The sequence below is a fragment of the Streptomyces sp. NPDC055815 genome, assembly GCF_053616475.1.
Window position 1 is genome coordinate 1 of sequence record NZ_JBSHDU010000064.1, and the last position, 48,064, is coordinate 48,064.

The following is a 48,064-nucleotide window of genomic DNA, read 5'->3' on the forward strand; positions in this document are numbered from 1 at the left end:
TGCCGGCCCGCACGCAGGGCGAGGACCACGCCTGACGCGCCATCCACGACGAGCCCAGGGCCGGTCGCGCTGATCGGACGGCGGGCGGTCACCCCAGATTCCAGGGGGTGGCCGCCCGTTCTCGTATCCCTCGGCTCAGAAGCGTGCCGGCAGCACCTCCGAGACGCGTGTGTAGACGCCCGGGTTCTCGGCCTGCCCGCAGCCGCTGCCCCAGGACACCAGGCCGACCAGGAGCCCCTTGGCCACCAGCGGGCCGCCGCTGTCGCCCTGGCAGGCGTCCTTCCCGCCCTGCGGGTCGCCCGCGCACAGCATCGTCCCGCGCTGGTAGCGGACGCCGAAACCGCCCGGGTACGCCCGCTCGCACGCCGTGTCCGGCAGCACCTGGACGCGTGCCGTCCGGAGCGTCGAGGCGTAGGCCCCGTTGCCCGTCGTGTCGCCCCAGCCGTAGACGTCCGCCTCCGTCCCCGGCGCGTACGCCGCGTCTCCGGAGCGGGCGACACCGATCACGTACGACTGCGGCAGCGGGCTGACGAGCGTCAGTACGGCCAGGTCGCCCGAGTTCGTCGTCGGGTCGTAGTCGGGGTTGATCCAGGTGTCCGAGATCCGGACCTCCTGTCCCTCCTGTCCGCGGAGCGCCGCACGGCCCGCGATGACCACGAAGTCGCGCACCTCCCACGGCTCGCCGCCGAGCACCTCACGGCCGAGGCAGTGGGCCGCCGTGAGCACCTTGGTGGGGGCGACGGCCACACCTCCGCAGAACTGCCCCGCGCGCGTACCCCCGAACCGGTCACGGCTGGACAGCGCCACGACCCACGGCGCGTCCGTGATCTGGGCCGGCCGGCCACCCACCACGACGCTGTCGGCGGCCACGGGACCGGCGGTGGCGAGCTGTCCGGCCGCCGCGGTCATCAGGCCCAGAGCACCCGTCAATGCTCGGATGAGGGAACCACGCATGGAGCCTCCTGACTCTCGGGTGATGTCGGTTCACCCAGCGTCCAGCACCTGTCCCCGCCGTGCACCCGCGCAAAGCCGGAGGACCCGGCTCCCCCTCTCGGGGAACCGGGCCCTTCCGTGTGCTGCTGCGTCCCTCGTACGGATCAGTCGAGGTAGTCGCGCAGGACCTGCGAGCGCGACGGGTGACGGAGCTTCGACATCGTCTTCGACTCGATCTGACGGATCCGCTCTCGCGTCACGCCGTAGACCTTGCCGATCTCGTCGAGCGTCTTCGGCTGGCCGTCGGTGAGGCCGAAGCGCATGGAGACGACGCCCGCCTCACGCTCGGAGAGCGTGTCGAGAACGGAGTGCAGCTGCTCCTGGAGCAGGGTGAAGCTGACCGCGTCGGCCGGCACGACCGCCTCGGAGTCCTCGATGAGGTCGCCGAACTCGCTGTCGCCGTCCTCACCCAGCGGGGTGTGGAGGGAGATCGGCTCACGGCCGTACTTCTGGACCTCGATGACCTTCTCGGGGGTCATGTCGAGCTCCTTGGCCAGCTCCTCCGGGGTGGGCTCACGGCCCAGGTCCTGGAGCATCTGGCGCTGGACGCGCGCGAGCTTGTTGATGACCTCGACCATGTGCACCGGGATACGGATGGTGCGGGCCTGGTCGGCCATGGCGCGGGTGATCGCCTGACGGATCCACCAGGTGGCGTACGTGGAGAACTTGTAGCCCTTGGTGTAGTCGAACTTCTCGACGGCGCGGATCAGACCCAGGTTGCCCTCCTGGATCAGGTCCAGGAAGAGCATGCCGCGGCCGGTGTAGCGCTTGGCCAGCGAGACCACCAGACGGAGGTTGGCCTCCAGGAGGTGGTTCTTGGCCCGGCGGCCGTCCTCGGCGATGATCTCCAGCTCGCGCTTGAGCTTCGGGGCGAGCTTGTCGGAGTTCGCGAGCTTGTCCTCGGCGAACAGACCGGCCTCGATGCGCTTGGCGAGCTCGACCTCCTGCTCGGCGTTGAGCAGCGGGACCTTACCGATCTGCTTCAGGTAGTCCTTGACCGGGTCGGCGGTGGCACCGGCGACGGCGACCTGCTGCGCCGGAGCGTCGTCCTCGTCCTCGTCGGACAGGACGAAGCCCTTGCTCTCGCCCTCGGTCTCCTCGTCCTCACCCTTGCCGGGCGCGACGTCCTCGAGGAGCTCCTCGCCCTCGATGAGCTCGTCGGCGTCCTTCTTGGACGTGGTCTTCTTGGCCGCCGTCTTCTTGGCGACGGTCTTCTTGGCGACCGCCTTCTTGGCGACGGTCTTCTTCGCGGCCGCCTTCTTGGCGGGCGATCCGGCCTCGTCGGCCGGGTCGGTGCCCTCGGCCGCAGGGGCCGCGGAGGCCGAGACGGTGGTCTTCGTCACGGTCGTCCTGGCGGTGACGGTCTTGGTGGCGGTGCGCTTGGCCGGGCTCTTCGCTGCGACGCTCTTGCGGGCGCGCTTCGGCGACTCCGCTGCACTGACCATCAGCGTCACACCCTCTTCCTCGAGGATCTGATTGAGGCTGCGCAGAACATTCTTCCACTGGGTTGGCGGAATCTGGTCAGCTTCGAAGGCCCGACGCACGTCATCGCCGGCGATCTGCCCATCAGCCTTTCCCCGCTCGATGAGCGCCATCACAGACTCGGACTCGGCGATCTCCGGCGGGAGCGTACGGGATGTGCTGGCCGACACGAACAACCTCTCGGAACGATGGAAACGGCTTCCGGCCCCGCCCTGGATCGGGCTGGAGCCGACGACCGTCGACGGGGAATGTGCCGACGGCGCGGGCTGGACCGGGGAACTGCACAGCGCCTCCACGGGCTGCTGTATTCCTTCCTCGGCTGTCACCTCTTAGGTCATCGCACGGCTCGGAGGAGTGTTACGCCCAATCTTCGTGGCCCGAGTCACACCCCATGTGCGACGAAACGCCCAGAGCGGTCGATTACGGCACATTCGTGCCGCCGGAACCCGGGCGCCGCCCGGGGAGACCCTGTCGGGTCCCCGGGTGGTGCTCGGACCCGGCGGCACGCGGTGCGTGCGCCTCCGCGCTCCCGGCCACGGCCCGCGGGTCAGTGTTCGCGGGGGGCGGGAACGACGCGCTCCACCTCGGGGTGGACCGTGAGCAGCTGCCGCATCGCGTTCTCGGCGCCGTGGGCGTCCCCGGTGGCCAGTGCGTCCACGATCCGGGCGTGGTGCGCGAGGCAGGCCTCGCTCGGCCGGTCGCAGCCGGTGACGGGGCCGCCGGAGACCTGGAGCGCGGCGGCGACGATGCCGGAGAGGTGCTCCAGCATGCGGTTCCCGGCCAGCTGGATGAGGAGGGTGTGGAACTCCGTGTCGGCCCGCGAGAAGGTGATGCCGTCGCCCTGGGCGAAGGCGTGCCCCATGATCTCGACCATGTCGGCGAGGCGCTGCTGCACGTCCTCACGGCCGTGTCCCGCGGCGAGGCGGGCGGCCAGGGGCTCGATCGTCCACCGCAGCTCGTTCAGCTCGCGGCGCTGGTCGTCGCGCTGCGGGCCGAAGGCGCGCCACTCGATGATGTCGGGGTCGAGGAGGTTCCAGTCGCTGACCGGCCTGACCCGCGTACCGACGTTCGGGCGGGCGCTGACGAGCCCCTTCGCCTCCAGCACGCGCAGCGACTCGCGCACGACGGTGCGCGAGACCTCGAACCGCTGGCCGATCTCCTCGGGGACCAGCGGGCGGTCGGCCCCGAGGTCGCCGGAGACGATCATCTGGCCGAGCTGCTGGACGAGCTGGCCGTGCAGCCCGCGCCCCCGGTTCCCGGCGGACCGGCGGCCTACGCGACCCAGGTCGGTGTCCACCCCCTCCCAGGAGGGCGGGCCCACGCGGCCGGCGGCGGGCGCCTCCGTGTAGGGGTAGCGGTCGAGATCGCCCGGGGCGCCGAGGCCGGAGTCGACGGGGCGGGCGGCGGTCATCATGGTGTGCGCAAGGGTACTCACGCATCCTTTGTCGGCGTTGCTTCCGTGACCCTTGAGGTCTTTGGTGAAAAGCACACGAAAGGGTGATCGGCACCCCCTACACAATTGACGATTAATCGGACATATGCGGCAGATTTCAAGGCAGTTGACGGGGAAACGGAACCTTTCGGTCCACAAATGATCACCAACGGGCCTTACGGCGAAGGCCGGTGAACAGATAGGCGCAGAGCAGTCCCGTCAACGTCAGCGAGAGCGCCACTCCCGCGGGCTGACCGACCACCCTCAGCACCCCCGCCAGCCACCGGTCCAGGGCCGGGGACCACTGCGGACCGGCGAACTCGCGCAGCCGTGCGGGAAGTCCGGCCGCGGAGCGCACCGACGGCCCCGTCAGCACCTTCTGCAACAGCGGAACGAAGGCGACCGGTACCGCGAGCACCGCCGCCACTCCCGCCGCCGCGGCCCGGAACACTCCCGCGCCGAGCAGCCCGGCCCACGCGCAGCCGACCACCAGACCCAGCCAACTCGCCGCTAGAGTCGGCCAGTTCTTCGGCACGGGAACCAACTCGCCGCCGTAGACGAACCGCAGCACCTCCAGGTCGACCGCCACGACGAGCACCCCGAGCGCGAGGGCGACGACCGCCGCGACGGCGAGCTTCGCGAGCAGCAGACCCGGTCTGCGGGGCACGGCTCCGCGTCCGGAGGTGAGCGCGGGATAGCGGTACTCCTCGCCGAAGGAGAACGCGCCGATCAGCCCGGCGCCGACGGCCGCGGGCGGCAGCGGGGAGATCGCGGGCCAGCCGGCGAGGACGGCGGGCAGCTCGGCGCGGCCGCCACGCCCGAGGAGCAGGGCGAGCGTCACGGAGACCAGCAGGACGCCGGTCACGACGAGCGGGGTGGACGGCACGCCCAGGAGCCGGTGGAGCTCGTACCGCAGCGGTCGGAGCGGCGAGCGAACGGGCCTCCGCGCGGCACCTCGCCTGCCGCCCGGGGCCTCGCGCTCCGCTCCCCCGGACGCCGACCCGACGGCGCGGCTCCGGGGCGTCGCCGGCTCCTCGCCTTCATGGGTCCGCGCGGCACCGTGGTCACGACCGGCGCCGCCGTCGCCTCCTCTCTCCTCGGCCAGACGGTGGACCGGTACGCCGTGCCGGAAGGCGGTGTCGCCGACGGCCGCGCAGTCGCTGCCGTAGACGGACAGGCGGTTGCCGTCCTCGGCGACCACCTCGACGGCCCGGCGGGCGGCTCTGGCCTCCTGGGTCACGGCCGCGGCCAGGCGCGCGGCGTGCGGCGTGCGGACGACGACCCGGGGGCGCAGGCGGGTGCGGGCGAACTCGACGGCGTCCTGGTCCGCGACGAGCCGGCCGCCTTCGAGGGTGACGACCCGGTCGGCGTTGCGGGCGGCATCCTTGGGGTCCTCCGTGGTGTACAGCACGGTTCCGCCCTCGGCGGCGTGCGCCCGCAGCAGCTCGTACAGCCATCCGCTCTCGGGTACGGAGAGACCCGCGGCCGGTTCGTCGAGGAGCAGGGTGTGGGGGGCGCCCAACAGGGCCGAGGCGAGCCCGAGTCGGCGGTCGGCGCCGATCGGCAGGGTGCCGATCCGCCGGCGCTCCAGGCCGGTGAGGCCCACGGTCCGCACCAGCTCCTCGGCCCGGGCCGCGGGAACTCCCGTGGCGGCGCAGAGCATCCGGAGCTGGCCCCGGAGGGTGCGGGAGGGGTGTCCGGGGACGTCGCCGAGGAGTACGCCGACCTCGCGAGGGGGGTGGGCGACACGGTGCAGCGGCCGGCCGCGGAAGTAGGTGATCCCGCGGCCCGGCTCGAGTTCGAGCATGAGCCGGAGGGCGGTGGTCTTGCCGGATCCCCGGGGGCCGAGGAGAGCGGTCACGGCGCCCGGCCGTGCCTCGAAGGACAGATCGTCCACGGCGGGCGGGCGGTCGCGGCGGGGAGTACTGGTCAGTCCGATTGCCTGGAGCATCGCTTCTCTCGCGGTAGGTGACACCGCTCCGCGGCAGGGCGGCGCTACCGCAGCAAGATAACGCTACATTTCGGACTTTCGGCGCATGGTTGGCGTCCAGGGGTGCCGGATGCGCACGCTTCTCAGACCTCGGGGCGCAGCATCGGCGGGTTGAGAAGAGTGGCCCCACCTGCCCGGAAGAGCTGTGCGGGGCGCCCTCCCTGACGGGTCGTGGTGCCCCCGGCCGGGACGAGGAATCCGGGCGTGCCGGTCACCTTGCGGTGGAAGTTGCGCGGATCGAGGGAGACGCCCCAGACCGCCTCGTACACGCGTCGCAGCTCGCCGACCGTGAACTCCGGCGGGCAGAAGGCCGTGGCCAGGGAGGAGTACTCGATCTTGGAGCGGGCGCGCTCCACCCCGTCCGCGAGGATCCGGGCGTGGTCGAAGGCGAGCGCCCCCGGCCCTCCGTCCTCGGCCACGGCGGCCACGTCCTCACCGAGGAGCTCCTCGACCGGGGCCCAGCGGGCGCTGTTCGCGTCGCCGCCGGCGCGCGGCGCGGGAAGGTCCGGCGCCAGCGCGAGGTGCGCGACGCTCACCACCCGCATGCGCGGGTCCCGGTCCGGCGCCCCGTACGTCGCCAGCTGCTCCAGGTGCGCGCCGTTGCTCGGCACGGGCGGCGGGGCGGCCGGATCGTGGGCGCAGAGGCCGGTCTCCTCGACCAGCTCGCGCGCCGCCGCGGCGCCCAGGTCCTCCTCCGCCTGTACGAAGCCGCCGGGCAGCGCCCAACGCCCCTGGTACGGCGACTCTCCTCGCCGTACGACGAGGGTGCACAGTGCGTGGCGCCGCACGGTGAGCACGACCAGGTCGACGGTCACGGCGAAGGGAGGAAAGGCCGACGGGTCGTAGGGAGGCATGCCGCGATCATAGTCGTCTTCCTGACGATAAACACGCCCCGCGGAAGCATCGGCCACCACTTCCTCGCCGCGTCGTGAGGCTTCCCTCGTCTCCGTGCCCGGCATCCCGTCACACCCCCAGTTGAAGGCCCTCTGCGGCCTCCTCGACCATACCGAGACCCAGCCTTCCGACCCGCACGGCGAAGGGTTCGCCGGCGACCAGGAGCCCCGACAGGCGGATCGCGCCGAGCGGGGCCGAGGCCAGCGGGTGCACCGAGACGGAGCCTCCCGGCACGTCGGGCCGGACGCCCGCGAGCGCGAGCAGCGCGTGGACGGCTCCGGCGGCCGCGACGGCCGCCGGCCGGCATGCCGCCGGGTGCGGCACCGGGCGGCCGCCGGTCGTCCGCTGTTCTCCGGCGTACATCTCGGGGAGCCGGTGGGTGAAGGCCTCCGCCGCGTCCAGCAGCCCCCGCAGCAGGGAGGCCGCCTCCTTCTCGTGACCGGCGGCGGCGAGACCCGCCACCGCGACCGCCGTCTCATGCACCCGAACCGCTCCGGCGCGGTGCCCGAAGGGGTTGTGACCCGGCTCCTTCGTCCCGAGACTGCGCAGCCCCCAGCCGGAGTCGAGCGCCGGGGTGCCGAGCAGTCTGGCCAGCTGTTCGGTCTGCCTCCCGTCCAGGAGGCCGGGCGCGTGCCGGCCGCCGCCCAGCAGCCCGGTGTCGAGCAGGTGCGCGGCCCAGCCGCCCAGCTGGGACCAGGTCCGGCCCTCCGGTGCGCGGGCGACGGCCGGGCGGCCGCCCGCCGGGTCGTCGAGCCAGAATTCCCGCCGGAACCGCTCGCGCAGGGTCCTGGCAACTTCGCGCAGGGCATCTCCCCCGGGCCGCCCGCAGTCGTCGAGGAGGTCGGCACCGAGCAGGGCGGCGCGGTGGGCGTGCGCCTGGGTCTCGGCCCGCCAGGGCCCGGCGGGCCCCGGGTCCGGCACGAAGCCGTTCCGGCCGGTCGTATGACCGAGCCAGTCGAGGCAGCGCTCCGCCACGGGAAGCAGCTCGTCCAGGTCCGCGGACGGGAGCCCCCAGCGGCGGGCCTCGGCGAGCACGGCGGGGAAGGCGAGGGTCGCCTCGATACCCGTGCAGCGGGGCGGAAGGTGCGGGCCCCCGTCCCTGAGGGGTCCTTGGAGGCGGCCGGACTCCGCTCCGCCGCCGGGCAGTTGGGTGCGTCCGAGGGCGCGCAGGGTGGTGGCGGCGAGCCGGGTCCCGAGGGGCAGGGCCATACGGGCCGCCCAGAGCGCCTCGGAGGTGACGGGACCGCACCGCCAGGGGACGCCGGCCGCGACGTACACGTCCGCGGCGTTGGCCGGGGCGCGCTGGAGCAGGGCCCGCAGGTCCTCGACGGAGGTACGGAGCAGTTCTCCCGGCCGCGGGTCGTCGCCCTCGGCGCGGGCCTCGGCGAGGAGATGACCGCCCGGCCGTCCCGAGCCGGCGCCCGTGGAGGCGGTGGGCCGGGCGGGCGAAGACCCTCGCACGCGCAGCCGGAGGGTGAAGGCCGCTCCCGGTGCCAGCTCGGCTTCCCAGCGCAGTACTCCCGCCGCCGCCAGGGAGTCCATGGGCGGCGGGTCCGCCGTGACGGCGACGGATCGGCCGTCGGTGCCGGTCCATCGCAGTCCGGTGCCGTGGACGGTCGCGGCGATGTCGGGGCCGCTCCGGCCGGACGCCACCGCGCCCAGGTCCGCGAGATCCGTCCCCAGAGCGACTTCCACGGGAAGCCGCAGGGGCCGTGCCGCGGCGCTGCGCAGGGTGATGCGTTCGGTGCCGTCGGCGCTGCGGCTGCGTTCGACGGTGAGGGTGGGGTCGGGGCCCGCGTCCCCGGGGACGCGGAGGAACCCGAGGAACACCGCCCGGTCGGCGGCCGCCATGCGGCCCTGGAGCGCGACGGGTTCGCGTCCCGCAACCCGCAGGACGCAGCGGGACAGGAGCCGCCGCCCCGCCTCGTACACCCCCTCGGGTCCTTCCCCGGTGAGCTGGCCGTGCTCGGCGCAGACGGCGAGGGCGGGCAGGGCCACGCAGACGAGCGCGCCGTGCACCGAGGGGAGTTCCGCGGGCCGCGTCGCGCGCGGGAAGGCGATGCCGGCACCGGACGTGTGTCCGGCGGCGGGTCCGGGCGGCGGGGTGGTGGGGCGGCCGGGGGCCGGGACGGGGGGAGCCATGGCGGGTACGGGGTGCTCTCTGTGCGAACCGGGCGGCCGGCGGGGTGTCGGCGGGACGGTTCGTGCGACTCCGCCAGAGAGCTGAACGCGCTCGCGGGCGGCCGGGTCACGGTCGTCATCGGCCACTCCTGGAGCCGCGCTGCCCGCCGGGCCGCGGAGTCCCGCTCGCGGGCCTCCCGGTGGCGGGTCCGCCGGGGCGGACACCGGCCCTCGTCCGGCGCTCGCTCCCACCGGTCTGACGCCCCGGCTTCCTGAGGCTCAGCGGGGTGCCCGGCCGGCGGCCGGCCCGCATCCGGACCCGCCGGGAGGGCGACGCGGCCTCCTGTTCCGAGGCGGCCCGGGTATCCCGCTCGCTCCTCAGACAAGACCGGAGCGACTCGGGGTCGAGGCCTTCGTTGCACGCCTGGTGCAGCAGCCGGGCGAAGACGTACTCCGGGTCGGCATCGAGGGCGAGTCCGAGGGCGACCCGGGCGCTCGGCTCGTCGCCCGTGGACCAGGCCGTCCAGCCCGCGAGGGTGAGGGGCGCGGCGGCATGCTCCTGGTAGGGCGTGACGCAGCGCCGGGCGAGGAGGCGCCAGAGCCTCAGGGCGGCGGTCCCCTCCCAGCCCTCCATCCACTCGGCGGCGCGGTCCCGGGTGACCCGGTCCTGCAGGCCGAGGACGAGGGCGGCCGCCTCGTCGGCGGTGATCAGCGCGTCGTCCGCCGCGTCGTCCGCGGCCGTGCCACCGGGGGACCGTCCGGGAGCGACCTGCCGCACCGGGGTCGCCGTGCCCAGCGCCCCCACGGCGCCGACCTGGCCCCTCGCCCCCTCCGGGCCCCCGGGGTTCTCCGGCTTCTTCGGGTTCACGAACCGGCGGAGGACCTCGCGGGCGAGACGCAGCGTCGCTTCGCGCACCTCCTCCCGTCCCCGCGCCTCGGCTCCTTCGAGGATCCGGGGAACGATCGAGGCCGCGGCCCGGTCGAGAGCGGCCCGCTGCTCCTCGTCCGCGGGACCGCCGCGCGGCTTCAGCCGGGCCTCCATGTCCCGCAGGGAGCCCCTCACCTGCACTCCGGCGTAGGCGGCGGCCGCCGCCATCACCGAGGTGCCGCTGAGCGCGAGCGGGGTGCCGTCGGGCGGGCAGCAGCGCTGGTCGGGACAGCAGTACGAGAAGTAGAGCCCGTCGGAGATGCACAGGGCCTCGTAGACGGGGATGTCGAGGGCCCCGCAGGCGGTCCGCAGCCGCTGCGCGAAGGGCCGCAGCCGCTCCATGACCCTGCGGCCCGTCTCGCCGGCTGCGGGGTCCTGGCACAGGAAGACGACGATGCCGTCCGGCCGGGCGCCGGACCGGGCGCCTCCCTCGACGAGGCACTCGGCGAGGTGGTCCGCGGTGGACGCCCACTCCCGGGGCGAGCGCGGGATTCCGAGCCTGACCCGGCCCCCGAAGCGGCCGTGCTCGCCGTGCAGGGCGACCAGGACGACGGAGTCGGTGGGATGGAAGCCCAGCACGAACGGCAGGGCGTCGGCCAGCTCCGCCGGGCCGCGCAGGGTGATTCGCTGGGTACGGGAGAGTCCACTGGATTCGTGGTGGTTCGCGTTCATGGTCAGGACGGTCTCGCGATCTTCCGAAATCCGAAACCCCTGTGGATAACTCCTGGAACGAGGCATCCGTCCATCGCCGAGTTGTCCACAGGTTCGCTCTCTCATTCGCGCGATGTCCGAGGCATCGGGTTGCATGGAGGGCATGACCCAAGCAGCTCCGCTGGAAGACCGCGCCGCCCTCCGAGCCGCCGCCGATGCCGTGCTCGCCCGTCTCGTCTCCGACCCGACCGGCAGGGCCAGACTGCGCGAGGACCAGTGGCGGGCCATCGAGGCCCTGGTCGCCGACCGGCGCCGGGCCCTGGTGGTGCAGCGGACCGGCTGGGGCAAGTCGGCCGTCTACTTCGTGGCGACCTCGCTGCTCCGTGAGCGCGGCAGCGGCCCGACCGTGATCGTCTCCCCGCTACTGGCGCTCATGCGCAACCAGGTGGAGGCCGCGGCCCGGGCGGGCATCCGCGCCCGGACGATCAACTCGTCGAACACCGAGGAGTGGGAGACGGTCCAGGAGGAAGTCGCCTCCGGCGAGGTGGACGTGCTCCTGGTGAGCCCGGAGCGGCTCAACAATCCCGACTTCCGCGATCAGGTGCTCCCCCGGCTCGCCGCCGCCACCGGGCTGCTGGTGGTCGACGAGGCGCACTGCATCTCGGACTGGGGCCACGACTTCCGGCCCGACTACCGCCGGCTGCGGACGATGCTGGCCGACCTGCCCTCCGGCGTCCCGGTGCTGGCCACCACGGCGACGGCGAACGCCCGGGTGACGGCGGACGTGGCCGAGCAGCTCGGCACGGGCGCGGGCACGGACGCCCTCGTCCTGCGCGGGCCGCTCGACCGGGAGAGCCTGAGTCTGGGCGTGGTCAGACTGCCGGACGCGGCACACCGGCTGGCCTGGCTCGCCGACCATCTCGGCGAGCTGCCCGGCTCCGGCATCATCTACACGCTGACGGTCGCCGCGGCCGACGAGGTCACCGCCTACCTGCGCCAGTGCGGGCACACCGTGTCCTCCTACACCGGCCGGACGGAGAACGCCGACCGGCAGCAGGCCGAGGACGATCTGCAGGCCAACCGGGTCAAGGCGCTCGTGGCGACCTCGGCCCTCGGCATGGGCTTCGACAAGCCGGACCTGGGTTTCGTGGTGCATCTCGGGTCGCCGTCCTCCCCCATCGCCTACTACCAGCAGGTGGGCCGGGCCGGGCGAGGCGTGGAGCACGCGGAGGTGCTGCTGCTGCCCGGTCAGGAGGACGAGGCGATCTGGCGCTACTTCGCCTCGGTGGCCTTTCCGCCCGAGGAGCAGGTGCGCCGCACGCTCGACGTGCTGGCCCAGGCCGGCCGGCCCCTGTCCCTGCCCGCCCTCGAGCCGCTGGTCGAGCTCCGCAGGACCCGGCTGGAGACCATGCTCAAGGTCCTGGACGTGGACGGCGCGGTGCACCGGGTGAAGGGCGGCTGGGAGAGCACCGGCCGGCCCTGGGTGTACGACACCGAGCGGTACGCCTGGGTGGCGCGGCAGCGGGCCGCCGAGCAGCAGGCGATGCGCGACTACGCGGCGGCCACCGGATGCCGGATGGAGTTCCTGCGGCGTCAGTTGGACGACGAGGAGGCCGCCCCGTGCGGCCGCTGCGACAACTGCGCGGGGAGCAGGTTCGACCCGAAGGTGTCCGAGACGGCGCTGGACGCGGCCAAGGGCGAGCTGGGGCGGCCCGGCGTGGAGGTCGAGCCCAGGAAGATGTGGCCCACCGGGCTCGCCGCGGTCGGGGTCGACCTGAAGGGCCGTATTCCGCCCGGGGAGCAGTCGTTCGGCGGCCGGGCCCTGGGGCGGCTCTCGGACATCGGCTGGGGCAACCGGCTGCGTCCGCTGCTGGCCGACGGCACGCCGGACGGGCCGGTTCCGGACGATGTCGTGCAGGCGGTGGTGCACGTGCTGGCGGACTGGGCGAAGGGGCAGGGCGGTTGGGCTTCCGGGGCGCCGGACGCGCCGGCCCGGCCCGCCGGTGTGGTCACGGTCGCCTCCCACCGCAAGCCGCGTCTGGTGGGCTCGCTCGGGCAGCGGATCGCCGAGATCGGCAGGATGCCCTTCCTCGGCGTGGTGGAGTACGCGCCGGAGGCGGAGGAGCTCCGGCTCTCGCGGACCAACAGTGCCCAGCGGGTCGTCGGCCTGCAGCGGACCCTGACGGTCCCTCCGGAACTGGCGGAGCGGCTGGCGGGCGCGGGAGGGCCGGTTCTCCTGGTGGACGACTTCTCCGACACCGGCTGGACGTTGGCGGTGGCGGCGCGGCTGCTGCGACGGGCCGGAGCGGAAGGGGTGTTTCCGCTGGTGCTCGCCGTCCAGGGGTGAAACAGGAGGGGAAACGGGGAGTGAACAATGGGCGACTGGGCAGGGATATGAGTGGCATACCGACTCAATCCCGTCAGCGGCCTCAATTGCTCGTTGCCGCTCGCGCACGGGCCCGCAAGAATTGGGAAACCGCCTCGCACGGCCCGTCAGCGGTCCGGAAGGACTGTGCCGTGGTGCGCCCTCACCCGACCTTGCCCGCCCAGCGGGCGCGTATCCGAAGGGAGGACCGTGACCCTCGGATTCGCTCCGCCCACAGCCGCCTCGCTCAGATCGTCGTCCCAGTCCGCCAGCCGCCTCGCTCGGATGCTCGAGCCCTCCGAGTGGGCCGCGGCGGGGATTCCCCTGCTGCGCAACCCTCGTGAGGTCGTCAGCGGCCTTCACTCCCGGCACGCGCCCACGCCCTCGACGGCCGTCATCGCCGTCCTGGACCACGAGGAACGGCTCGCCGCCAGCGCCTCGTTCGTCCGCCGCCCCGTCGCGGCGGACGGCTGGGAGTTCCGCAACGCGCTCCTCGCGCATCTGCGGCGGGTCATTCCCCATGACCTCCGCAGACGCGCGCCCGTGCGGACCGCGGTCCTGCTGTACTGCCGCGACGGCGACGAGCGCTGGACGGAGGAGGACGGAGCCTGGATGTGGGGGCTCCGGGACGCCTGCACCCTGCACGGGCTCCGCTGCGGCGCGTACATCACGCTGACCGGAGGAGGCTGGCAGGTGCTCGGCGAGGGCCGGGGAGGCCGGCGGCCGAGCTCCGACTCGCTGCCCCTGCCGTTGGGTGACGGACCGGCCGAACTCGGCCTGCTCACACCGAGAACCGCGAGCGGCGCGACCGAACCCCTGCGCCGCGCGGCCGCCCGCTGATCACGCGGACCGCGACGGGCCGCCGTACGCAGATCGCACCGGGCCCCCGCCGGGCCCGGTGGGGTCCGGCGGAGGGGTGGTCGGTCAGACGCCGGCGCCGGCTCCGAGGAGCGCCGTGATGCGCTGCGGGTCACCGCAGACGACGAGCAGCGCGCCCGCGCGGGTCATCGCCGTCGGAAGGGCCCGGGCGGCCGTCTCCTCGTCTCCGCCGTTGACGGCGACGATCACCACGGGGCGGGCGGCGGCCCGCTCCACGGCGGCGGCGTCAGCGAAGAACACGTCGTCTGCGCTGTCCTGTTGGGCCCAGTAGGCGGCCTCGCCGAAGGACAGCTCGTGGGCTGCCCAGGGGTGCGGGTCGCCGGTGGTGAGCACCAGGATCTCGCCGGGCGCCCGCCCGCTCTCCAGGAGCAGGTCGACGGCTTCTTCGGCGGCGTCGAGCGCACCGTCGACCGGAGCCGGGATCAGCTGGAGCTGCGGGCCGGTCGGCCGGTCGGAACGATTCTCCTGGCGCTGGGCCGGAGACTGCCCGGCACCGGGGTTGGGGTGCGGCGCCGGTGCCGCGGGCCTGGCCGGGCCGGGACCGGGGCGTCCGGGACACGGAGAGGCCGCGGAACGCGGGCCGGGTACGGGACGGGGGGTCGACGCGGGGCGGCCGGCGGCCGCGGTGGCGCGGGGACCCTGGGCGCTCTCGTGAATCTGAGGCTCCTCGGGGATGAGAGGCATGAATGGATGTCTATCAAACGCCGCTGCGTGGAGCACCGGCGGGTGGGCACACATGTGCACCCCGGCCGCGTGAACGGCCCTCGGACAGGGCCCCCGTGACCGGAAGTTCAGAAGTCGAAGCCGAGTTGGCCCCCGCTTTCCAGCGCGGCCGCCTCGGCGGAGAGGCGGACCTTTTTGAGGTGGCGCCACTGGGGCAGCGCGTCCAGGTACGACCAGGAGAGTCGGTGGTACGGGGTGGGCCCCAGCTCTGCGAGCGCCGCCTTGTGGACCGGCGAAGGGTAGCCCGCGTTGGCGGCGAAGGCGTATGCCGCGTACGGACCGCCCTCGGCCTCCAGCTCCGCCATGAGGGCGTCGCGCCGAACCTTCGCGATGACGGAGGCCGCCGCGACGGCGATGCAGGACTGGTCGCCCTTGATCACCGTACGGACCCGCCAGGGGCTGCCGAGGTAGTCGTGCTTGCCGTCCAGGATCACCGCGTCGGGCCGCACGGGAAGGCCTTCGAGGGCCCGGACGGCCGCGAGCCGCAGGGCCGCGGTCATCCCGAGTTCGTCGATCTCCAGCGGAGAGGCGTCGCCGAGCGCGTAGGCGGTGACCCAGCCCTCGAGCTCCGCGGCCAGCGCGTTCCGGCGCTTGGGGGTGAGCAGCTTCGAGTCGGTGAGCCCCTCGGGGGGACGGCGAAGGCCGGTGACGGCCGCGCACACCGTGACGGGGCCGGCCCACGCCCCGCGTCCGACCTCGTCGACCCCGGCGACGATCTTGGCGCCGGTGGTGGCTCGGAGCGACCGCTCGACGGTGTGGGTGGGAGGTTCGTACGGCATGGCGCCAGACAGGTTACGCCGCCTGATGCCACCCGCGATACCCGGATTCGCCACAGACGCCCGGAGGCTCGTCCCAGCCGGCCCGGATCCCGGCCCGACAGCCGGCCGCCCGCCCGACCCGAAAGGCCCACGAGCCACCCCCGAACAGCCCCTGATCCGCCCCGGACCGACCCCCCGATCCGCGCCCGACCCGCTCAGGCACGCAGCAGCGGCACCATGATCCGGTCGATGACATCGGCGATCTCACTGTCCGGCCATTCGCTTCCGCACACCTTGGACCGGTACATCATCATGGCGGGGATGACATCGAGGACGAGATCGTCGATCGCGTCGGCGCGCACCTCTCCGCGTGCGATTCCGCGCTGCAGCACGTCCCGGAAGAGACGCTTGGACGGTTCGATCACACCCGACTCGATCAGCCCGTGGAAGCGCTCGGCGGACTCGGCATCGCATTCGTGAAGCACGGAACGCAGGGCGAAGCCGGGTTTGGAGTACATGACGTCGCGGACCTGGCGGCACAGCTCGTACAGATCCTCACGCACGAGGCCGGTGTCCGGAGCCTCGTCGAGCTTCGGCAGTCCGGCCTGGAGGGCGTCCGCGACGAGGTCTTCCTTCGACGGCCACCGGCGGTACACCGCGGCTTTGCCCGTCTGCGCGCCGACCGCGACACCCTCCATCGTGAGGCCGCTCCAGCCGACACTGCCCAGCTGGTCGAGCGTGGCCTCCAGGATCGCCCGCTCGAGCACGGGGCCGCGGCGTCGCAGCGCCACCCCTTCCGGCCGGGCGGCGGCCGTGGAGCGCGAAGTAACCATCAGGATCTCTCCGTTGACGCGATTCGATTCGTCGGCAGTGCTCAGTGAACGGTTGCGTTCACTGAGGGGGACTCACTACCGTGGTGAACAGTGAACGGGTGCGTTCACTAATTTTCCGTGGGGGGATCCATAGTGACAACTTCTCCGGTGGACACACAGACCAAGGACGAGCCAGCTCGCGCCGCAGGTCGGCCGGGCATCGCCTTGACCGTCATCGCCGCCTGCCAGCTGATGGTCGTCCTCGACGCCACCATCGTGAACATCGCGCTGCCGCACATCCAGGACGCGCTCTCCTTCTCGACCACCGACCTGTCGTGGGTGCTCAGCGCCTACACGCTCACCTTCGGCGGTCTGCTGCTCCTCGGCGGACGCGCCGGCGACATCCTCGGCCGCCGCCGGGTGTTCATGGCCGGAATCCTGCTCTTCACCTTCGCCTCCCTGCTCGGCGGCTTCGCCCAGGAGCCCTGGCAGCTGCTCGCGGCGCGAGCCCTGCAGGGCGTCGGCGGCGCGATAGCCTCGCCCACCTCGCTCGCGCTGATCACCACGACGTTCCCCGAAGGACCGGAGCGCAACCGGGCGTTCGGCGTGTTCGCCGCGGTCTCCGCCGGTGGCGGCGCGATCGGCCTGCTCGCCGGCGGAGCGCTCACCGAGTGGCTCGACTGGCGCTGGGTCTTCTTCGTCAACGTGCCGATCGGCCTGCTGATCGCCTTCCTCACCCCGCGCTACATCAGCGAGTCCGAGCGCCACCCGGGCCGCTTCGACATCGCGGGCGCGGCGACGTCGACGCTGGGCATGGCGGCGCTGGTCTACGGCTTCATCCGGGCGTCCGAGAAGGGCTGGAAGGACGGCCTGACCATCGGCTCCTTCGCCGCCGCGGTGGTCCTCCTCGTGGCCTTCGCCGTGGTGGAGTCGCAGGCCAAGGAGCCGATCACCCCGCTGCGCATGTTCGCGGACCGCAACCGCTCGGGCACGTACGTCATCATGCTCAGCCTCTCGGCCGCCATGTTCGGCATGTTCTTCTTCATCGTGCTGTGGGTGCAGAACGTCCTGGACTACAGCCCGGTCAAGGCCGGACTCGCCTTCCTCCCGGTGACCCTGGCGATCGGCGTCGGCGCGGGACTCGCCCAGCGACTGCTCCCGGTCCTCGGCCCCAAGCCGTTCATGGTGACCGGAGCGACGCTCACCGGCGTCGGCCTCTTCTGGCTGACCTTCATCTCGTCGGACAGCAGTTACGTCGTCGGGGTGCTCGGCCCGATGATCGTGTTCGGCTTCGGCATGGGCCTCAACTTCGTGACGCTCACGCTCACGGCCGTCTCCGGGGTCGCCCAGCACGAGGCGGGCGCCGCCTCGGGTCTGCTCAACGCGACCCAGCAGGTCGGAGGCTCGCTCGGGCTCTCCATCCTGGTCACCGTCTTCGGCACGGCGAGCCGCGAGGAGAGCGACAAGCAGCTGCCGGACTTCCTCGCGCACTCGACGGCCAAGGAGCAGGCCGAGGCCCTGCAGACGAAGGAGCTGCCCGCGCCCTGGGGCCACGAGGTGCTGACCTCCGGCATCTCCTCGGCCTTCACGGCCGCCGTCGGCATGGTGCTGATCGCCCTGGTCACGGCCGTCCTGGTGATCCGGGTCCGCAAGAGCGACCTGGAGGCACTGAGCGGCCGCGCCGAGGCCGCGGGCCCGGTGGCCTGAGCACGCGCGCGTACCTCAGCCTGAGCACGCGCACGCGTACGTCAGCCCTGCGCACGCGCACGCGTTCCTGAGGCCCGAGCACGCGCCACGCGCACCAGCGATCTCAGCACGCACGCGCGTACCTGAGGCCCGAGCACGTACACGCACACGCACACGCACACGCGTACCCGATAGCGCCGCTGTCCCCCGCCCCCCGTCGGGGCGGGGGACAGCGCGCTCTCTCAGGCCGTTCCGTCCGGGACCCATCCCGGAAGGTCCTCGGTCTGCCGCAGCCACTCCTCCGGCGGCGCTCCGGCCGCCGCGGCGGCGACCACTCCCCCGGCGATGGCGCAGGTCGTGTCGACGTCTCCGCCGACCTGCGCGGTCGTCCAGAACACCCGCTCGAAGTCACCCAGCCCGCGCGCGGCGGACCAGAGCGCGAAGGGGACCGTGTCGTGGGCGCTGGTCCGCCGTCCGCTGCCGAGCACCGCGGCGACCGTGCTGGCGTCGCCGTAGTCGAGCATGTCGCGGGCCCTGCGCAGGCCCGCCCCGACCGCGCTGCGCGGCACGAGGGCGATGACACCGTCGAGCAGCGCCTCGGGCGTGGGCGGCCCGGCCGGGTCGGCGGCGAGCGCGGCCGCGGCGGCGACGGCCATGGCCCCGACCACGGCCTCCCGGTGCTGGTGGGTGGTGTACGCGGAGATCTCGGCCTGGTGGGTCGCCTGCTCGGGGTCGTCGGCGTACCAGGCGCCCAGCGGGGCGATCCGCATCGCGGCTCCGTTGCCCCAGGATCCCTGCCCGTTGAAGAGCGCGGCGGCCAGTTCCCGCCAGTCGCCGCCCTCCCGGATGAGCCGGAGCATCCGGTTGACCGCCGGGCCGTAGCCCCGGTCGAAGTCGTGGTGCTCGGCGAAGGACAGGGCCAGGGCGTCCTGGTCGATCCGGTGGTGGCGGGCGAGGACGGCCAGGACGGAGCAGGCCATCTCGGTGTCGTCGGTCCACTGCCAGGGGCCGGCGGGCAGCTCGCGCCGCTTCAGCAGGGGGTAGTGGGCGGGTACGAAGAACTGGGAGCCCAGGGCGTCTCCCACGGACAGCCCGCGCAGGCTGGCCAGGGCGCGGTCGAAGCGCCGGTCGGGTGAGGAGTCAGCGGTCATCGGTCTGCCACTCTATCCGGTGGGGCCGTACGGTTCCGGGGTACGCCAGCGTTCGAACGGCCTGTCCAGGCGGTATCTGCCGTCCTCCCCGAGCAGGAGCGTGCGGGTCTCGGCGTTGCCGGGATTCGACAGCGACTCGAAGTCCGCGACGGTCCAGTGGAACCAGCGCATGCAGAACAGCCGCATGGTCAGCCCGTGGGTGACGAGCAGGACGTTGGGCGGATGGTCAGGCGCTTCGAAGCTGCGGTACAGGCTCTCCAGGAAGGCGCCGACGCGGTCGTACACGTCGGCACCGGACTCGCCCTGCGCGAAGCGGTAGAAGAAGTGCCCGTACGCGTCCCGATAGGCCTTCTGCAGGCGTACGTCCTCCCGTTCCTGCCAGTTGCCCCAGTCCTGCTCACGCAGCCTCGGCTCCTCCCGCACCCGTATCCGCTCCGCGGGGAGCCGGAAGGCCCGGAGGGTCTCGTGGGTGCGGCGGTACGGCGAGACGTAGACGCTGACCGGCTCGTCCCCGAAGAGCCTCCGCAGCCGCTCCCCCGTCTCCTCGGCCTGCCGCCACCCGGTCTCGGTCAGCCTCAGGGCGTGGTCGGGCTCGCGTTCGTACACCGTGTCATCGACATTGCCCTCGGACTCTCCGTGCCGTACGAGAACGATGCGCCGCGGTCTTGCCATACCCCGACCCTAGATCGCCCCACTCCGGCAGGCTCAGCCGAGGCGGCGCCCGGAGTCCATCCGGGGTACGTGCCCGGGGAGGCTCAGACGGTCCAGGACGGTTCGAGCTGCACGACGTCGCCGTTCAGCGCCGCCACGTCGGCCGCGGTACGGGCCCGCAGCCCGAGCCGCTCCACCCGCTCGACCCGGTATTTTCCGTGCTCGGCGGCGGACTGCCACAGGGAGAGCACCAGGAACTCGCTGCCGGGGGCCTCGCCGAACAGGCCCCGCAGCATGCCGGGAGAGCCGGCCATGGCCGGATTCCAGACCTTCTCCTGCATGAGCGCGAAGTGCTCGGCACGGCCCTCGTGGACCCGGCAGTGCGCCACCCGTGCCACGTCGGCGTCGGCGAACCGCGGCTCGAACCCCGTCTTCACGTCGAAGCGGTGGTCGAAGAGCTTGACCTGGATGTCCTTGAACGTGCCCACCTGGGAGGCGGCCAGCCGATCGTGCGACCGCGCCATGAACGAGTCGTAGAAGGCACGGCTCTCCCAGAACGCGAAGATGTGGGCGACGTCCGGGCGACCCCGGCTCCACCCGCCGCCCTGGCCCCGGAATCCCGGCTCACCGAGCAGCCCCGCCCATTTCCGCTGCCCCCGCTCGAACCCTCGACGGTCCATCACGGTGCAGCGAATCCACTTGACCAGCACCGCGCCATCGTACGGGGCCGGAGAGCGCCCCGGCAGACCCCGTCAGAGTCCCGCCGCGTGCACGCGTTCCAGACCGGCGCGCTCCTCGTCGTCCAGTTCGATCCCGAACTCGGCCTCCAGGGTCGCCGCCAACTCGGCCACGCCCACCGTCCGTTCCCCCGCGGTTCCGTCCGGACGCAGCGTGGAGAGACGCTCGCGCACCAGCGCCCTGCGCACGTCCGCGCCGGGCCGGTGGGCCACGACCTGGCCGAGGAAACGTGACTGCGGGTGGCTGGAGCTGTAGTGGTTCATGACGGTGAAGTCACCGGGGTAGAGGGTCTGCGGCGAGAACGCGTACAGATCGGCCCAGCCCTCCGGCCGCAGCGAGCGCAGCACATGGATGCCCTCCTCCTCGACGCCGATGCCGAACGTCCAGCCGCCCTGCTCCACGCGCGCGCCGTCCCGCAGCGGCACGGGCTCCAGCGGCCCCTGCCAGCCGAACCCGACGTCGGCGAGCCACTGTTCACCCTCGACCGTGACCACGAGAAGCGCGTGGGTGACGGGTGGCAGCGCGGCACCCCGCGAGCGGTTGCGGGCACCGCGGCCGGCCACCTGGAAGCCGATCCGTTCGAGGACGGCCGCGAGGAGGGAGTTCTGCTCGTAGCAGTAGCCGCCCCGGCGCCGCTCGACGAGCTTGCCCTGAAGGCTCTTCAGATCGAGGGGGACGTTCCGCCCGAGGGCGACGTCGAGGTTCTCGAACGGAATGGCCGAAACGTGCGCCCGGTGAAGGGCCGTCAAGGTCCGTACGTCGGGGGCGAGTTCCCCGTCCCGCTCGCTGTCGTATCCGATTCGAGCCAGATATGCGTCGAGATCCAGCTCGTCACCGCTCCACAAACCGCTCTCCCCCTCAAGCGCCGGGTCCTCTGTCGTAGGCACATGACACCATGAGCAATCGGCCCACGACCACGGGCTTTTGAACGGGTCGACGGTACGAGGCGAGGGCGTGCGCGGGGGCGCACACGGAGAGGGGAAGCACCATGAGCGGACTCAACAAAGGGGTGGCACGCGTCGAGGTCACGCTCAAGTGGGACCCCGCGCCGGCCGGCACGCCGGCCCACGACCTGGATCTCGTCGCCGGGGTCTTCCCCACGGACGATCCGTACGGCGCGCCGGCCCATCTGGTGCACTTCGGCAGCCGTTCCCCGGACGGCACGATCACGCTCCACCGCGACAGCCGTACGGGGCAGGGGTTCGGCTACGACGAGGCCATGACCGTGGAGCTGGACCGGCTGGACGCGCGGTACGCGCGCGTGGTGGTGGGCGTCGCCATACAGCAGGGCGGCGGGCGGCTGACCTTCGGCGACATAGCGAACACGGGCATACGGGTCCGCGAGGGCTACACCGACCTGCTGACCCACGACTTCGCGGACGTCCCCGGGGCGCGCTCGGCGACGGTCGTCGAATTCACCCGCGACGGCGCGGGCGGCTGGTCGTACCGCTCGATCAGCCGCGGCTTCGACGCCGACCCGCGGACCTTCGGCACGGTCCTGGGCTCCCCCGCCTCCTGACACCGGCCCGCACATGCGAAAAGGGCGCCGACCGGTGGTCGGCGCCCCCTCACGGGCGGTCCGGTGCGCTCAGCGGCTTCCGCTGCTCAGCGCACCGGCCGGCATCAGCTGCAGCCGCTGGTCGAGCCGCAGCCCTCGCAGATGTAGCAGGAGCCGGCCCGCTGCATCTTGGTGCCGCAGGAGAAGCAGAGCGGGGCGTCGGCGCTGATGCCGAGCTGCATCTCGACGAGCTCCGCGGAGGTGTGGGCCTGCTTCGGAGCCGGGACCTCGATCTTCGGGGCCGGGGCCGCGACGGCCTTCAGCTCCTGGGCGCGGGGCGCGGACTGGGCGAGGGCCTCGACGTCGACGTCCTCGTCCTCGGGCTGCTCGTACGAGCCGGTGTCGAGGTGACGCTGGCGCTCCTCGGCCGAGTGGATGCCGAGGGCGGAGCGGGTCTCGAAGGGCAGGAAGTCCAGCGCGAGGCGGCGGAAGATGTAGTCGACGATCGACTGCGCCATCCGCACGTCCGGGTCGTCCGTCATGCCGGCCGGCTCGAAGCGCATGTTGGTGAACTTCGAGACGTACGTCTCCAGCGGGACGCCGTACTGCAGACCCACGGAGACGGCGATGGAGAAGGCGTCCATCATGCCGGCGAGGGTGGAGCCCTGCTTCGACATCTTCAGGAAGACCTCGCCGAGACCGTCGTCCGGGTAGGAGTTGGCGGTCATGTAGCCCTCGGCGCCACCGACGGTGAAGGAGGTGGTGATCCCCGGGCGGCCCTTGGGCAGACGCTTGCGGACCGGGCGGTACTCGACGACCTTCTCGACGGCCTCGCGGATCGTCGCCTCGGACTTCGCGGTGACCTCGGCCTTCTCCTCCTCCTTCTTCTTGGCGGAGAGCGGCTGGCCGACCTTGCAGTTGTCGCGGTAGATCGCGAGCGCCTTGACGCCCATCTTCCAGGCCTCGAAGTAGACCTCCTCGACGTCCTCGACCGTGGCCGTCTCCGGCAGGTTCACGGTCTTGGAGAGGGCGCCGGAGATCCACGGCTGGATGGCGGCCATCATGCGGACGTGGCCCATCGCGGAGATGGAACGCTCGCCCATGGCGCAGTCGAAGACCTCGTAGTGCTCGGTCTTCAGGCCGGGGGCGTCGATCACATTGCCGTGCTCGGCGATGTGGGCGACGATCGCCTCGATCTGCTCCTCCTGGTAGCCCAGGCGGCGCAGGGCCTGCGGGACGGTGCCGTTGACGATCTGCATCGAGCCGCCGCCGACGAGCTTCTTGAACTTGACCAGGGCGAGGTCGGGCTCGAGGCCGGTGGTGTCGCAGGACATCGCGAGACCGATGGTGCCGGTGGGGGCGATGACCGAGGCCTGGGCGTTGCGGAAGCCGTTCTTGGCGCCGAGGCGGATCACGTCCTGCCAGGCCTCCGTGGCGGCGGCCCAGATCGGCGAGTCCAGGTCGTCCATGCGGACGGCCTTGGTGTTCTCGTCGGCGTGCTGCTGCATCACGCGCTGGTGCGGCTCGGCGTTGAGGGCGTAGCCGTCGTACGCGCCGACGACCGCGGCGAGCTCGGCGGAGCGCTTGTACGAGGTGCCGGTCATCAGGGAGGTGATGGCGCCGGCGAGGGCGCGGCCGCCGTCGGAGTCGTACGCGTGGCCGGTCGCCATCAGCAGGGCGCCGAGGTTGGCGTAGCCGATGCCGAGCTGGCGGTAGGCGCGGGTGTTCTCGCCGATCTTCTGGGTGGGGAAGTCGGCGAAGCAGATGGAGATGTCCATCGCGGTGATGACGAGCTCGACGACCTTGGCGAAGCGCTCGACGTCGAAGGACTGGTTGCCCTTGCCGTCGTCCTTGAGGAACTTCATCAGGTTCAGCGAGGCGAGGTTGCAGGACGTGTTGTCCAGGTGCATGTACTCGCTGCACGGGTTCGAACCGTTGATGCGGCCGGACTCGGGGCAGGTGTGCCAGTGGTTGATCGTGTCGTCGTACTGGATGCCCGGGTCGGCGCAGGCCCACGCGGCCTCGGCCATCTTGCGGAAGAGCGCCTTGGCGTCGACCTCCTCGATGACCTCGCCGGTCATGCGGGAGGTGAGGCCGAACTTGCCGCCGGACTCGACGGCCTTCATGAACGTGTCGTTCACGCGGACCGAGTTGTTGGCGTTCTGGTACTGGACGGACGTGATGTCGTCGCCGCCCAGGTCCATGTCGAAGCCCGCGTCGCGGAGGGCGCGGATCTTCTCCTCCTCCTTGACCTTGGTCTCGATGAAGTCCTCGATGTCGGGGTGGTCGACGTCGAGGATGACCATCTTGGCCGCGCGACGGGTGGCGCCGCCCGACTTGATCGTTCCCGCGGAGGCGTCGGCGCCGCGCATGAAGGAGACCGGGCCGGAGGCGTTGCCGCCCGAGGAGAGCAGCTCCTTGGAGGAGCGGATGCGGGAGAGGTTCAGGCCGGCGCCGGAGCCGCCCTTGAAGATCATGCCCTCTTCCTTGTACCAGTCGAGGATGGACTCCATGGAGTCGTCGACGGACAGGATGAAGCAGGCGGAGACCTGCTGGGGCTGCGGCGTGCCGACGTTGAACCACACCGGCGAGTTGAAGCTGAAGATCTGGTGCAGGAGGGCGTAGGCCAGCTCGTGCTCGAAGATCTCGGCGTCGGCGGGCGAGGCGAAGTAGCCGTAGTCCTCGCCGGCCTTCGTGTACGTCTTCACGATCCGGTCGATGAGCTGCTTGAGACCGGTCTCGCGCTGCGGGGTGCCGACGGCACCGCGGAAGTACTTGCTGGTGACGATGTTGACCGCGTTCACCGACCAGAAGTCGGGGAACTCGACGCCACGCTGCTCGAAGTTGATCGAGCCGTCGCGCCAGTTGGTCATGACGACGTCACGGCGCTCCCAGGCCACCTCGTCGTACGGATGCACGCCGGGGGTGGTGTGGATGCGCTCGATACGCAGGCCCTTGCTCGCCGACTTGGCTCCCTTGGTGCGGGAACCACGTGCCGGGCCGCTCGCCGTCTCTGTCATGCCGCCTCCCATATACGGGCAAAACACACTTTGGCACCCAGATAGTCCCAGGGCACCGTCTTCTGTACGTCGTTCTGTACTGCTGCCACAGGGACCACAGGGGTCGCCCGGGGCACGTCTGCCGGGCCGCACGGCGGCCGGACGCCGGGCCGTCGAACGGCCCGGTCCGCCGATCAGTCGGCGGCGGTGGCGGGAACGGGGACCTCAGGGGTCACACCGGTCCCGCGGTTCTCAGCGGAAGGCCGCACGCGGAGCTCCGCGATGGCGGCCTCGAAGTCTTCGAGGCTGTCGAAAGCCTTGTACACGGACGCGAAGCGCAGGTACGCGACGAGGTCGAGCTCCTGCAGGGGGCCGAGGATGGCCAGGCCCACGTCGTGGGTGGTCAGCTCGGCGCTTCCGGTGGCGCGCACCGCCTCCTCGACCCGCTGGCCGAGCTTGGCGAGGGCGTCCTCGGTGACCGGTCGCCCCTGGCACGCCTTGCGGACGCCGGAGATGACCTTGGTACGGCTGAAGGGCTCGGTGACGCCGGAGCGCTTCACCACCATGAGCGAGCACGTCTCCACCGTCGTGAAACGACGGGAGCAGTCGGGGCACTGGCGGCGGCGTCGGATGGACGTCCCGTCGTCGGTGGTGCGACTGTCGACGACACGGCTGTCGGGGTGCCTGCAGAAGGGGCAGTGCATGGGTTCCGACCCTCCTCACGGCACGACTGACGAGCCTCGCCGGCCCGTCAAGGCCCTTCGAAGCGACCACCAGCATAGGCGATACGGGCACCCCCGGCAGACCGGGGACCACTACCCCTGGGTGGTCGATGCCATCCAACCACTAGATCTTGGGTTGGGGACACCAACAGCCCCTCCGCGTGTCGCGGCCCGGGCGCTCCCGCGGATCCGCGCCTCCTGGTGCGACACTGGGACGGTGCACCGGTTGCTCGCGACCCAGCGGCGAAGGCTACCGTAACGACCGATTTGGGACGGCGGAGTGAGCGGGCTCATACACCCCCGCACATACGCGCGTAAGGCAATCTGCGAATTTTCACTCGAACGTGTGTTTGGCGCAACCTTTCGAAAGCCACTACCGTTGTGCCAGCCAGGGAGACCATTCGAGAGGGGCCGACGACGTGACCACCACCGCAGACAGTGCCACCATCACCGCCCAGGACCGCTCCCAGGGCCGACTCGAGCCGGTGCACGCCATGAATGACGCAAGCATGAACGGCGAGGAGCCCGGGCGACCCGCCCGCGCCCTCCCCGGGCGACCTCCAGGCATCCGCGCCGACAGCTCCGGACTCACGGACCGGCAGCGCAGGGTCATCGAAGTCATCCGCGACTCGGTCCAGCGGCGCGGCTACCCGCCGTCGATGCGGGAGATCGGGCAGGCGGTCGGCCTCTCCAGCACCTCCTCGGTCGCGCACCAGCTCATGGCACTCGAGCGCAAGGGCTTCCTCCGCCGCGACCCGCACCGGCCCCGTGCCTACGAGGTCCGTGGCTCCGACCAGCCGAGCACCCAGCCCACGGACACCACCGGCAAGCCGGCCGCGTCGTACGTCCCGCTGGTCGGCCGGATCGCGGCCGGTGGCCCCATCCTGGCCGAGGAGTCCGTCGAGGACGTCTTCCCCCTCCCCCGCCAGCTGGTCGGCGACGGCGAGCTGTTCGTCCTGAAGGTCGTCGGCGACTCGATGATCGAGGCCGCCATCTGTGACGGCGACTGGGTCACCGTCCGCCGTCAGCCCGTCGCGGAGAACGGCGACATCGTCGCCGCGATGCTCGACGGCGAGGCCACCGTCAAGCGCTTCAAGCGCGAGGACGGCCACGTCTGGCTGCTCCCGCACAACGCTGCGTACCAGCCCATCCCCGGCGACGAGGCCACCATCCTCGGCAAGGTCGTGGCGGTGCTCCGGCGGGTGTGACCCTCCCCGCCGGCTCTGACCGGGCCCCGGGACCCACTGCGCCGGTCCCGGGGCCCTGCCATGTCCGGAGCCGGCCCCGTCAGACGTCGGCCGTCTTCGAGGCGGCGTCGATCGCCGCGAGCGACTTCCGCACCTGGTTGCGGTCCGTCGTGTACCAGAAGTCGGGCAGCGAAGCCTTCAGATAGCTGCCGTAGCGGGCGGTGGCCAGCCGGGGATCGAGGACCGCGACCACGCCCCGGTCACCGGTCGCGCGCACCAGCCGGCCCGCGCCCTGGGCCATCAGCAGGGCCGCGTGCGTCGCGGCGACCGCCATGAAGCCGTTGCCGCCGGCCTCCTCGACGGCCTTCTGCCGCGCGCTCATCAGCGGGTCGTCCGGCCGCGGGAACGGGATCTTGTCCATGACGACCAGCTGACAGCTGGGCCCCGGCACGTCCACGCCCTGCCAGAGCGAGAGCGTGCCGAAGAGACAGGTCTTTGGGTCGGCCGCGAAGTTCTTGATCAGCTCGCCCAGCGTGTCCTCGCCCTGGAGCAGGATCGGCAGCTCCGGGATCCGGACCCGCAGCTCCTCCGCCGCCTGCTGCGCGGCGCGCATGGAGGAGAAGAGACCGAGGGTCCGCCCGCCGGCCGCCTGCATCAGTTCGGTGAGCTCGTCGAGCATGTCGCCCCGCTGCCCGTCGCGCGCGGGCTTCGAGAGGTGCTTGGCGACGTACAGGATGCCCTGCTTCGGGTAGTCGAACGGGGAGCCGACGTCGATGCCCTTCCAGACCGGCAGGTCGTCGCCCGTGGTGCCCTCGGGGGCCAGTCCGAGCGAGGCCCCGACCCCGTTGAAGTCGCCGCCGAGCTTGAGCGTGGCCGAGGCGAGCACCACGGACCGCTCCGTGAAGAGCTTCTCCCGCAGCAGGCCCGAGACGGTCAGCGGCGCGACCCGCAGCGAGGCCCCGAACCGGTCGTGACGCTCGTACCAGACGACGTCGTACTCGGAACCGTGGGTGATCCGCTCCGCCACGCCGTGCACGGTCTCCACCGAGGCCATCGCCTGCTTGCGCACCGCGTCCTCGTCCTGCACGGCCCGGTCCCGTGTGTTGCCCAGGGCGGTGATCACGTTGCGGGCCGCGTCCCGGAGCGCCATCAACGCGTACGCCAGGTCCTCCGGGATCTCCTCCAGGCGACCCGGCAAGGCCAGCTCCATGACCCGCTCGAAACCCTCCGCGGCGGTCTGCAGCTGGTCGGCCGTCTTCTCGTCCACGAGCTTCGCGGCCCGGCGCACGGCGCGGTTGACCTGGCCCGGCGTGAGCTCGCCGGTGGCGACGCCCGTGACCCGGGAGACCAGCTCATGGGCCTCGTCGACGATCAGCACCTCGTGCTGCGGGAGCACCGGGGCGCCCTCGATGGCGTCGATGGCGAGGAGGGCGTGGTTGGTGACGACGACGTCCGCGAGCTTGGCGCGCTCGCGTGCGGCCTCGGCGAAGCACTCCGGCCCGTACGCGCACTTGCTCGCGCCGAGGCACTCCCGGGAGGAGACCGAGACCTGGGCCCAGGCCTTGTCGGAGACGCCCGGCGTCAGGTCGTCCCGGTCGCCGGTCTCCGTCTCGTCCGACCAGTCCCGCAGCCGCAGCAGGTCCTGGCCCAGCTTGCTGGTGGGCGCGGCCGCCTCGAAGGGGTCGAAGAGGCCGTCCTCCTCGTCCTGCGGGACGCCTTCGTGGAGCCGGTGCAGACAGAGGTAGTTCGACCGGCCCTTGAGCATGGCGAACTGCGGGCGGCGGCGCAGCTGCGGATGCAGCGCGTCGACCGTCCGGGGAAGGTCGCGCTCGACGAGCTGACGCTGGAGCGCCAGGGTGGCCGTGGCCACCACCACCCGCTCGCCCTGGGCGAGCGCCGGCACGAGATAGCCGAGCGACTTGCCCGTGCCGGTGCCGGCCTGGACGAGGAGGTGGGAGTTGTCGTCGATGGCCTCGGCCACGGCCTCGGCCATGGCGACCTGGCCGGGCCGCTCCGTGCCGCCGACGGCGGAGACGGCGGCGTGGAGGAGGTCGGGGAGGGATGGCTTCGTCATAGCCCTTCCACCCTACGGGGCGGCACTGACAGCCGGGGCACGCGTGCGCCTCACGCGAGCGGGTTGGGGACGGTGCCGTGGACGGCCGCGTGCGGGCGCTGGGGCCGGTCCCGGTAGCCGTCCAGGTGCAGACGGTTGCGGTTGAGACAGAGCCGCTCGATGCGCGGGGCCAGGAGGTCGAAGAGTTCGAACCTTTCCTTCAGCTCGGGGAAGCGGGCCTGGTGTCGCAGGATCTCCGCCCGGACGAGGCCCCAGAAGTCCTGCTCGGGCACTCCGAGTTGGTCCTCGCAGAGCGGAGCCAGGTAGCGGAAGACGCCGACGAAGAGCCCCGAATGGATGAACTGGATCAGGAAGTCGGGTTCCTCGGTGAGGAGGACGGCGCGGACGTCGTCGGGGAGCGAGTCGTGCTCGGGCAGCGGCTGTGCGCTGATGTTGACGTCGTCGACGAAGTCCTTGATCGCGAGGCGGACGGGGACGTCCTCGCCGTCGTAGACGACGATCGCGTTCTCTCCGTGCGGGGAGAAGACGGTGCCGTAGCGGTAGAGGAAGTGCAGCAGCGGGGGCAGCAGGGCGGCGAAGAGGCGCTGGAGCCAGACGGCGGGGGCGAGCCCGGAGCGCTCGACGAGTTCGGCGACGAACGCCCGGCCCTCGGGGTCGGTGTGGAGGAGGGAGGCGAGCGTGCGGGCCCGCTCGCCCGGGGGCAGCCTCAGGGGTTCGCGCCAGATCGCGCCGAGGAGTTCCTTGTACTGGTACGGGACTTCGGGCAGCCGGTCGTACAGCGGGTGCTCGACGGTGACGGAGGCGACCTCGCCGAGGAGGATCACCCCGCATTCGTCCCGCAGGAAGGGGTCGTCCTCGCGCAGGCCGTGGACCCAGGCGGTGACGGCGGGCGCGGCGAGGGTCCGCTCGGTGGGCAGTCCGCGCCAGACGAGGGTGTTGAGCACCGACAGCGGCAGTTTCACGGTGTGCCGGTCGGGGCGGCTGGTGTTGAGGAAGGTACGGACGGACTGCTGCGGCAGCCGGAGGTCGCCGTCGGCGGGGAGGGGGACGACGGCGCCGGTGGCGATGGCCGGGGCGTAGAGCGGCAGCAGGATCTCGTCCCACTGCCAGGGGTGGACGGGCAGCAGGAGGTAGCCGTCGGGTTCGTGGCCGCGGGCGGTCAGCGCGGCGCGGAAGGCGGCGTGCACCTCGGGGTCGAGTTCCCGGGCGTAGAGCCGGTCGGGGGTGTCGAGGCCGGAGACGCCGCGGTAGGCGGCGAGGCGGTTGCTGACGGCGATCCACGGCAGTCGGGTCGCGCGGCGGGCTTCGGGGGCCCAGTGGGCGGCGTCGGTGGCGGAGAAGCCGATGCGGCCCTTGTTGAGGACGAGCCAGGGGTGGCCGGTCTGGTGGCCTTCGAGTTCCGCGTAGGAGAGTTCGGCGAGCTCGGCGGCGGTGAGGGCCGTGTGGTCGAGGCGGGCGTCGGCGGCCAGGGTGGCGGAGAGCTCACGGATCAGATGGCCGAGGGTGGCGCCGTCGAGCCGGAGGAGGAGGCGCGCGCGGACCAGGAAGTCGAAGGGGTCGGTGAGGGGCAGGCCTTCGTGGGTGACGGAGCCGGCGGTGACGTGCCAGCTGCCGTAGGCGCCGCGGCGGGCACGGAAGGTGAGCGTGGTGCCGTCGTCGAGGCGCAGTGCGTGGCGGTCGGGTTCGCCGTCGTCCATGGGCACGGGTTCGAGGATCTCCTCGTAGGAGAACTCGGAGAGGGCCTTGGCGAGGAGGCGGGAGCAGGCCCGTGTCCATGCGGCGGCGTTCAGCTCGGGGGGTGCGAGCAGCTCGGGCGCGGGTCCGTCGGTGGGAGCCGGGCCGGCCGGGCTGGGTGGTGCGGAGTCGTGGGGTGCAGGGGACGTCGACACGAGGACTCCTCGGGGTGGGAACCGCTGTGGGTCGAGCGGTGTATGTAAGGCAGAGGGGTGTTCACAGAACGTGGCGAAGGGCCCGGTCACGGATCATGAGCGCGGCTCTTTTGTCGGGGAGGTCGACTTCCGCCGCGTAGCGGAAGCCGCCGGTGAGGAAAGCGGAGACGGAGGGGGTGTTGCGGATGTCGGGTTCGGCGACGACCCGGGTGCAGCGGGGACGGTGGTCGAGGACGAGATCGGCGACGGCGCGGAGGAGCGTGGTGCCGACGCCGCGGCCCCGGTCGGTGGCGCCTCCGATCAGCAGGTGGATACCGGTGTCGTGGGGAATCGCCGGGTAGTGCCGGGCGAGCGGGTCGAGATCGGCGCGGTAGATCTCGAAGTAGCTCATGGGGGTGCCGTCGAGGACGCCGAGGCAGGGGACGCTCCGGCCGTCGCCCTCGAGTTGGGCGCGGACGTGCTCGGCGGTGACGGTGTCGGGTCCGGCGAGTTCCCAGAAGGCGGCGACGGCGGGGTCGTTCATCCATCGGGTGAGGAGCGGCAGATCGCGTTCGAGCCGCACGGGTACGAGCCGGAAGGAGCCCACCGGGGTGTCGGCGGGGCTCCAGCCGGCGACGGAGTCCAGCAGGTCGCCGTCGAGGAGGGCGACGAGGTCGTCGACCCTCAGGTCCAGGGTGTCCTCCCCCGGCGGGTCGACCGGTGGGTGGGTGGGTGACACGGTGTCGCTCTCCTCTCGGCGGTGTGGTCGGGGGCGGCGTGAGGCGCCGCCGGGGTGGTTCAGCTACGGAGGGGGTTGGTGACGGTGACGTAGACGGACTGGGTGTCGACGGGCCCGACGAGCTCGTCCAGGCCGTGGAGGCGGGTGAGGAGATTGGCCTTGCTGCGCAGGGTGGCGGCTTCCAGGAGCCGGTGCGGAAGGGGTGAGCCGAGGCTGGTGGCGGAGATGAGGAAGCTGCGGAAGGCGGCGAGCAGGACGCGTTCGTCGGCGAGGTGCTGGGCGCCGAAGGCGCCGATCAGACCGAGGACGTTGTTGATGCCGAGGTAGTAGGCGAAGCGCTCGTCGGTGACCTGGTCGGAGACGAAGGTGTCGCTGTCGGCGCCGATGCCGGGGAGGCGGCTCTCCAGCTCGCCCCGGTGGGACTCGCGGAAGTAGTAGCCCTGGTTGTCGCGGTAGCGGCCGCCGACCGGCCAGCCCTCCGGGTCCAGGAGCACCAGGGTGTTCTGCTGGTGGGCCTCCAGGGCGATGCCGGCGTGGCCGTCGAGCCAGAGGACGGGGCGGACGACCTGGTCGAGGTAGCGGAGGAACCACTCGGCGGCGACGGCGGTCGTGGGGCGGCCGGTGCGGGCGGAGAGCCGTCCGATGAGATCGGCGAGCCGGGAGCGCATGGTGGTGGCTCCGGGCCAGGGGCGGGGCGCCGTGAGGGAGGCGATGCAGACGGCGTCGTCGCCGGGGCCGAAGGGGTTGTGGCGGATCATCACGTCGAGGCCGGGGACGGGGGTGCCGTCGAGGGCGTCGACGGCGAGCCAGGCCGGGTCGCGGACGATGTCGAAGGCCGGGTGGGCCGCCTGCCACTCGTCGACGAGCCCGGTGCGGAGCAGTCGGTGGACCTCGACGCCGCGGTGGAGTTCCTTGCGGAGGTTCTCGCGGCGGGAGTTGGTGATGCGCAGACCGAGGGAGAGCTTGAGCATGGCCCGGGCTCCGGGGCGGTGCACGGTACGGACGGAGGAGGTGGGGTGCCAGGGGCTGCCGTGGAGGCCGAGGTCGTGCAGGAGGCCGGCGTCGAGGAGGGTCCGGACGTCGGGGCGGTGCAGGAGTTCGCGGGCCTGCCAGGGGTGCAGGGGCAGCGGTGCGGTGCCGGTGGGGAGGGCGAGTCCTTCGGCGAGGCCGGAGGCGAGTTGTTCGGCGGTGACGGGCCGGCCCTGTTCGGTCCAGGCGGAGTCGGTGGCCAGGAGGGTGCGGTCGACGGCGATCCAGTGGAGGGGGAAGGAGCCGTGGAGTTCGGGTGAGTAGAGCCGGCCTTCGGCCTCGGAGAGTCCTTCGCGGCTCTTGGGGGTGGGGTGGAGCGGGTGGCCGAGCAGCAGGGACTGTTCGGCGGCGAGGAAGAGGTCGGCGTCCGGGTGCGGCTCGGGGCGGCGGCGGCGCTCGGTGAGGAAGTCGGCGGTGCGGCGAGTGGAGTCGGCGACGCGGCCGACGAGGTCGGTGCCCTCGGAGCGGCCGGTCTCGCGGCTCAGCAGGGCGGCCACCGTGACGGCGTCGGTGGCCGGCGCCGAGGCCGGGAGTCCTTCGAAGGCGGGGGCGCCGAAGCGGTGCCAGCCGGTGGGCGACCAGTAGCGGACGGGGACGAGGAGGGCGGTGCCGCTGGCGTCGAGGGGGATGCGCAGGGTGGTGGATGCGGGGGCGGGGAGGTTCTTCTCCCTGACCCAGCAGCGGAGGAGGTTCTCGACGGCGGCGGCGTCGGCGGCGCGCTGGGGGTCGGGGTCGTCCAGCGGGTCGGGGCCGGCGGCCGGGCGGCGGCTCGGGGGCTCGTACGGTCCGGTGTGCTGGCGCGGAACGGTGGGTTCCTCGGCGCCGAACGGATCCACACCGGGCTCCTCGGACCTGAACGTGTCCGGGAGGAGCGCCTGCATGGTCCGGCCCTCGGGGTGGAGGGACGCGGAGTGGACGGGCGTGGAGTGGAGGGGGGTGGAGTGGAAGGGGGCGGGGTTGAGGGGCCCGGAGTGGAGGGGGGTGGGGTTGAGGGGCGCGGGGTGGAGGGGGGCGCGGTGAGGGGGCTCCGGGGGGAGGGGGGCGGGGGTGCGGGGTGGCTCAGTGGTGGGGGGCGGGGTGGTGGGGGTGGCGTTCACGGGGGCTTCCTTGGGGGTGGGGGCCGGGGCGGTCCGGGGTCAGTGGGACGGGCCGGAGGCGTTCCGGGGGGCCGTGGCCCGGGGGGAGGCGGGCGGGTGGGGGGTGTGGGCCCGTTCGGCCGCGGCGAGGGCGTCGGCGAAGCGGTCCAGGACGGCGTTGGCCTGCTCGTCGGTGAGGGTGAGCGGGGGCAGGAGCCGGACCACCGCGGAGTGGCGGCCGCCGAGTTCGACGATGAGTCCGCGGGCGAGGCACTCCTGCTGGACGGCGAGGGCCAGGGCGGGGGCCGGGGGCGGGACGGGGTCGTCCGGGCCGGCCGCTTCGGGATCGACGAGTTCGACGCCGATCATCAGGCCTCGGCCGCGGACGTCGCCGACGCAGGGGTGGGCGGTGGCGAGGCCCTGGAGGCGGCCGAGGATACGGGCGCCGAGGGTGCCGGCCCGTTCGGCGAGCTCGTTCTCGCGGACGTACGCGAGGGTGGCCGCGCCGGCGGCCATGGCGAGCTGGTTGCCGCGGAAGGTGCCGGCGTGGGCGCCGGGTTCCCAGGCGTCGAGCTCCGACCGGTAGACGATGACCGCGAGCGGGAGGGAGCCGCCGATGGCCTTGGAGAGGACCATCACGTCGGGCACGACGCCGCTGTGCTCGACGGCCCAGAAGGTGCCGGTGCGGCCGACGCCGGTCTGGACCTCGTCGACGATGAGGGGGACGGAGCGGTCGGCCGTGACGCGGCGCATCCGGCGCATCCAGTCGTCGGGGGCGGGGATGACGCCGCCCTCGCCCTGGACGGCCTCGACGATCATTCCGGCGGGGGTGGTGACGCCGCTCTTGGGGTCGTCGAGGAGGTTCTCGGTCCAGCGGGCGGCGAGTTCGGCGCCGCGTTCGCCGCCGACGCCGAAGGGGCAGCGGTACTGCTGCGGGTAGGGCAGCCGGGTCACGCGGACGTCGGTCGCGCCTCCCGAGGCGTCGAGGGCTCCGGCCGTCATGCCGTGGTAGGCGCCGGTGAAGGCGAGGAGGCCGCTGCGGCCGGTGGCCGTCCGGACGAGTTTGAGCGCCGCCTCGACCGCGTCCGTACCGGCCGGTCCGCAGAACTGGATGCGGGCGTCGTCGGCGAGTTCGCCGGGGAGGGTGGCGAACAGTTCGGAGGTGAAGGCGTCCTTGACGGGGGTGGCGAGGTCGAGGACGTGGAGGGGGGCGCCGGAGTCGAGGACCTTCCTGATGGCTTCCAGGACCACGGGGTGGTTGTGGCCGAGGGCGAGTGTCCCGGCGCCGGACAGGCAGTCCAGATAGCGGCGGCCGTCGGCGCCCTCGATGGTCAGCCCGCGGGCCCGTACGGGGACGATCGGCAGGGAGCGGGCGTAGGTGCGGGCGGCGGACTCGCGCTGGGACTGGCGGCGCAGGATGCCCTCGTACTCGCCCCCGCGCTCCGTCCGGCCCCGGTCCGTCTGATCCCGATCCGGCCGGTCCCGGTCCGAGCGGTCCCCGTCCGAGCGGTCCCGGTCTGGCCGGTCCCGCTCCGGCCGGTCCCGGTCCGTCGGGCGGGGCTGGGTGTGGGCGGCCGGTGGGACGGCCGGAGCTGATTCGGTCACGGCCACGGCTGGGTGTCCTCCCGCTGTAACAGTTGCGTTGCACATCGGGGCGTCGCGAAGCCGGCCGCAAGGGCCGCCCTGAACGCCACCGTTGTGTCCCCCGTACGTACCAACGACGGGAACTGCCGGGGATCACGGGCCGGGAGGCAGGAAGTTGGCGTGTCCCGGATCACGGCACGGCAACGGCTGAACGGTGCCCGGAACCGTGGACGGGGCGCGTACCGTCCCCTCCGGCACCGGCATAGTGGGGGCCGTCGGTCGCACCCGCGAGGGTCCGGCCGGTCTTCGCCCATGCACCATGCACAAGTTGACGTAGTCCCAGGGGGATCACGAGATGCGATCGATTCGTCCGCTGCTGATGGCGGCTTCCGCCGTCGCGGCGCTGACGCTCACCGTCACGGCCTGCGGTCCGAGCGAGGAGAACGCGGGAGGCGACAAGCCCGTCGCGCCCGCGAGCCTGGACCCGGACAAGCTCAAGATTCCGGAGGACCTGAAGGACCGCCTGAAGGAACACGGGATCGACCTCGACAAGTGGCGGAACGGCGAGTGGAAGAACTGGGACCGCGACAAGTGGCTGCGTGAGGCCAAGGACTTCGTCAACCCGATCATCGAGGACCTCTGGGACCCGGACCGGATGCGCGAGGCCGAGCGCCCCGACAAGCCGGTCGAGGAGGAGGACATCTCGGGCGACAAGGGTGTCACCGACCCGACGCCCGACCCGGTGAAGGCGAAGGCCGTGGCGGCGAAGTACCACGACAACGCCCCCGAGTCCGGCAAGGTCTTCTTCGACGGCCCCGAGGGCTCGATGGTCTGCTCGGCGACGGTCGTGAAGGACCCCGCGCACCCGGGCAAATCCAACCTGGTCTGGACGGCCGGCCACTGCGTGCACAAGGGCAAGGAGGGCGGCTGGTACCGCAACATCGCCTTCGTCCCCTCGTACAACGACGCGGCGATGGAGACCTCCGCGCTGGAGAAGGCGACGCGGGAGCAGATCGCCCCGTACGGCGTGTGGTGGGCGGACTGGGTCAAGACCTCCGACCAGTGGATCGCCGAGGGCGCGTCCACCGGTGGCGCCGGTGCTCCGTACGACTTCGCGGTCATCAAGGTGACCCCGGAGAAGGGCTCTTCGGGCAAGTCCCTGGAGGAGACGGTCGGTTCGGCGCTGCCGGTGGAGTTCAACGCCCCCGCGGTGCCGAAGATCGCGAGCCTGACGGCGACCGGTTACCCGGCGGCGCCGCCGTTCGACGGCCAGAAGGCGTTCCAGTGCCAGGACAAGCCGGGCCGGCTGTCCCTGAAGGCCGAACAGCCGACGATGTACCGGATCGGCTGCACGATGACCGGTGGTTCCTCCGGTGGCGGCTGGGTCGCCAAGGGCCATGACGGCAAGCCTGCGCTGGTGTCGAACACCTCGATCGGCCCGTCGACGGCCGGTTGGCTCGCGGGTCCGCGCTTCGGTCCCGAGGCGAAGGCCATCTTCGAAGAGGTCAGCAAGAAGTACGCCGGCCAGTAGGCGCGGCATCGTACGGAGGCGGGACCGCGGGGTCCCGCCTCCACCCTTGTCCGGCGCGACCGGCATACTGTGCACCGCTCATGACACGTCCATGGCAATACCAACGGGGAATACATTCATGCGTTCCGTACGACTCCTACCCGCCGCCCTCGGTCTGGTCACCGCGCTCACGCTGACCGCCACGGCCTGCGGCCCCACCGAGACCCCGGCCGACGGCAAGCCGTCCGCCGGAGCGAGTAGTTCCGCGCCCGCCGCCGACGGCGGTGACGCCGGCTCCGACCTCACCAAGGACCTCGCCGACAAGCTCAAGAAGCACGGCGTCGACCTGGACAAGTGGAAGGACGGCGAGTGGAAGAACTGGGACCAGGACAAGTGGCTCCGTGAGGCCGAGGACTTCGTCAACCCGGTCATCGACGGACTCTGGGACCCGGCGCGCATGCAGTCGGCGAAGAGCCCGGACCAGACGATCACCGCGCAGGCCGGCAGCGGCGGCACCGACCCGACGCCCCGGCCCGTGAAGGCCCAGCGCGAGAAGACGCCGTACCACCGCAACGCGGCCCCGGTCGGCAAGATCTTCTTCGACTCGCCCGAGGGCTCCATGGTCTGCTCCGGCACGATCGTGAAGGACCCGCGCCGGCCCGGGAAGTCCAACCTGGTCTGGACGGCCGGCCACTGCGTCCACGCGGGCAAGAAGGGCGGCTGGTACCGCAACATCACCTTCGTCCCGGCCTTCAACGACCTGGGCAAGTCCCCCGCCGCGCTGCAGAACGCGCAGCCGCACGAGGTGTACCCGTACGGCCAGTTCTGGGCCGACTGGGCCGTGACCTCGGGCGAGTGGATCAACGCGGGCGGCACCAACCAGGCCTGGCCGTACGACTACGCGGTGCTGCACGTGCAGCCGGAGCGCGGCGGCAAGTCCCTGGAGGAGACCGTCGGCGTCGCCCTGCCGGTCGACTTCTCCGCGCCGACGGCCGCGCAGGCCGGGACGATGGGCGCCTGGGGTTACCCGGCGGCGCCCCCGTACAACGGCATGATCATGCACAAGTGCCTCGACCGGCCCACCCGGCTCACCACGGCGCCGGCCACGCCGACGATGTACCGGATCGGCTGCACGATGACCGGTGGTTCCTCGGGCGGCGGCTGGTTCCGCGTGCTGCCGAACGGCAAGACGGCGCTGGTGTCGAACACCTCGATCGGCCCGGCCGGCGGCAACGGCTGGCTCGCCGGACCGCAGCTGGGTCAGGGCGCCAAGGCCGCCCACGACATGGTCAGCAAGAAGTTCGCCCGCTGACGCACCGAGCGACGCAGCAGGACAGCAGAAGGCGCCGGCTCCTCCCGCGGGGAGAAGCCGGCGCCTTCGCCGTTCGTCAGTGCGCGGCCGGTACGTACGGCGCGAGGAGCGCCGCCAGTTCCTCGTGCACCCGGGCCTTGAGCAGGGTGCCCTCCGGGGTGTGCTCCTCGGACTGCACCTCGCCCTCGGCGTGCACCCGCGAGACGAGACCGCCCTGCGTGTACGGCACGAGGACCTCCAGCTCTACCTCCGGGCGCGGCAGCTCGGAGTCGATGAGCGCGAGGAGCTCGTCGATGCCCTGGCCCGAACGGGCCGAGACCACGAGGGAGTGCTTCTCCATCCGCAGCAGGCGCTGGAGGACCAGCGGGTCCGCGGCGTCGGCCTTGTTGATGATGACGATCTCCGGCACGTTCACCGCGCCGACGTCGCGGAAGACCTCGCGCACGGCGGCGAGCTGCTCCTCCGGGGCGGGGTGCGAGCCGTCCACCACGTGCAGGATGAGGTCGGACTCGGCGACCTCCTCCATGGTGGAGCGGAACGCCTCGACCAGGTGGTGCGGCAGGTGCCGGACGAAGCCGACGGTGTCGGCCAGGGTGTAGATCCGGCCGGTGGGCGTCTCGGCCCGGCGGACGGTCGGGTCGAGGGTGGCGAACAGCGCGTTCTCCACCAGGACGCCCGCGCCCGTGAGCCGGTTGAGCAGGGAGGACTTGCCGGCGTTGGTGTATCCGGCGATGGCGACCGACGGCACCTTGTTACGGCGCCGCTCCTGCCGCTTGATGTCGCGGCCGGTCTTCATCTCGGCGATCTCCCGGCGCATCTTCGCCATCTTCTCGCGGATGCGGCGCCGGTCGGTCTCGATCTTGGTCTCACCGGGACCACGGGTGGCCATGCCGCCACCGCCGCCGCCGCCCATCTGACGGGAGAGCGACTGACCCCAGCCGCGCAGTCGCGGCAGCATGTACTGCATCTGCGCGAGCGCGACCTGCGCCTTGCCCTCTCGGGACTTGGCGTGCTGGGCGAAGATGTCGAGGATGAGGGCGGTCCGGTCGACCACCTTCACCTTGACGACGTCTTCGAGGGCGATGAGCTGGCCGGGGCTGAGCTCGCCGTCGCAGACGACGGTGTCGGCACCGGTCTCGAGCACGATGTCGCGCAGCTCGCGCGCCTTGCCCGAGCCGATGAAGGTGGCCGGGTCCGGCTTGTCGCGGCGCTGGATCACGCCGTCGAGGACGAGGGCGCCCGCCGTCTCGGCGAGGGCCGCGAGCTCCGCGAGGGAGTTCTCGGCGTCCCGCACCGTCCCGGAGGTCCAGACACCGACCAGCACGACGCGCTCCAGGCGCAGCTGGCGGTACTCGACCTCGGTGACGTCCTCGAGCTCGGTGGAGAGGCCCGCGACACGGCGCAGCGCCGCACGCTCGGAGCGGTCGAACTGCTCGCCGTCCCGCTCTCCGTCGATCTCGTGGCTCCAGGCGACGTCCTCTTCCATCAGGGCATCGGCCCGAAGGCTCTCGGTACGGCTCGTCTCCGCGAAGCTCTGGTCCTGGGAAGGGGAAGAAGAGGAGGTCATTGGGTCCTAACGTCGATGAGGAGATGTGTGTCTGTGCCGGTCACAACGCCTGCGGGCGCCGGAAGATTCCCGTCCGCGGCCGCGTCGCCGACCTGAAGATGGTGACACGGCCGCGCGGGGCCCGTCACCCGGGTTTCGGGGCGGTCCTCGGGGCCTCGACGGGGCGGCTGCGCCAGTCCGGGTGCCCGGGCATGGCGGGGGTCTTCGCCTCGTACAGCCAGGCGCGGAAGAAGGCGGTGAGGTCCCGGCCGGCGACCTCGCCGGCGAGGGCCGTGAAGTCGGCGGTGGTGGCGGTGCCGTCCCGGTGCTCGGCGACCCAGCGGCGCTCCAGGGTCCGGAAGGCTTCAGTGCCGATCTCCTGGCGGAGCGCGTAGAGGACGAGGGCGCTGCCGTCGTAGACGACGGGCCGGAAGAGGCTGATCTTGTGGCTGGGCGAGGGGGGCTCGGGGGCGGCCGGCGGTCCTCCGTCGGCGCGCCAGCCGTCGGAGGCGGCGTAGGCGGCCTTCATGCGCTTCTCCAGGGACTTGCCGGCGGTCTCCTCGGCGTACAGGGCCTCGTACCAGCTGGCGTGTCCCTCGTTGAGCCACAGGTCGGACCAGGTGCGGGGCGAGACGCTGTCGCCGAACCACTGGTGGGCCAGCTCGTGGACCATGACGGAGTCGACGTACCACTCGGGGTAGGCGGGCTCGGTGAAGAGGCCGCGTTCGAAGAGGGAGAGGGTCTGGGTCTCCAGCTCGAAGCCGGTGTCCGCGTCGGCGATCAGCACGCCGTACGTCTCGAAGGGGTACGGGCCGACCTGCTTCTCCATCCACTCCAGGTGGCCGGGGGTGCGGCGCAGCCAGGGCTCCATGAGCTGCCGGTCGGCGGTGGCGACGACGTCCCGTACGGGCAGCCCGTGGGGGCCCTCGCGGTGGACGACGGTGGAGCGGCCGATGGAGACCTGGGCGAGCTCCGTGGCCATGGGGTGGTGGACGCGGTACGTCCAGGTGGTGGTGGCGCCGTGGTCGACGCGGCCTTCGGGGAGCCCGTTGGCGACGACGGTGAGGTCGCTGGGGGCGGTGATGCGGAAGGTGAAGCGGGCCTTGTCCGCCGGGTGGTCGTTGGAGGGGAAGACCCGGTGGGCGGCGTCGGCCTGGTTGGCCATGGCGAGCCCGTCGCCGGTACGGACCCAGCCGCCGGTGTCGGCTGGGCCGGTGGGGTCGCTGGTGTGGGTGACGTCGATCTGGACCTCCTCCCCCGCGTCGATCGGGGCGACCGGGGTGACGACGAGGTCCTCGCCGCTGCTGCTGTACTCGGCGGGCAGGCCGTCGACGGTGACGGCGGAGACCTTGCCGTGGGTGAAGTCGAGGTTGAGCCGCTCCAGGTCCTCGGTGGCGCGCGCGTCGATGCGGGTGACGGCGGCGAGCGGCTTGGTGTTCACCCCCGGATAGGTGAGGTCGAGGGTGTACGCGAGGACGTCGTAGCCGGGGTTGCCGAGGTGCGGGAAGAGCGGGTCCCCGATGCCGAGCGGGGCGGGGGCGGGCAGCGCGGCGGCGACGAGCCCGGCGGAGGCGGCGACCAGGACGGCGGAGCGGAGCCATCGCGCGCGGGGCAGGGGGGTTCGGACGAGCGGCATGGGCCAGGGCCTTTCCGGAGGAATGGCCCTACGGCTACCAGGGCGGCCGCCGCGCACCGGGACGACGCGCGCGCCGGCCACCCGAAGGGGGACACGGGAGGGGGCACCCGAAGCTGACGGCCGACCGGCGAACCCCGGGGCGGGTGGCCGGGGGGCCGTTGCCCGCGGGCAGTCACCCGAGGCCCGTCGTCCGCAGGCCGTCACCCGAGGTCCGTCCCCCGCAGGCCGTCGCCCGCAGGCCGTCACCCGAAGCCCGCCGCCCGAAGCCCGCCGCCCGCAGGCCGCCGCCCGCAGGCCGTCACCCGAAGCCCGTCACCTGTAGGCCCTCGCCCGAAGCCCGTCACCCGCAGGCCCTCGCCCGAGGCCGGGTCGCCCGAGGGCCCTCGTCCGCGGCCCCGGCGTCAGTTCAGCCCGCGTGAGTGGCGGGCCCGGCTGACGTCGTAGACGCCCGGTACGTCCCGCATGGCGCGCATGAGGGCGGCGAGGCCGGCCACGTCGGGGAGGTGGAGGGTGTACGTGTGGCGGACCCGCTGCTCGCTGGGCGGCTCGACGTTCGCCGAGACGACGGCGGCCCCGGAGGCGGCGATGGCCTCGGTGAGGTCGGCGAGCAGTCCGGGCCGGCCGAAGGACTCGGCGACGAGGGTGACCCTGCCCTGCGCGGTGTCGCCCCAGCGGACGGCGACGGGCTCGCGGCCGAGGTCGCGCATGGCGTCGGCGGCGGAGCAGCGGGCGCGGTGGACGGTGACCGAGCCGCCGCGGACCCGGAAGCCGGTGATCTCGTCGGGCGGTACGGGGGTGCAGCAGCCCGCCGGGCGTACGGCCACGGGCGGCTCGCCGTCCAGGTCGGCGTGGAGCTCGGCGCCGGAGCGGCGCTCGGCGGGGACGCTGAGCTGCGGCCGGGGGTCGCTGGGGGCGGCGGGCGGCGCGGTGTTCTCGGGGTGCGCCTGGAGCCAGCCGGTGATCGCGATGCGCGCGGCAGGGGTACGGGCGTGGTCGAGCCACTGCGGGGACGGCCCGGAGACGGTGTCCTGGGCGAGGAGCAGCTGGACGGTGTCGCCGTCGCCGAGGACGGTGCTCAGCGGGGCGAGGCGGCCGTTGACGCGGGCGCCGAGGCAGGCGTGGGCGGCCTCGCCGTGCTGGGCGTAGGCGGCGTCGACGCAGCTGGCGCCGACGGGCAGGCTGATGGTGCCGGGGGCGCTGCCGTCGGCGCGGAAGACGGTGATCTCGTCGTCCTCGGCGAGGTCGGCGCGGAGCGAGGTCCAGAAGGTGTCGGGGTCGGGGGCGGACTGCTGCCAGTCGAGGAGCCGGGAGAGCCAGCCGGGGCGGGTGGGGTCGACGCGTTCGCCGTCGTCGGGGCCCGGGAGGGGGCCGTCGGGCTCCTGGCCGACGTGGGGGTTGCCGAGGGCGACGACGCCGGCCTCGGCGACCTTGTGCATCCGGTGGGTGCGGATGAGGACTTCGGCGACGGCGCCGTCGGGGGCCGCGATCGCGGTGTGCAGGGACTGGTACAGGTTGAACTTGGGGGCCGCGATGAAGTCCTTGAACTCGGAGATCACCGGGGTGAAACAGGTGTGGAGCTCGCCGAGGACCCCGTAGCAGTCGGCGTCCTCGGCCACGAGGACGAGGAGGCGTCCGAAGTCGCAGCCGCGCAGCTCGCCGCGCTTGAGGCGGACGCGGTGGACGGAGACGAAGTGCCGGGGACGGACGAGGACTTCGGCGCCGATGCCGGCCTCGCGCAGGAGGGCGGTGACCTGGTCGGCGAAGGCGGCGAGCTCGCCGACGGCGCCGGGGTTGCCGGCGATGAGCGCCCGGGTGGTCTCGTACTCCTCGGGGTGGAGGATCGCGAAGACCAGGTCCTCCAGCTCGGTCTTGAGGGCCTGGACGCCGAGCCGCTCGGCGAGCGGGATGAGGACGTCGCGGGTGACCTTGGCGATCCGGGCCTGTTTCTCGGGGCGCATCACGCCGAGGGTGCGCATGTTGTGGAGGCGGTCGGCGAGCTTGATCGACATGACCCGGACGTCGCTGCCGGTGGCGACGAGCATCTTGCGGAAGGTCTCGGGCTCGGCGGCGGCCCCGTAGTCGATCTTCTCGACCTTGGTGACGCCGTCGACGAGATAGGCGACCTCGTCGCCGAACTCCTGGCGGACCTGATCGAGCGTCACCTCGGTGTCCTCGACGGTGTCGTGGAGGAGGGAGGCGGTCAGGGTGGTGGTCTCCGCGCCGAGCTCGGCGAGGATGAGGGTGACGGCGAGGGGGTGGGTGATGTAGGCCTCGCCGCTCTTGCGGAACTGGCCGCGGTGCGAGGACTCGGCGAGGACGTACGCCCGGCCGAGCACCGTCAGGTCGGCCTCGGGGTGGTGGGCGCGGTGGGCCTCCGCCACATGGCCGATGGCGTCGGGCAGCCGGTCACGGGGCGCCGGTCCTGCGGTGGCGCCGAGCAGGGCGGCGCGGCCGAGGCGGCGGAGGTCGATCCGGGCGCGTCCGCGTCTGCGGACGGCCACGTCGGTGGGGGCGGCCTCGGGGTTGGTGGCCTCTGCGCTCATGGGGCACCTCCGGCAACATGGACCGGCGGTGGGCGGGCCAGGCGTGCCCGGGGGGCCGGTGCTTGATGCTACCGACCCCACCACGCGGCGCAGTCACGCTCTCGCTCAGCGTGAATCGGATCACCCATTCGAGCGATAATTCAGTCGTTGACAGTTTCGATTCCGTCGCACGCGATCATGCCGTGAGCCAGGCGGGGTCGACGGTGCCCTCGGCGACGATGACCGCGGGGCCGGTCATGTCGATCCGGCCGTCGGGGTGCTCGGTGATGACCAGGGTCCCGCCGAGGACGTCGACGGTGTACGTGACGGGGGTGCCCGACTCGGCGGGGTCGACGCCGTCCCGGCGGGCGGTGGCGACGGCGACGGCGCAGGCGCCGGTGCCGCAGGAGCGGGTCTCGGCGGCGCCGCGCTCGTGGACCCGCATGGCGACGTGGCGGGGGCCGCGGTCGGCGACGAACTCGATGTTCACCCCGTCCGGGTAGACCGCGGCGGGCTCGTACGGCGGCTCGTCGTACAGGTTCCCCGCGTGGGCGAGGTCCTCGACGAAGGCGACCGCGTGCGGGTTGCCCATGTTCACGTTGCGCGCGGGCCAGCTGCGGCCGTCGACGGTGACGGTGACGCCGGCGTCGGGGAGCACGGCGCGGCCCATGGCGACGGTGACGGAGCCGTCCTTGTCCAGGTGGACGTACTTCACGCCGCCCCGGGTGGCGACGGCGACCTCGCCGGCGGTGACGTGCCCCGCGTGCTCCAGGTAGCGGGCGAAGACCCGCACGCCGTTCCCGCACATCTCGGCGACCGAGCCGTCGGCGTTGCGGTAGTCCATGAACCACTCGGCCTCGTCGGCCAGGTGGCGGGCGTCGGGGTGGGCGGCGCTGCGGACGACGTGCAGCAGCCCGTCGCCCCCGATGCCGGCGCGCCGGTCGCAGAGCCGCGCCACGACGGCGGGCGGCAGGTCGACGGCGTTCTCCGCGTCGGGGACGATCACGAAGTCGTTCTCGGTGCCGTGGCCCTTGAGGAAGGGGAGCGGCGAGGTCTGCGTGCTGGTCACGCGATCAACTGTACGGGTCGGGCCCGACACCCCGCCCACCCTGTCCACAGACCGGCCCCCGCCCCCAGGCGCGCTCCGGCCCCTCCGCCCCGGGCCCGACTCCGTGCGGGCCCGCGCCGGGCTCCATGAAGGCCGAGCGACTCCGCGCGGGGCGGGGGGGCCGTACGGGGCGAGCCGGGGCCGACTGCGTGCAGGGCCGGGGCCACCGGACCGGCGAGGGCTCAGCGCAGGGATGGGGCACGGGCCCCTGATTCAGCGCAGGCGGGCGACGCGCCAGACCGACAGGGCCACCAGGGCCGCGATCGTCGAGACGTAGAGGGCGAGGACGCGCCAGTTCGGGCGCTCGCCCGAGCCGCGGGGCGGGAGGCCGGGCCAGGTGTAGCCGACCTTGCGGGCGGCCATCATGCCCCAGCCCGCCGCGCAGGAGCTGATGAGGAGGCCGAGCATCGCGACCACCGCACCGCCGTCCCCCGAGCCGAAGGCCAGCGGGAACGCGAACATGAGCGAGCCGACGGCGGCCAGACCCACGATCGGGGCGAGCTGCCAGATCCGCAGCCGGCGCTGGGGGCGCAGCTCGACCTCGACCTCGTCGGCGTCGACCTCGACGGCCGTGCCCACGGCGTCGTCCGGTCCGTCCGGGGTCAGCCCCGAGGCCGTGCCGACGGGAGCGTCGTCCGTCGGATGGCCCGGGGTGTCCCCCGACGGATCCGCCGTCGGGTCACTCAGGGCCGCCTCGTGCTGTTCTCTGTCGCGAGGGCCGGCCTCCATCGCCACGCGCCCTCCCCACTCGGACTCCACTTGGTCGATCGATGCTCGATGATGGCACGCTCATGACCGCCGAAATGACGGGCAGTGCGTCCCGATGCCATCACGTGATCAGGCTGTAACCGCTCGTTCGACCAACGACAGCGCCTCCCGCGGGAGTTCCCCGCGGTGATCGGCCGCTCCGCTGAGCCAGTGCACCCGCGGGTCGCGGCGGAACCACGAGTCCTGGCGGCGTGCGAAGCGCTTCGTGGCCCGCACGGTCTCCGCGCGCGCCTCGTCCTCGGTGCACTCCCCCGCGAGCGCCGCGAGGACCTGCTGGTAGCCGAGGGCGCGGGCCGCCGTGCGCCCCTCGCGCAGCCCCTGCGCCTCCAGGGCGCGCACCTCGTCGACGAGACCGGCCTCCCACATCCGGTCCACGCGCGTGGTGATCCGTTCGTCCAGCTCGGGGCGGGCGACGTCGACGCCGATCTGGACGGTGTCGTAGACGGAGTCGTGGCCGGGCAGGTTGGCGGTGAAGGGCTTGCCGGTGATCTCGATCACCTCGAGCGCCCGGACGATGCGACGGCCGTTGCTGGGCAGGATCGCGCGGGCCGCCTCGGGGTCGGCCTCGGCCAGCCGGGCGTGCAGGACGCCGGAGCCGCGCTCCTCCAGCTCGGCCTCCAGACGGGCCCGGACGGCGGGGTCGGTGCCGGGGAACTCCAGGGCGTCGACGGCCCCCCGTACGTACAGTCCGGAACCGCCGACGAGGACCGGGGTGCGGCCCTCGGCGAGCAGCCGGTCGATCTCGGCGCGGGCGAGCCGCTGGTACTCGGCGACGCTGGCGGCCTCCGTGACGTCCCAGATGTCGAGGAGGTGGTGCGGGACGCCGCCGCGCTCCTCAAGCGTCAGCTTGGCGGTTCCGATGTCCATCCCCCGGTAGAGCTGCATCGAGTCGGCGTTGACGACCTCGCCGCCGAGCTGCTGCGCCAGGAATACACCCAGATCGGACTTTCCGGCTGCCGTGGGGCCGACGACGGCGATGACCCGCGGGGCGGGAGCTGCGCTTCTCACCGTCCCAGTCTCGCAAACCTCCCGCCCGGTCCCCGAACGAGCTACGTGACGGCCCCCCTCCGCCTTCGTTGCCTGTTGCGAGGTTCCGACCGTCGACCATCACGGAGCCCGCCCCGTCCGAGTACGCTATGGAGTGAATATGGGCGTTTTTGCAATGTTTCGCCGGAAGAAGCAGGACGTGGTCGAGGCCGCCTCCGATGCGGGGGCCGATGTCACGGCCGAGGCCGCGGCGGATCCCGCGGAGGACGTCGAGACGAAGGTCGACGCGGACGTCGACGCGGACGTCGAGACGGACGAGGTGACGGCCGGAACGGCGGCCGCCGAGGCCGTGGAGATCCCGAAGCAGCAGTCGGCCGAGGCCGCCGCCGACAACGACGCGGGCGAAGGCGCCCGACGGTAGGACACGGAACACGGGCCCCCGAGGTCCGCGGAGGGAAGGTGCCCCATGGGTCTCCTGGATTCGCTGAAGGCCAAGCTCGCCCCGGCCAAGGACAAGGTCGCCGACCTCGCGCAGCAGCACGGCGAGAAGATCGACCACGGTCTGGACAAGGCCGCGAAGCTGGTCGACGAGAAGACCAAGGGCAAGTACAGCGACAAGATCCAGTCCGGTACGGGCAAGGCGAAGGACGCCATCGACCGGATCGGTCACAAGGACGACGGCACGCCCGGGAGCGGTGGCGCGACGCCGCCGCCGGCCGCCTGACGACCGACGTCACCCGACAGTCCCTCCGCACGGCGGACGGCCGCGGAGCAGCGTGCTCCGCGGCCGTCCGCCGTTCGCGTGCCCGGCCTTCAGGACCAGGCGGCCACGAAGTACCCCACGCCGTACGGGGCGTCCTCGAAGAGCAGTCGGCCGTCGAGGCCCGCGCCCTCCGCCGCGCCCGCGAGGACCTGCCACGGGGCGCGGCCGGCCGCCTTCAGCTCTCCCGCGAGCCCGGCGTCCAGCGCGAGCAGCGCGGCCACGTCGGCCGTGCCGAGCGCCCTCGCCGCCTCCGCGTCGAAGCCGGCCGCGCGCTCGTCCAGGTAGCCGGGGGCCTTCACGGTCCGGCAGGCGCTGCCGTCGCCCATCACCAGGAGGGCGACGCGCTCGGCCGAGGCCGCGAGCTCGCGGCCGGTCGCCGCGCAGGCGTCCGGTGCCGTCGCCTCGGCCACGGCCAGGCCCTCGATCGGGGCGTCGGCCCAGGCGGCGCGGGTCAGGAGCCAGGCGGCGACGGCCAGGGAGGCGGGAAGGGAGGCCGTCGTGCCCTCGCCTTCGCCCAGGCGGACGGAGAGGTCGACGCCGAATCCGGCGAAGGAGCCCGTCGTGCCGGCCGGGTAGGCGCCGTGCGCGCCCGCTGCGGCGGGGCCGACGACGTACAGCCGGTCGGGGCGGGCGGCGGCGAGCAGCCCCACGGCGTCCGCGCAGGCCGTCCGCGCGGCGTCCAGCTCGGGGGCGGCGCCGGTCGCGATCTCGGGGAGGAGGAGGGGCGGGGAGGGGCAGACGGCTGCGGCGACAAGCATGATCCGCAGCCTACCTACTGCGCCGCCGTCCGTTGTGGGCATGCGTTCCGCCGGGGCGGAACGGGTGGGCACAACGGAACGGCGCCCTTGCCGGCGCCAGAGGCTCCCGAGCCTGAACCCGCAC

Annotated in this window: 37 protein-coding genes; 9 read left to right on the plus strand and 28 right to left on the minus strand. The window is 72.7% G+C overall.

The features are described 5' to 3' along the window. Positions 1–135 precede the first annotated feature (135 nt). From ACWGN5_RS31210 to ACWGN5_RS31240, 7 genes are all read right to left on the minus strand, one after another. Complete coding sequence (locus ACWGN5_RS31210; protein WP_453521383.1) at positions 136–954, minus strand: S1 family serine peptidase; 819 nt, start codon at positions 952–954, stop codon at positions 136–138. Positions 955–1,097: 143 nt separating this feature from the next. Then, on the minus strand, positions 1,098–2,645 hold the full coding sequence (locus ACWGN5_RS31215; RefSeq protein ID WP_453521385.1) for an RNA polymerase sigma factor: 1,548 nt from the start codon (positions 2,643–2,645) through the stop codon (positions 1,098–1,100). Positions 2,646–3,022: 377 nt separating this feature from the next. Beyond that, positions 3,023–3,910, minus strand: coding sequence for a FadR/GntR family transcriptional regulator (locus ACWGN5_RS31220; RefSeq protein ID WP_453521388.1), 888 nt, complete (start codon positions 3,908–3,910; stop codon positions 3,023–3,025). A 160-nt stretch (positions 3,911–4,070) separates the two neighbouring features. Then, the gene (locus ACWGN5_RS31225; protein ID WP_453521391.1) at positions 4,071–5,858 is read right to left on the minus strand and encodes an ATP-binding cassette domain-containing protein; all 1,788 of its coding nucleotides are present in this window, start codon (positions 5,856–5,858) and stop codon (positions 4,071–4,073) included. A gap of 122 nt (positions 5,859–5,980) precedes the next feature. Next, the gene (locus tag ACWGN5_RS31230) at positions 5,981–6,751 is read right to left on the minus strand and encodes an NUDIX hydrolase (RefSeq protein ID WP_453521393.1); all 771 of its coding nucleotides are present in this window, start codon (positions 6,749–6,751) and stop codon (positions 5,981–5,983) included. Positions 6,752–6,860: 109 nt separating this feature from the next. Further along, positions 6,861–8,933, minus strand: a complete 2,073-nt coding sequence (locus tag ACWGN5_RS31235) for a glycogen debranching N-terminal domain-containing protein (protein WP_453521396.1) — start codon at positions 8,931–8,933, stop codon at positions 6,861–6,863. A gap of 115 nt (positions 8,934–9,048) precedes the next feature. Continuing rightward, positions 9,049–10,512, minus strand: a complete 1,464-nt coding sequence (locus ACWGN5_RS31240; RefSeq protein WP_453521398.1) for a DUF4192 domain-containing protein — start codon at positions 10,510–10,512, stop codon at positions 9,049–9,051. A 142-nt stretch (positions 10,513–10,654) separates the two neighbouring features. Between ACWGN5_RS31240 and ACWGN5_RS31245 the strand changes: the two genes are divergently transcribed. Both ACWGN5_RS31245 and ACWGN5_RS31250 read left to right on the plus strand, forming a co-directional pair. Further along, positions 10,655–12,838, plus strand: coding sequence for a RecQ family ATP-dependent DNA helicase (locus tag ACWGN5_RS31245; RefSeq protein ID WP_453521401.1), 2,184 nt, complete (start codon positions 10,655–10,657; stop codon positions 12,836–12,838). Between the two features lie 228 nt (positions 12,839–13,066). After that, the gene (locus ACWGN5_RS31250; protein WP_453521404.1) at positions 13,067–13,696 is read left to right on the plus strand and encodes a hypothetical protein; all 630 of its coding nucleotides are present in this window, start codon (positions 13,067–13,069) and stop codon (positions 13,694–13,696) included. Positions 13,697–13,780: 84 nt separating this feature from the next. Here ACWGN5_RS31250 and ACWGN5_RS31255 read toward each other — a convergent pair whose 3' ends face one another. From ACWGN5_RS31255 to ACWGN5_RS31265, 3 genes are all read right to left on the minus strand, one after another. Beyond that, positions 13,781–14,419 carry a hypothetical protein gene (locus ACWGN5_RS31255; protein WP_453521407.1) on the minus strand — a complete coding sequence of 213 codons (639 nt, stop codon included), beginning with the start codon at positions 14,417–14,419 and terminating at the stop codon, positions 13,781–13,783. Between the two features lie 107 nt (positions 14,420–14,526). Next, positions 14,527–15,237, minus strand: a complete 711-nt coding sequence (locus ACWGN5_RS31260) for a ribonuclease HII (protein WP_453521408.1) — start codon at positions 15,235–15,237, stop codon at positions 14,527–14,529. A gap of 194 nt (positions 15,238–15,431) precedes the next feature. Then, on the minus strand, positions 15,432–16,049 hold the full coding sequence (locus ACWGN5_RS31265) for a TetR/AcrR family transcriptional regulator (RefSeq protein WP_453521410.1): 618 nt from the start codon (positions 16,047–16,049) through the stop codon (positions 15,432–15,434). A 132-nt stretch (positions 16,050–16,181) separates the two neighbouring features. Here ACWGN5_RS31265 and ACWGN5_RS31270 point away from each other — a divergent pair, with 132 nt between their 5' ends. Beyond that, entirely contained in the window at positions 16,182–17,735 is a 1,554-nt protein-coding gene (locus ACWGN5_RS31270; RefSeq protein ID WP_453521412.1) for an MFS transporter, read from the plus strand. A 221-nt stretch (positions 17,736–17,956) separates the two neighbouring features. On the opposite strand, the gene ACWGN5_RS31275 is transcribed toward ACWGN5_RS31270, so the two are convergent. From ACWGN5_RS31275 to ACWGN5_RS31290, 4 genes are all read right to left on the minus strand, one after another. Next, complete coding sequence (locus ACWGN5_RS31275) at positions 17,957–18,865, minus strand: ADP-ribosylglycohydrolase family protein (RefSeq protein WP_453521414.1); 909 nt, start codon at positions 18,863–18,865, stop codon at positions 17,957–17,959. A 12-nt stretch (positions 18,866–18,877) separates the two neighbouring features. Then, complete coding sequence (locus ACWGN5_RS31280) at positions 18,878–19,537, minus strand: histidine phosphatase family protein (protein ID WP_453521416.1); 660 nt, start codon at positions 19,535–19,537, stop codon at positions 18,878–18,880. Between the two features lie 83 nt (positions 19,538–19,620). After that, positions 19,621–20,226: a YdbC family protein gene (locus tag ACWGN5_RS31285; protein ID WP_453521419.1), complete on the minus strand. Its 606-nt coding sequence runs from the start codon at positions 20,224–20,226 to the stop codon at positions 19,621–19,623. Positions 20,227–20,268: 42 nt separating this feature from the next. Further along, positions 20,269–21,141 carry an arylamine N-acetyltransferase family protein gene (locus ACWGN5_RS31290; protein ID WP_453521421.1) on the minus strand — a complete coding sequence of 291 codons (873 nt, stop codon included), beginning with the start codon at positions 21,139–21,141 and terminating at the stop codon, positions 20,269–20,271. Between the two features lie 101 nt (positions 21,142–21,242). Between ACWGN5_RS31290 and ACWGN5_RS31295 the strand changes: the two genes are divergently transcribed. Further along, the gene (locus ACWGN5_RS31295) at positions 21,243–21,773 is read left to right on the plus strand and encodes a TerD family protein (protein WP_453521423.1); all 531 of its coding nucleotides are present in this window, start codon (positions 21,243–21,245) and stop codon (positions 21,771–21,773) included. Positions 21,774–21,877: 104 nt separating this feature from the next. On the opposite strand, the gene ACWGN5_RS31300 is transcribed toward ACWGN5_RS31295, so the two are convergent. Together ACWGN5_RS31300 and nrdR are read right to left on the minus strand one after the other, a co-directional pair. Then, the gene (locus tag ACWGN5_RS31300; RefSeq protein WP_453521426.1) at positions 21,878–24,772 is read right to left on the minus strand and encodes a vitamin B12-dependent ribonucleotide reductase; all 2,895 of its coding nucleotides are present in this window, start codon (positions 24,770–24,772) and stop codon (positions 21,878–21,880) included. 173 nt (positions 24,773–24,945) lie between these two features. After that, the gene (gene nrdR / locus ACWGN5_RS31305; protein ID WP_453521428.1) at positions 24,946–25,455 is read right to left on the minus strand and encodes a transcriptional regulator NrdR; all 510 of its coding nucleotides are present in this window, start codon (positions 25,453–25,455) and stop codon (positions 24,946–24,948) included. 437 nt (positions 25,456–25,892) lie between these two features. Between nrdR and lexA the strand changes: the two genes are divergently transcribed. Further along, the gene (lexA, locus tag ACWGN5_RS31310) at positions 25,893–26,681 is read left to right on the plus strand and encodes a transcriptional repressor LexA (RefSeq protein WP_015036661.1); all 789 of its coding nucleotides are present in this window, start codon (positions 25,893–25,895) and stop codon (positions 26,679–26,681) included. Positions 26,682–26,760: 79 nt separating this feature from the next. Here the strand turns inward: lexA and ACWGN5_RS31315 are convergent, their stop codons facing one another. The 5 genes from ACWGN5_RS31315 to ACWGN5_RS31335 all read right to left on the minus strand — a co-directional run bounded on the left by ACWGN5_RS31315 (position 26,761) and on the right by ACWGN5_RS31335 (position 34,865). Continuing rightward, positions 26,761–28,734 (minus strand): ATP-dependent DNA helicase, encoded by a 1,974-nt coding sequence (locus ACWGN5_RS31315; RefSeq protein WP_453521432.1) that lies wholly within the window; start codon positions 28,732–28,734, stop codon positions 26,761–26,763. 50 nt (positions 28,735–28,784) lie between these two features. Then, the gene (locus tag ACWGN5_RS31320; protein ID WP_453521434.1) at positions 28,785–30,623 is read right to left on the minus strand and encodes an IucA/IucC family protein; all 1,839 of its coding nucleotides are present in this window, start codon (positions 30,621–30,623) and stop codon (positions 28,785–28,787) included. Between the two features lie 61 nt (positions 30,624–30,684). Continuing rightward, positions 30,685–31,341, minus strand: a complete 657-nt coding sequence (locus ACWGN5_RS31325; RefSeq protein WP_453521435.1) for a GNAT family N-acetyltransferase — start codon at positions 31,339–31,341, stop codon at positions 30,685–30,687. Between the two features lie 59 nt (positions 31,342–31,400). Continuing rightward, complete coding sequence (locus ACWGN5_RS31330; protein WP_453521464.1) at positions 31,401–33,251, minus strand: IucA/IucC family protein; 1,851 nt, start codon at positions 33,249–33,251, stop codon at positions 31,401–31,403. A 255-nt stretch (positions 33,252–33,506) separates the two neighbouring features. Then, positions 33,507–34,865, minus strand: coding sequence for a diaminobutyrate--2-oxoglutarate transaminase family protein (locus tag ACWGN5_RS31335; protein WP_453521466.1), 1,359 nt, complete (start codon positions 34,863–34,865; stop codon positions 33,507–33,509). A 520-nt stretch (positions 34,866–35,385) separates the two neighbouring features. On the opposite strand from ACWGN5_RS31335, the gene ACWGN5_RS31340 reads away from it, so the two are divergent. Both ACWGN5_RS31340 and ACWGN5_RS31345 read left to right on the plus strand, forming a co-directional pair. After that, positions 35,386–36,561, plus strand: a complete 1,176-nt coding sequence (locus ACWGN5_RS31340) for a trypsin-like serine peptidase (protein WP_453521438.1) — start codon at positions 35,386–35,388, stop codon at positions 36,559–36,561. Positions 36,562–36,679: 118 nt separating this feature from the next. Beyond that, positions 36,680–37,852, plus strand: a complete 1,173-nt coding sequence (locus tag ACWGN5_RS31345; RefSeq protein ID WP_453521440.1) for a trypsin-like serine peptidase — start codon at positions 36,680–36,682, stop codon at positions 37,850–37,852. A 76-nt stretch (positions 37,853–37,928) separates the two neighbouring features. Here ACWGN5_RS31345 and hflX read toward each other — a convergent pair whose 3' ends face one another. From hflX to miaA, 6 genes are all read right to left on the minus strand, one after another. Then, a complete protein-coding gene (gene hflX / locus ACWGN5_RS31350) occupies positions 37,929–39,419 on the minus strand; it encodes a GTPase HflX (protein ID WP_453521442.1) in 1,491 nt (496 codons plus the stop codon). A gap of 124 nt (positions 39,420–39,543) precedes the next feature. Beyond that, the gene (locus ACWGN5_RS31355; RefSeq protein ID WP_453521444.1) at positions 39,544–41,034 is read right to left on the minus strand and encodes a M1 family metallopeptidase; all 1,491 of its coding nucleotides are present in this window, start codon (positions 41,032–41,034) and stop codon (positions 39,544–39,546) included. 401 nt (positions 41,035–41,435) lie between these two features. Next, positions 41,436–43,577 (minus strand): RelA/SpoT family protein, encoded by a 2,142-nt coding sequence (locus ACWGN5_RS31360; RefSeq protein WP_453521447.1) that lies wholly within the window; start codon positions 43,575–43,577, stop codon positions 41,436–41,438. A 175-nt stretch (positions 43,578–43,752) separates the two neighbouring features. After that, positions 43,753–44,625 (minus strand): diaminopimelate epimerase, encoded by an 873-nt coding sequence (gene dapF, locus ACWGN5_RS31365; RefSeq protein WP_453521450.1) that lies wholly within the window; start codon positions 44,623–44,625, stop codon positions 43,753–43,755. A gap of 252 nt (positions 44,626–44,877) precedes the next feature. Beyond that, entirely contained in the window at positions 44,878–45,393 is a 516-nt protein-coding gene (locus tag ACWGN5_RS31370; protein ID WP_453521468.1) for a hypothetical protein, read from the minus strand. 108 nt (positions 45,394–45,501) lie between these two features. Further along, the gene (gene miaA, locus ACWGN5_RS31375; RefSeq protein ID WP_453521453.1) at positions 45,502–46,440 is read right to left on the minus strand and encodes a tRNA (adenosine(37)-N6)-dimethylallyltransferase MiaA; all 939 of its coding nucleotides are present in this window, start codon (positions 46,438–46,440) and stop codon (positions 45,502–45,504) included. Positions 46,441–46,579: 139 nt separating this feature from the next. Between miaA and ACWGN5_RS31380 the strand changes: the two genes are divergently transcribed. After that, complete coding sequence (locus tag ACWGN5_RS31380) at positions 46,580–46,840, plus strand: hypothetical protein (protein WP_453521455.1); 261 nt, start codon at positions 46,580–46,582, stop codon at positions 46,838–46,840. A gap of 45 nt (positions 46,841–46,885) precedes the next feature. Further along, a complete protein-coding gene (locus tag ACWGN5_RS31385; protein ID WP_453521458.1) occupies positions 46,886–47,143 on the plus strand; it encodes an antitoxin in 258 nt (85 codons plus the stop codon). 89 nt (positions 47,144–47,232) lie between these two features. Here ACWGN5_RS31385 and ACWGN5_RS31390 read toward each other — a convergent pair whose 3' ends face one another. Next, the gene (locus ACWGN5_RS31390) at positions 47,233–47,940 is read right to left on the minus strand and encodes a class III extradiol dioxygenase subunit B-like domain-containing protein (protein ID WP_453521461.1); all 708 of its coding nucleotides are present in this window, start codon (positions 47,938–47,940) and stop codon (positions 47,233–47,235) included. Between the last annotated feature and the right edge of the window lie 124 nt (positions 47,941–48,064).

Excerpts from the sequence above, each read along its gene's own strand:
- ACWGN5_RS31240 (WP_453521398.1), bottom strand. The coding sequence starts at position 10,512 with ATGAACGCGAACCACCACGAATCCAGTGGACTCTCCCGTACCCAGCGA.
- ACWGN5_RS31235 (WP_453521396.1), bottom strand. The coding sequence starts at position 8,933 with ATGGCTCCCCCCGTCCCGGCCCCCGGCCGCCCCACCACCCCGCCGCCC.
- ACWGN5_RS31300 (WP_453521426.1), bottom strand. The coding sequence starts at position 24,772 with ATGACAGAGACGGCGAGCGGCCCGGCACGTGGTTCCCGCACCAAGGGA.
- ACWGN5_RS31295 (WP_453521423.1), top strand. The coding sequence starts at position 21,243 with ATGAGCGGACTCAACAAAGGGGTGGCACGCGTCGAGGTCACGCTCAAG.
- ACWGN5_RS31390 (WP_453521461.1), bottom strand. The coding sequence starts at position 47,940 with ATGCTTGTCGCCGCAGCCGTCTGCCCCTCCCCGCCCCTCCTCCTCCCC.
- ACWGN5_RS31380 (WP_453521455.1), top strand. The coding sequence starts at position 46,580 with ATGGGCGTTTTTGCAATGTTTCGCCGGAAGAAGCAGGACGTGGTCGAG.
- ACWGN5_RS31245 (WP_453521401.1), top strand. The coding sequence starts at position 10,655 with ATGACCCAAGCAGCTCCGCTGGAAGACCGCGCCGCCCTCCGAGCCGCC.
- ACWGN5_RS31275 (WP_453521414.1), bottom strand. The coding sequence starts at position 18,865 with ATGACCGCTGACTCCTCACCCGACCGGCGCTTCGACCGCGCCCTGGCC.
- ACWGN5_RS31280 (WP_453521416.1), bottom strand. The coding sequence starts at position 19,537 with ATGGCAAGACCGCGGCGCATCGTTCTCGTACGGCACGGAGAGTCCGAG.
- nrdR (WP_453521428.1), bottom strand. The coding sequence starts at position 25,455 with ATGCACTGCCCCTTCTGCAGGCACCCCGACAGCCGTGTCGTCGACAGT.
- ACWGN5_RS31370 (WP_453521468.1), bottom strand. The coding sequence starts at position 45,393 with ATGGAGGCCGGCCCTCGCGACAGAGAACAGCACGAGGCGGCCCTGAGT.
- ACWGN5_RS31230 (WP_453521393.1), bottom strand. The coding sequence starts at position 6,751 with ATGCCTCCCTACGACCCGTCGGCCTTTCCTCCCTTCGCCGTGACCGTC.
- ACWGN5_RS31330 (WP_453521464.1), bottom strand. The coding sequence starts at position 33,251 with ATGCAGGCGCTCCTCCCGGACACGTTCAGGTCCGAGGAGCCCGGTGTG.
- ACWGN5_RS31265 (WP_453521410.1), bottom strand. The coding sequence starts at position 16,049 with ATGGTTACTTCGCGCTCCACGGCCGCCGCCCGGCCGGAAGGGGTGGCG.
- ACWGN5_RS31345 (WP_453521440.1), top strand. The coding sequence starts at position 36,680 with ATGCGTTCCGTACGACTCCTACCCGCCGCCCTCGGTCTGGTCACCGCG.
- ACWGN5_RS31355 (WP_453521444.1), bottom strand. The coding sequence starts at position 41,034 with ATGCCGCTCGTCCGAACCCCCCTGCCCCGCGCGCGATGGCTCCGCTCC.
- ACWGN5_RS31210 (WP_453521383.1), bottom strand. The coding sequence starts at position 954 with ATGCGTGGTTCCCTCATCCGAGCATTGACGGGTGCTCTGGGCCTGATG.
- ACWGN5_RS31385 (WP_453521458.1), top strand. The coding sequence starts at position 46,886 with ATGGGTCTCCTGGATTCGCTGAAGGCCAAGCTCGCCCCGGCCAAGGAC.
- hflX (WP_453521442.1), bottom strand. The coding sequence starts at position 39,419 with ATGACCTCCTCTTCTTCCCCTTCCCAGGACCAGAGCTTCGCGGAGACG.
- ACWGN5_RS31315 (WP_453521432.1), bottom strand. The coding sequence starts at position 28,734 with ATGACGAAGCCATCCCTCCCCGACCTCCTCCACGCCGCCGTCTCCGCC.
- ACWGN5_RS31260 (WP_453521408.1), bottom strand. The coding sequence starts at position 15,237 with ATGCCGTACGAACCTCCCACCCACACCGTCGAGCGGTCGCTCCGAGCC.
- ACWGN5_RS31225 (WP_453521391.1), bottom strand. The coding sequence starts at position 5,858 with ATGCTCCAGGCAATCGGACTGACCAGTACTCCCCGCCGCGACCGCCCG.
- ACWGN5_RS31340 (WP_453521438.1), top strand. The coding sequence starts at position 35,386 with ATGCGATCGATTCGTCCGCTGCTGATGGCGGCTTCCGCCGTCGCGGCG.
- ACWGN5_RS31255 (WP_453521407.1), bottom strand. The coding sequence starts at position 14,419 with ATGCCTCTCATCCCCGAGGAGCCTCAGATTCACGAGAGCGCCCAGGGT.
- ACWGN5_RS31360 (WP_453521447.1), bottom strand. The coding sequence starts at position 43,577 with ATGAGCGCAGAGGCCACCAACCCCGAGGCCGCCCCCACCGACGTGGCC.